Origin of the sequence: Nostoc sp. (genome assembly GCF_036919595.1) — a bacterium.
Taxonomy (GTDB): domain Bacteria; phylum Cyanobacteriota; class Cyanobacteriia; order Cyanobacteriales; family Nostocaceae; genus Nostoc.
The window spans coordinates 115,343-157,604 of the sequence record NZ_JBALCO010000064.1 but is presented as its reverse complement, the minus strand read 5'-3'; the positions used below and the strand labels follow the sequence as shown (position 1 = coordinate 157,604).

Sequence of the window (42,262 nt, the reverse complement as noted above, 5' to 3'; positions counted from 1 at the left end):
TTAAATGCTATGTATGCAGCAAAACTCACATCTTTTAGCGATCGCCTACATTTGTGATGACCCATAGGGAAAAATGGATAAAGTCGAGCTAAGCTGCTATATATCTATGTATGCAATACTCTAATTTCTAAATACTTCTTGAATATATTTTAGTTTACAGTGATCGGGATCACACCATTTTATTAGTAAAAATAGATAGTATCAAGCACATAAACACCAAAGAACTGTTAAAAGGAGGAGCTAAAAGGCTGTACCTTTTACAGGATAAAGGGATGCATGATACCTTGATAAGCACTAAACTCACCAGTTTTTAATTCTTACCAAGTCATCTAAAAAATGAGAAAAAGGTAAATTATAATGCTCGAACTCTTACAAAAAAATCAATTAAGTGTTACAAAAACACTAAAAGTTAAAAATGAAATTTTGGCACGAGTTCAAGAGCGAAAGCCAGAAACTTTAAATGCCGAAATGAAATTTTACAAAACTGAATTACTTCCCTATTTTATAAAGTTGAGCCAACATAATCCTGTTTTCAGTGTAACAGAGCAATTACGGCTTTTAGTGGGTGTTTGGACACCAATCTGGTCCACCATATCGTTTCATGAAAGTTTACCAAAAAGAATACAAGAGCAGTCCTTCCAAATTTTCCAGCGTGATGGTTACTGTGCTAGTATAGCTCGCTATATACTGGGAAAAGAGTCGTCTTTATCCCAGAATTTTGAATCAAATTTACCAGCTTATGATTTCATGGTAATCCAAAAATATGGAGTTCAAAATGGTAAATGGTGTCTTCAAAACATTGATAGATTTCAGGCTTTTAAAAATAGAGAAATTCCTCTAACTTTAGAATCAGTTTACAGCTGGTTTACTAATGTAGTTAACACTAAAGTAAAACTGAATGCATCAAAACTGGCTTTGCCTAAAGCTGTCAAATTAGAAAATATAGAGATAAATCATGCTAGTGAATTTCAAAAGACATCATTAGCAACTTCTCAAGTGTTTGAGAATTTATATATAGATAATGACTGGCGACTTGTGAAAACTCAAACAGATGCCTCACATCTACCTAATTACACAATTGCTGTCAGGAGGCGATAAAGATAATAATTTCTACAAATCGAAAAGTTTTTGGGAGATGCCAAGTAAAATACTCAATTTAAAAACAAGCAAAACCAAAAATCCTACTCTTCGTTGAAAAAATACTTTATTGAAGCTGTAAAAGATGAGCTTTCTGAGTTAGGCAGTTAGGCTTTATTCCTTGGGATTTGTTAGAATGACGCCCAGAGGCTTGATAGCAAAAAAACCGAGTCTATGTCTATCCTCATTTCTCTTAGTCCAGAAGTAGAAGCACAACTTTATGAAAAAGCTGCACACGAGGGGCAAAATATAAGTGTTGTTGCTGTTGAAGTGCTAACTTGTATTCTGGAGTGGGAGTTGCAAGACTCGGAAGAAGTTTTTGCGAGTATCCAGCCTAGTTTGGATGATTTAGAGGCGAGAAGTTCCTGTTCATTTCAGGTGTTTGCCAAGGAACAACGCCACAAGGACAATCTGCCAAATACATTTGGCGAAAATATGGGAAAGTTTCTGTGAGTTTGCTCTCAAATCCCCTCTTGGGCAAACCATCTAAATAAATACCTGATCTCAAATCCAATATCTAATTTTTTTGCTATGGTGATCCCAAAGGGATTGTTAAGTACTTACGAGGTGTCAATCAGTTGATTTTTTGGTATATATATTAGACTTTAAGTATATACAGATAATTTATCTAGAAAGTGCATCTGTTTTGTTACTTATTGGGTTGGGCAATACGCATTTCGATATCCTCTAAGGTTTGTAACAATAAACGAGTTGCCTGCAATTTCCAACCCCATTTCTGAATTCTGTAAGCTAATACAGTCCCAACTACAGATGCTAACAAGCCTATGGGTTGATTTAAAGAAATTCCCAGTAACAAACCCAATCCAGCAATTCCCCAAAATGGTAATGCTGCTGCTTGTCTTTGTTCTTCGACAATTTGGGTAATTATATTAGATTTCATAGTAGCAAGTAATGCCTCTTTGACTTGCTGCTGTTCTGCTGCTGATACTGTTAAACCTATTTTTCGGCGTAGTTTTTCAATTTTACGGGCATCAGTGCTGTACTCAGTTAGCTCATCTTCTGCCATTTTCAGCAGTCGTTCTAGTTGCACCATTGTGTATTGCTTCAGGTATTCAGATATAGCCATTATCTCGAATAATTGTTATTTCTAGACTATAGTTTGCAATTTAATTGCACAATCCAAAACCACCTCGCTGGCTGCAAAATCTAAAATTGAAGATAGGAAAAATATACTAGTGATTACGCACTGATCAACTTGAGTATAAACTTAAAAGGTAATATTTATGGCTAATGTATCTAAAACCACTTTATCTCTATCTGCAAAAGAGCGATCGCTGATTCTGTGGTTTGATGAAGTTGGCATTGCTGATATCCCTGTAGTTGGTGGTAAAAATGCCTCACTGGGGGAAATGATTCAACAGCTAACGCCCAAAGGTATTAACGTTCCCACTGGATTCGCCACAACTGCTTATGCTTATCGTCATTTCATCCAATCAGCGGGGTTAGAAGCAAAGTTACGCCAACTCTTTGCTGACTTAGATGTTGAGGATGTCAAAAATTTACGAGAACGGGGAAAAAAAGCGCGATCGCTATTAATCCATACCCCATTTCCTGTAGAATTGCGAGAGGCGATCGCTAAAGCTTATCAGAGTCTGGGTGAACGATACAACGCAGAGACAGATGTTGCAGTCCGTTCCAGCGCCACCGCTGAGGATCTACCCGATGCTAGTTTTGCTGGACAACAGGAAACTTACCTCAACGTCGTTGGTGCTGAAGGAGTTTTAGCAGCTTGTCATAAATGCTTTGCTTCTCTATTTACTGATCGCGCCATTTCTTATCGCCACACCAAGGGATTTGACCACTTTAGCATTGCTCTAGCTGTAGGTGTGCAAAAAATGGTGCGCTCTGACTTAGCAACCTCTGGGGTGATGTTCTCCATTGACACGGAAACCGGTTTTAAGGATGCTGCGCTGATTACAGCCGCCTACGGTTTAGGGGAAAATGTTGTTCAAGGGTCTGTAAATCCTGATGAATATTATGTTTTTAAACCAACTTTAAAAGCTGGTTTTCGCCCAATTATCGATAAAAAATTGGGCAGTAAAGAACTGAAAATGATTTATGATGACGGCTCAAAATTTACGAAAAATGTTTCTGTTTCGTCCAGCGAAAGAGGCAAATTCGCTTTGAGTGATCAAGAGATTTTACAACTAGCAAATTGGGCATGTTTAATTGAAGACCATTATTCCCAAGTCCACGGCATTTTCACTCCAATGGATATCGAGTGGGCAAAAGATGGAATTACTAACCAACTTTTTATTGTGCAAGCACGTCCCGAAACTGTCCAGTCACAGAAGATGGGAAATGTGTTGCAGAGTTATCGATTGGTATTGGGGGATAGGGAATGGGGAATAGGGAATGGGGAAAAATCTTCTCTACCTGATTCCCAATCCCCAATTCCTCTAATTACCGGACGGGCGATTGGGGAAGCAATTAGTCAAGGAAAAGCACGCCTAATTTTAGATGTTCAGAAACTCGAACAGTTCAAACCTGGGGAAGTTTTGGTAACAGAAAGAACTGATCCTGATTGGGAACCGATTATGAAACGCGCCAGTGCAATTGTCACCAATTCTGGTGGCCGTACATGTCATGCAGCGATCATTGCGCGAGAATTGGGTGTACCTGCGATCGTGGGATGCGGCAATGCTACAGAAATTTTGAAACCTGGTCAAGAGGTAACAATTTCTTGCGCTGAAGGGGAAGAAGGAAAAGTCTATCCAGGCTTATTACCTTTTGAAGTTGAAGAAGTCCCTTTAGAAAACTTACCCCGCACCCAAACTCAAATTTTAATGAATGTTGGTAATCCTCAAGAAGCATTGAGTTTATCGGCAATTCCCAACGATGGAGTAGGTTTAGCGCGGACAGAATTTATCATTGCGAACCAAATCCAAATTCATCCAATGGCGTTAATTCACTATGACTTATTAAAAGATGAATTTGTCAAAGCTAAAATTGCTGAAATTACTGCACTTTACGACGAAAAACCCCAGTATTTTGTAGATAAATTAGCCCAAGGTATAGGTAGAATTGCGGCGGCATTTTATCCAAAACCAGTGATTGTCCGAACCTCAGATTTCAAAAGTAATGAATATGCCAATTTGTTAGGTGGGCGGCAGTTTGAACCCCACGAAGAAAACCCAATGCTGGGTTGGCGGGGGGCGGCACGTTACTATGATCAAGGTTACAGGGAAGCTTTTGCCCTAGAATGTCATGCCATCAAGCGGGTAAGGGAAGAAATGGGTTTGACGAATGTTATCCCGATGATTCCCTTTTGTCGTACTCCCGATGAAGGGCGTTTGGTTTTGGCAGAGATGGCAAAAAATGGTTTAAAGCAGGGTGTTAACGACTTGCAGGTTTATGTGATGTGTGAGCTGCCCAGTAATGTTATTCTGGCTGAGGACTTTGCTGAGGTATTTGATGGCTTCTCGATTGGTTCCAATGATTTAACTCAGCTAACACTGGGGATAGACAGGGATTCAGCGTTAGTAGCGAGGTTGTTTGATGAACGCAGTCCTGCTGTCAAGCAAATGGTGAAAATGGCTATAAAAGCTGCAAAAAAATATAACTGCAAAATCGGCATTTGTGGGCAAGCACCCAGTGATTACCCAGAATTTGCTCAGTTTTTGGTTGAACAAGGAATTAACTCAATCAGTCTGAATCCAGATTCGGTTTTAAAGACAATGCTGGAAGTGGCAAAAGTCGAGGGTGTTGAGTCAGTTTAATCGCCAGTATACTTCTATAAAGAGTGAAAACTTCCCCCGTTATTCGCAATGAGTACAACGACCACTAAGCGGAAACAATTCGATCCTCAGCTATGGCAGCAATTTGTGAAAGTTGCTAAACCTTACTGGTTTTCTGAGCAAAAGTGGAAAGCTAGAGGACTACTACTACTATTGCTAGTGCTGGCATTAGCGGTAAATGCCATTAATGTCAGTATTAGCTTTATTTTCCGAAATATTAATACTTCATTGGCAAATTTTCCTCAAAGTCGAGATGCGACAAACTTTTGGAAATTCATCGCTATTTATGCTGGACTTTTAGTGATTGCAACTCCGATAATTGTAATGTTTGGCTATCTCCAAGACAAGTTGGGATTACAATGGCGGGAGTGGTTAACAAATCATTTTTTGGATAAATATTTCCAAAACCGTGCTTATTATCGGATTAATTTTAATGATAAAATTGATAACCCAGACCAACGAATTTCTGAAGACATCAGGGCATTTACCCGCACTAGCCTGTCGTTTTCACTGCTGATTCTGACATCAATTGTCACTTTAATTTCATTCACTGGAGTTTTATTATCCATCTCAGTTTCTTTATCAATTGCTCTTGTGACATATGCAATTGTTGGGACGATTATCACTGCCTGGGTTGGTCAACGATTAATTGGAATTAACTTCAATCAGCTTAAACGAGAGGCTGACTTTCGTTATAGTCTGGTTCATGTTCGTGATAATGCAGAATCCATCGCTTTTTACCAAGGTGAAACAGAGGAGACAGTTCAGCTAAAAGATCGTTTACTGCGAGCAATCCGCAACTTTGATTTATTGATTAGCTGGCAGCGAAATTTAGGTTTCTTTACTCAAAGCTATAGTTACTTTGTTGCAGCCCTACCCTACCTGGTAATCGCACCTATCTACTTTGCAGGCAAAACTGAATTTGGGACATTCACTCAAACAGCGATCGCCTTCCAACAAATTTTCAGCGCCTTATCTGTTGTAGTCAGCCAGTTTGAAAGTCTGACAGCTTTTGCAGCAGGAGTTGAGCGGATGGGTGGCCTAGCTGATGCCTTGGAAAAGCCATCCCCAAAGCCCCCAGAAATGACAACTATCGACGTGACAGAAGATTCGCAGCTAGCATTACGTCATGTCACCTTACTGACTCCCAACTATCAACGCACCTTAGTTAGGGATTTACCATTCAGCTTGCAGCCGGGAGAGGGTTTGGTAATTGTCGGTAACAGTGGTAGTGGTAAGAGTTCTTTATTAAGAGCGATCGCTGGATTATGGAATGCGGGTACTGGTGAAATTATTCGTCCTCCGCTTTCGGAAATGATGTTTTTACCGCAACGTCCATATATGGTATTGGGTTCTTTGCGAAGTCAGTTGCTGTATCCCAACACCAATAGTGATATCAGTAAAACCAAGATGTGCCATGTCTTAGCACAGGTAAACTTAGCAGATTTACCAGAACGACTTGGAGGTTTTGACATAGAGCTAGATTGGGCAAATGTACTCTCATTGGGAGAGCAACAGCGGCTTGCTTTTGCGCGACTTCTGCTGAATACACCAAGTTATGTCATCCTAGATGAAGCTACAAGTGCGCTGGATCTTGCTAATGAAAAGAACCTTTATCAACAACTCAAAGCTAAACAAACTACATTAATCAGCGTCGGACACCGCCCTAGCTTATTACAGTACCATGAGTACGTATTAGAGCTAGATGGCAATTCTAACTGGCAGTTGATACCCACTGAGGAATATATTGTCAACCTCAATGCCTTTAACTAATGCTCAAAGCCTTCTATTAATCATCTCTCGTCATTAGAATGGTTGCTAGTTATTACTAATAAAACCAGCAGGAGTGATATGATTTCTGTCTAATTAATAGCCTAATCTCAAAAAACTACCTATGAGAGAAGAGAAGCAGGGGGAGTAGGGTAAAATTATTAATTGTTGACTTTTGACTAATGAATAAAAAGTGGTTCCGAATTGGCATGGTGAGTATATTTATTCTCTCAGTTGCCTTACGATTTTGGGGACTGGAGAGATTCAACACTCTGGTGTTTGATGAAGTTTACTTTGCAAAATTCGGTAATAATTATCTCACGCATACGCCATTTTTTAATGCCCATCCGCCGCTGAGTCAATATATGATCGGCATCGGCATTTTGATTGGCAGTCACATTCCTTTTTGGCACGATACTGTCAATGGGCTGACAGGTTCAATGCGATCGCCTTGGACTTATCGGTGGTTAAATGCCCTCACAGGCTCATTTATCCCTTTAGTTGTGGCTGCGATCGCTTATCAATTGAGTTATCGTCGTAGCTTTGCAATCCTAGCAGGTTTGTTCACTGCTTGTGATGGTATCTTTCTAGTTGAGTCTCGCTACGCTTTAAGTAATATTTATATCGTCATCTTTGGTTTGTTAGGGCACTGGTTTTTATTATTGGCATTAGATAACCAAAATCGGCGACGTTCATTTTGGTTAGTTTTTGCTGGTATTACTTTTGGTGCGTCAGTCGGTACTAAATGGAATGGTTTATGGTTTCTGTCAGGTGCTTATCTTATTTGGATAGCAGCTTGGGTAATTCGGGGAATGCATTCTTTTCCTAACTCCAAACTATTTTTTACATCCCCCTCATTGAAGGAGGTAGAAAGCAGGAGTCAGGAAGCAGAAGTTAGTACTTATTCTCCCTCATTTCAAACACCATTACAAAACTTGACTCAGCTAAATCTTTTCCAGATGCTATTTTATCTAGGAATTATCCCAGCTTTTATCTACAGTATTATTTGGATTCCCCACCTTCAACTAGATAAAACATATGGATTTTTTGCAGTACATCAGCAAATTTTGAAGTTTCACTTACATTTAGGTGGCAATAGTCCTAACGTGCATCCTTACTGTGCTGCCTGGTACAAATGGCCTTTGATGACTCGACCAATGGCATATTATTATCAAACGGCTGAAAGGATCACCGAACCATTACCTGTAATGGGGCCACCTTTACCTGCCGGTGCTGGACAAGTCATTTATGATGTCCATGCAATGGGCAATCCATTTTTATGGTGGTTTGGTGTCGCTGCTATGTTGTTTTTAGTAGGGATGCTGGTGTCACAATTAGTGATTTTTTGGGTGAAGGAAAAGCGTTTTTCTGTGCCTGCAACTCTTAGTGTTGATACTTGGATTGCCTTATATTTAGTTATAAATTATGCTGCTAACTTATTACCTTGGGTGAAGGTGACGAGGTGCGTTTTTATTTACCACTATATGTGTGCAGTAGTATTTGTATTTTTAGCGATCGCTTGGTTTGTTGATCAGTGTCTTCGCAGTTATTATCAACAACTCCGGGCGGTAGGTGTCACCATTACTTTTATCATTCTGGTTGCTTTTATTTTCTGGATGCCCGTTTATTTGGGTTTACCTCTCTCCCCTAACGGTTATAAGCTACGGATGTGGTTCAATTCTTGGATTTAGTTAAAGGGGCATAAGGCATAGGAAGAATAATAACTCCTAACTCGTATTCCCTTCCCGCGATAAGATTAACAGTAAACTAAAAAGTTTTTCTCCGAAGAGCTTTGACTGGACGAAAAGGAGGGGAGGGGAAACTGGGTAAGCTGAAGGAGTAAAGAAAATGATTCAGTTCTGGCTAAATTGGCAAAAAATATTGCTTAATTGCCATCTAATCCCTCCCCTACAGAATCTTTCTAAAAGTTACACCAAATACTTTATTTTAGTGCTATTAGTTTTTAAACCAGTTGAATGTCTAGATTAGCTTGGAAACCAATAGGCTTATTTTCAATGATGGCGAATCTAGAATCTTGAAAGAACAGAGAACCATTTAGGGGATCATAACTGAAGTCGCTGATGGAAGTAGCACTAAACCCTGCTTGAGAAATCTGGATTTTATCACCTTCAACAGCCTTGAAGTCTTTGATAATGTCAACACCCTCTAATACGTTGGTAAAAACAAATTTATCTGCACTCTAATTAAGACATAAATGTAACTTTTTTGTTACTAGAAATAAAAATTATTTTTTTATTCCTATTTTCTGTGAGGGTATGTAATAGCTACTCAAACTATAGCAATCCGATTTTATTGTGTGAAAAAATCTAAATATATGTAGGGAAGCTAGCCGTGTAGGCGGGTTTCCCGACTTGAGCAGACTGGCGTTGTGTTATCGCCGAGAGTACAGCACCCTACGTGTATTTCCCAAATAAAATATGAGTCCGATATAAACTTTGCTACACCAATTAAAATTAAATATTTTAAGAAATTTTTACTATTAATTAAAACATTTATGTCACTAAAAGTTTGCTATTTGCTGGCTGATAGGCAATGTCTAACGACAAGCAAATCTCGATAACTAACATGGGTTAGTAATAAAAAGATACAGAAAGTTAATGTTGTTTGCATTTGTGCCTTCTGTCTCCATCATGCAATCTCTACAAAACCAAGTCAAACTTGGCGTTTGTAGTGCTACATCATCGCCCTGTTAGTACTCCTCATTCACAATTTCTCGCCTGACAAATAAAGCCCGATAAACAGGTTCACCCCGCGATAGGACGCTTGTTTCCCGTTCTGTGGGGACTGGGAGCGGGTTTTGGGCTAGCCATTCTCCTGTACCCACTTTCTGATAAGCTGGGTGAGCTGCAAAGCGATCGCGCATTTCTACAGCGACAAATTCCATATCTGATTGCAGAAATACAACCGAACCAACCGCAAGATAATTAGCTAAGTCTGCCACTAGTTCTGGTTGGACTACACGACGTTTAGCATGGCGGGTTTTAAACCAAGGATCGGGGAATTGAATTGTAACGCGTTGTAAACTTCCTGGAGGGAGGGAAGATAAAAGTGAGTGCAGTGAATTATTTACATTACAAAACAAGTAATGCAGATTTGTTAAACCTAACTCAAAACGCAATTTATTCGCCTCCCCCACTAGCGGTTCCCGAATTTCTAAGCCGAGATAATTCCAGTTTGGTTCTATCTTGGCCATATTCATCAAAAACTGTCCTTTAGCGCAGCCAATATCTAAATGTAGTGGTTGATTTGGCTTTGCATAAATTTTTTCCCAGTCAAGGGGACTTGCTGGTGTTTGATACTTTTTACCAAGTGGATTAACATGCTGGCGGACTCGGACTGCTGCCAAAATTTGCTCTCCTTTACGTTAAAATATCCTGTGGTATCGGGCGTGAGCCATCAGTTGGGTTTGTTAACAAAATGTACTAATCGTAAAACTCCTTTTCGATCGATAAACTCTCACAAACGTTTGAAATTGTACTCAATCAGGAAGCGTAGCTTGCCGCACAACTCTTAGAGACGCTCTTGTTAATAAGATCCCCGCAGGGGTACGACAAGCTACAACTCTTGGAGAGGCTGCGCCCTAAGCGTAGCTATGCCGCAGGCTTTACGACTGCGCTCAGTACAAGTCAGTGACCACCGTGGGCATCGCCTCATCGAAAAAAAAAGCCAATTTCTGCTTGAGTGTTAAGGAAAACGTAAAACCTTTATCGCTTGAGACTTTGAAGGAATTCTTGCTTGAGTGCAAAATAGTTAGTAATCTCTGCAAAAGTAAGCGGTGTAACTTTTGTTTCTGCTCGGATTGGCTGTAATAAAGCGTTTAGGCTGCAATGTGAACTGTTAGCCTTTCTATATACGCAACGGTCACTCATACCAGGTATCCGAAAGTAGTCACCTATTTCTAGTTGTTGGAAAGTCATTAAATCCTCATAATTTTTGGTAAATAACGGTTATAAAAGTGAGAGCTTAATAAAGCCAATTTAGATTGTTCTCTTAAATTTACCCCGTCATATTTCAAGTTAAGTAAATTTGCACTAAGCAAACTTTTAGTTCATTCCTCTCTTTAACTAGCTAATAGCCTTTTTACTGTAATTTATTATACCCTTTTTTAACTATATATTTGGGTTAGTTATTCAGGAAAAAAAAGGCATTATATATGCTAGGATTGTATCAAATTATGGCAATTATTCAAGAGCAATTTAGAATAATTTTGCGCTTGATTGAATAAAAAAGCTAAAATCTACGATTTTTGGAGATTTTTAGGTTATGACAACCTCACAGGAGAGGATTATCCCGACAGACTTGCGAAACGAAATGTCGCAGTCTTATCTGGAATACGCCATGAGCGTGATAGTGGGTCGGGCGCTGCCAGATGCCAGGGATGGTCTAAAACCTGTGCATCGTCGCATTCTCTACGCAATGCACGAGCTAGGTCTGCTCCATGATCGCCCGTTTAAGAAATGCGCCCGTGTGGTGGGGGAAGTGTTGGGTAAATATCACCCCCACGGCGACACAGCAGTATATGATGCCTTGGTGCGGATGGCGCAGGATTTTTCCATGCGATCGCCCTTAGTTAACGGACATGGTAACTTTGGTTCGGTAGACAACGATCCGCCGGCGGCAATGCGATACACAGAATGCCGTTTGCAAGCTTTAACTAGCGCCGGTCTACTGCACGACATCGAGTATGAAACCGTAGACTTCGCCGATAACTTCGACGGTTCCCAGCAAGAACCAACAGTGCTACCGGCGCGGATTCCCCAGTTGTTGCTCAACGGTTCCTCTGGAATTGCCGTGGGCATGGCCACTAACATTCCGCCGCACAATTTGGGCGAATTGATTGATGCTTTAGTGGCTGTCATCCACAATCCAGAAATCACTGACATCGAATTAATGCAGTATGTCCACGGCCCAGACTTTCCGACTGGGGCACAAATTTTAGGAACATCTGCCATTCGAGAAGCTTATACTACAGGGCGTGGTTCCATTACCATGCGTGGTGTCGCTAACATTGAAACCGTTGAACAACGGGGACGGCCAGATAGAGAAGCAATTATCATCACCGAATTGCCCTATCAAACCAACAAAGCGGCGCTGATTGAAAAGATCGCCGAAATGGTGAACGAAAAGCGTCTAGAGGGCATTGCAGATATTCGGGATGAAAGCGATCGCGACGGGATGCGAATTGTGATCGAACTCAAGCGTGATGCTTATCCCCGCGTCGTTCTGAACAACCTCTACAAGCAAACGCCACTGCAAGCCAACTTTGGGGCGAATATGCTGGCGTTGGTGAATAGCGAACCCCAGGTACTCACCCTCAAGCAGTTCTTAAGCGTCTTTTTGGATTTCCGCATCGAATCCATTGCCAGACGCACCCGTTACGAACTGCGGAAAGCCGAAGAACGCGATCATCTCCTCCAAGGGTTATTGATTGCCCTGTCCCAGTTAGATCCAATTATTGTCTTGATTCGCCATGCCCCCGATGCGCCCACAGCCAAAGGTGAGTTGATCACAACTTACGGACTTTCGGAAGTGCAAGCAGATGCGATTTTGCAGATGCAATTACGGCGGTTGACTGCCTTAGAAGCAGACAAAATTCGTCTGGAACACGAGGAATTACAAGCGAAAATTACCGATTTACAAGATATTTTGGCCCGCCGGGAGAGAGTGCTGGAAATCATCGAAACTGAAGTTGGGCAACTGAAAACTAGCTTCGCCACACCCCGCCGCACGGTGATTTTACCAGGGGAAGGAGAATTAGATGATCGCGATCTAATTGCCAATGAAAAAGCAATAATTCTGGTAACAGAGCAAGGTTACATCAAACGAATGCCAGTTAACACCTTTGAAGCGCAAAGCCGTGCTACCAGAGGTAAAGCCGCAGCCAAGGTGAAAGATGATGATACCATTGAGCATTTCTTGACTTGCTGCGATCACGATAGTATTTTATTCTTTAGTGAACGTGGTGTTGTTTACTGCCTGAGAGCGTATCAAATTCCAGCGAGTTCGCGTACCAGTCGCGGGACACCAATTGTCCAAATGCTACCCATTCCCAAAGAGGAAAAAATTACCTCGATTGTACCAGTTGACGAGTTTAGCAATGATGAATATTTAGTCATGCTCACTAAGGGCGGCAATATCAAGAAAACTGAATTGGCAGCCTTTAGTCACATTCGCGCCAATGGTTTGATTGCTATTTCCTTAGAAGAAGGCGACCAACTCCGCTGGGTGCGACGCGCCAGAGTTGAGGATAGTATAATCATTGGTTCTCGTAATGGGATGGCGATTAACTTCCGGTGCAACCACGAACAACTGCGTCCTTTAAGTAGGGCGACTCGTGGGGTGAAAGCCATGAAACTCAAAAATAAAGATGAACTGGTGGGTATGGATATTCTGCCCGCAGCAATTCTTGAAACTTTGGATATAGTTACAGAAGCGGAAACAGAAGATATCGAAGCAATCGAAACAGAAGATATCGAAATTACCGAAACTAATGAAGAGTCCGCAGAAGTGCCTAGCAGTGGCATTGTTGGCCCTTGGGTATTGGTAATTACAATGGGAGGATATGGTAAACGCGTACCAGTTGCCCAATTCCGTCTGCAAAACCGTGCTGGTCAAGGTTTAATGGCAACCAAATTCAAAAACCGCAAAACTAAAGACAAGTTGGCAACCCTACGCATTGTCAACAATGATGATGATGAAATCATGATGGTGACAAATCGCGGTATTATCATCCGGCAAGCGGTAAATGCAATTTCTATCCAATCGCGATCGGCAACTGGAGTCAGAGTACAGCGTTTAGACGAAGATGATGCCATTACCGGAGTGGCAATAGTTCCACCTGATGCTGTCGATGCAGAAGAAGCAGAATAAAAAGCAGGGGGAGAGGTTAACCGCCTCACTCCCTTACTTGATTGCCTTAGCCAGTGGCATTTTAATGGGGCTAACCGTAGCCCCTGTAGGTGCATGGTTATTGGCTTGGATTGCCCTAGTCCCATTATGGGTGATAGTTGTAACTTCAGCCAAAGCCAAAAACCAATTCCCCCCGGCTTTTCTCTGGGGTATCGGTTATCACGGTGTCGCCTTATTTTGGATTACGGGAATTCATCCAATGACATGGTTGGGTGTTCCTTGGTTGCCAAGTTTGGCAATTACCCTTTTTTGTTGGGGATTTATCAGTGTATTGGGAGGGGTATTCGTTGCTATTTGGGCGGCTGTAATGGTTCGCCTAGGTGGACAAAAATCGTGGCTACGTATATTAATTGGTACAGCCGTCTGGTGCGGCTTAGAAAGTCTATGGAGTGCTGGCCCTCTGTGGTGGAGTTCCCTTGCTTACACCCAAAGTCCGCACAATCTCGTGATTTTACATCTGGGCCAACTCTCAGGGCCTAATACTGTGACAGCAGCAATAGTTGCTGTGAATGGCTTAATTGCTGAAGGATGGACGAACCGCCAAGGCGCAAAGGGTGCAGAGAGAATTTCCTCTGTGTCACGCCAGTTGCTTCTCCTGTCGGAGACGCTGCGCGAACAAGTCGGGGAACCCGCCCAACGCACTGGCTTCTCTGCGCCTCTGCGGTTGGTTAATAAATACTGGGTTATCGCCACAGGACTATTAATTACCTTACACCTGATTGGTTTTATCTTATATAGTCGTCCCATCGTCCAACCCCCAGAAGCAGCCTTGAAAGTAGGGATTGTTCAGGGTAATATCCCGAACCGACTTTTACGAAGTTCTGAAGGGTTTCGTCGCGCCCAAGAAAATTACACCAGTGGATATCTAACTTTAGCAGACCAAGGTGTAGATGCAGTCCTCACCCCAGAAGGAGCCTTACCTATTTTCCAGCGCAACTTGATGGAAACTGCCTTAGTTGCAGCAGTGAAGAAAAAAGGGGTAGTTGCTTGGATTGGGGCTTTTGGCGAGCGGGGAGACAGTTATACAATTAGCTTGTTTACTTTCAACAGTAAGGGTGAAATTGTCAGCCGCTACGATAAAGCCAAACTAGTACCTTTGGGAGAATATATTCCCTTTGAAGGAATTTTAGGCGGGATAATCCAACGCTTATCGCCTTTGGATGCACATCAAGTTCCGGGTTCAGCAAATCAGATATTTGATACTCCTTTCGGTCGGGCGATCGCTAGTATATGTTATGAATCTGCTTTTGCTGAACAATTTCGCCGTCAAGCTGCTGCGGGTGGGCAATTTATCCTCAGTTCTTCTAACGATGCCCATTACACTGCATCCATGCCATTTCAGCACCATGCACAGGATATCATGCGGGCAATTGAAACTGATAGATGGTCAGCACGAGCAACTAATACAGGATATTCAGCCTTTGTAGATCCTCACGGCAGAACCTTGTGGATATCTGGATATAATACCTACGAAACTCATGCTGATACAATTTATCGCCGACAGACACAAACTTTATATGTGCGTTGGGATGATTGGTTAACACCTTTGTTGTTGATATGCTCTGGAGGAGCTTGGCTGGTAACTCAATTTAGCGATTCAAATAAAATAAGTAATTAGTAATTAACTAGGTCATGCTAAGTTGCATTTACGGTCAAATGAACAATTGATGCTGTTGGGAAAGTCAAAAGTAGCCAAAGTAGACAGGTATCCAGTAGAGTCTCACCCTAAGATTGCCTGTGTAGTAAGTGTTTCAGCATTAGCATAATTTTCTGTACGGTTGCTCATTTCATCCCTCTTCTCTATGGGAGACGCCAAGGGCAAACGACAAATTTTTATCCAGGTATTTACGGAGACAATCACTGCTCACATTTATCTTTGCTCTACGCATTATATTAAAAAGCATTATTTATTCTTACTAAATAAGGTCAGTACAAATTACATTTAAATACTCATTCTTAACTTTTGTCTCAGTATAAATATTTATGACACAAATAATCTTATCTTAAAGCGTCACAAAGTAATATTAACTCATTTAAACAATTATATGTGTCTTTTAATAATATTTAGTGCTAATTTTAACTTTATTGATTGAATAACTACTGTTACTTTTATTATTTTTATTGATTATATAGTTTATTATTTTACTTTCGTTTTAAGTAAATTAACTGCTAATTACTTCTTATTTAACGTAATCTAGATATTATTGAACTAAAACTATCTAGATTAATAAGTATTTTATACGTGTTAATATTAAGTAGTAATAAGCACACCCTTCATTTAGAATTGTGTTTTATGAAGTGGAGAAGGCAGGATATAGACTGTCAATATTTGCCGTATTCCTACTATATTGGTAAAAATTTATTTTTACTTGCCACATGGTTAAAAACTGGTATTCACTTGTTTTATATGTAGTTATAAAGTTGACATTCACTTTTTCAAATGCAAGAAATGAATAAAAGATGGATAAGGCATGGCTATCATCAGACCTACACAAACACTAAACACATCTCTAAATTTTCTCGTTAGGCTAAAATCTCTGACGTTTGTTCTAGCAGGAGTATTATGCAACTATCAGGATGCGATTGCCCAAACTTCTGATCCTCAGATGTATCGGTTGGAAGATGTTCCTGTTAGACCCTTACGGTCGGATCTATTGCCGCAGCCATCAGATAATAATCAATTACTTCCTCCTCCAAAACTACCAGAGCAACCAATTTCGGGACAGGATGATCCTAATGCCAGATTTCAGGTTAATCGCATTGAAGTAGTTGGCAGTACAGTTTTCAAACCAGAACAGTTGACTGCTATCACAGCTCCTTTTGTTGGGCGGCAACTGACATTTATCGAGCTGTTGCAAGTCAAAGATGCGATCACGAAACTCTATGTTGATCATGGCTATATAACCACGGGGGCGTTGATTGTACCGCAGACAGTAGAAGCTGGAGTGATCAAAATTCAGGTGATCGAAGGTAGTCTGCAAGAAATCAAGATTATCGGCAATAAGCGATTGCGTACCCAATACATTCGCGATCGCATCCTACTTGGTGCCAAAACACCCTTGAACGTGCCGCACTTACTAGAAAAACTACAACTACTCCGCCTCGATCCGCAGATTCAAAACTTGTCAGCCGAGTTGCAAACAGGTGTGCATCCGGGAACTAATGTATTGCTTGTCGAGGTTGAAGAAGCCGATACCTTTAAGCTGACAACAACCCTAGATAATGGGCGATCGCCGAGTGTGGGCAGTTTTCGTCGGGGAATAGATTTGCAAGAAGCCAATTTACTGGGCTTGGGCGACACCCTCAGCGTCGGATACGCCAACACCGATGGCAGTAATACAATCAATCTCAATTACACACTGCCGATTAATGCCCGCAATGGCACTGTCTTCTTTGGTTTTAACCAGGGATGGAACCGCGTTATTGAAAAACCATTTAGCGTCCTTGATATTCAGTCAAACACCCGATCTTACGAATTGGGCTATCGCCAACCATTGGTGCAAAAGCCAACCCAAGAGTTGGCGATCGGGGTGTCATTCTCACGTCAGGAAAGCCAAACTGAGTTAGGTATTGATAACATTGGGCCATATAAACTGTCACCCGGTGCGGATGCGAACGGAAAAACCAATATTTCTGCCCTGCGCTTTTTTCAAGAATATACCCAACGAAGTAACCAGTATGTATTTGCTGCGCGATCGCAATTTAGCTTTGGCGTAGATTGGTTCGATGCGAATGTCAGTCAGGATGAACCAGATAGCCGCTTTTTCGCTTGGCGGGGACAGGCGCAGTGGGTGCGACAGTTAGCACCGGACACGCTATTTTTAGCTAGGGGCGATTTCCAACTAGCAGCAGATTCCTTAGTGCCCTTGGAGCAATTTGGCCTCGGTGGACAGCTAAATGTACGGGGCTATCGCCAAGACTCATTAATTACAGATAATGGCATGTTGTTGTCGGCTGAATTCCGTTTGCCCATTGTTCGTGCTTCCAAGATTGGCGGAGTGCTGCAACTGACACCCTTCATTGACATAGGCAAAGGCTGGAATGTCAAGGGCGAAAATCCATCGCCAAGTCTGTTGGTTGGTACCGGGTTAGGGCTGTTGTGGACACAGGGCAATAATTTCTCAGCCCGTCTGGATTGGGGCATTCCTCTGACATCAGTCGAAGGTGAAAAGCGATCGCTCCAGGAAAATGGGCTGTACTTCTCAATAGGTTATTCACCGTTTTAATCCAACAAGCTACTTCAATAGTGCTGAGAGAGTTATCGTCCTGAAGAAGCACTCATTGCTCGGCACTGTTTCGGTGAATGTTAAGAGCAATTTAGGGAACCCTAATTATTGAGTATAAATAGAAATTGGACAATGCAAACGACCTCTGTTGCTTTGGGTTTGGTAAATGGAATATTGACAGCTGGGATGCTCCTCTGGAGCGGCTTTGCCAATGCCCAGGTGACTCCCGACGCCACCCTCAACACCACCGTCTCCCAAAGTGGTAATAACTTCACCATCACTAACGGTAGTGCCGTAGGTAGTAATCTGTTTCACAGCTTTCGTGAGTTTTCCGTGCCCAACGGTGGTTCAGCCACTTTTAATTTAATCAACACGCCCAATATCTCCACCATTTTCAGTCGTGTAACTGGGGGTAGTATTTCCCACATTGACGGCGTAATTCAAACAATTAACAGCAGTAATCCTGTCAGCCTGTTTCTGCTCAATCCCAGTGGGATTATTTTCGGTGTCAATGCTCAATTGAATATTGGCGGATCGTTTATTGGCACTACTGCTAACAGTATTAAATTTGCTGATGGAAGTGAATTTAGCGCAATTAGTTCTCAAGCCGCACCGTTGTTAAGTATCAATGTTCCTGTTGGTCTGCAATTGGGCAGCAATCCTGCACCAATAACGGTTCAAGGTACAGGATACTCCTTGACTACGACCGATGCATCGGCTCTGCTTCCCATCACTCGGATTCCCAGTTCTACAGAACTATCGGTACAGCCTGGAAAAACCCTAGCCTTGGTGGGTGGGAACCTAGATTTGAATGGGGCAACTCTGAGAGCCGAACAAGGGCGAGTAGAATTGGGCAGTGTGGGTAGCGCAGGGCTGGTCAGCTTGATGTCAACCGCACAGGGCTATACGTTGGGGTATGGAAATGTGCAACGCTTTGGCGATATTCATCTGGCAGGGCGATCGCTATTAGATATCAGCGGAGTGAATGCAGGTTCTGTGCAAGTTCAGGGTCAGCAAATTCAATTCACCGATGGCTCTCTGGTGCTGGCGCAGAATTTCGGCAATCTCCCTGGTGGTGACATTCGCTTTCAGGCTACGGAGGCAATTGATCTGATTGGTACAACACCCGATGCTAAGATTAAAGGCGGGGTGCATAATGAAGCCTTTGGCATTGGAGCTAGTGGGAACATTAGCGTCATTACTCCCAGGCTGACCCTCAAGCAGGGAGCGGCATTAAATAACCTAACATTCGGAGTGGGTCCCAGTGGCAATATCCAGATCGATGCAATGGCGATTGATATATCTGGCTTCTCACCCATTAATCCCGGTGTTGCTTCCAACATTAACACTACCACGCTAGGCACTGGGAACGCTGGTAATGTTTTTGTCAATGGTAATAGTCTACTGGTGTCAAACGGTGCCTCACTGTCTTCGGCTACCTTTGGCAGTGGCTCTGGCGGTAAAGTGACGATTCGCAACACCAACACCACCGTGACTGGAGAAAGCCCCTCTGGAGTTTACAGCAACATTAGCTCAATTACATTTGCAACCGGAAATACCAAAACCTTGACACTAGATACTGCCAAATTGCAAATTCTGGATGGGGGAGTAGTTGCCGCCACCGCATTTTTTGCAGGTAATGGGGGAGATTTGAACATCAACGCTACCGAATCGATCGCAATCAGTGGTCAAGGTCAGACAAATAATAGCAGCATTAATGCGTCCAGCATCCGACTCGATCCGTCATTGCGGCAGCGATTCAGTTTGCAAGATATGCTAACAGCTAATGCAGGTACTGTGAGCATTACCACACCGAACTTAACACTGACGGATGGTGGGACAGTCAGTGTCACCAGTCAAGGCAGTGGAAATGGTGGCAATATTAACATCAATGCAGATACTATCCAATTAAAGAATAAAGGGTTTATTCAAGCCCAAACAGAATCCGGCAATGGTGGCAATATTACCTTACAAACCAGAAACCTGTTGTTTCTACGAGACAATAGCCTGATTACCTCAACAGCTGGTGGTAACGGTAATGGGGGCAATATCAACATCAATGCACCGATTATTCTCGGATTAAAAAACAGCGATATTGTTGCTAATGCAGTGCGAGGTCGTGGTGGTAATATTCAAATCACTACCCAAGGTATCTTTGGTCTGAAATTTAGTGACCAACTCACACCAGACAATGATATTACTGCAAGTTCACAGTTGGGTGTAAATGGTAATGTGCAAGTCAATACCATTGGTGTCGATCCAAATTCCGGTTTAGTCCAACTGCCAGCGAATATAACTAATCCAGCGCAGCAAATAGCCACTGGTTGTTCTACAAACCAAGGCAGTCGCTTTGTGGCAACAGGACGAGGTGGGATGCCGCAAAATCCCAATCAGCAAATAACGAGCGATCGCACCTGGGACGATGTGCGAGATTTATCTGCTTACCGAAAAACTGGCAATGTCACTCCCCAAACGCATGTATCACCAAAGGTTCTCGTTGAAGCCACTTCTTGGTACCGTAACGCTGATGGCAAAATTGAATTAATAGCGGCTCCATTTCCTACCTACGTGCAGCAATCATTAACCTGTGCTGCTTCAGCTAAGAGTTAACTATAAATAAGGTTAGCAACAATTTCATTTTGGGAAACCTAACTACATAGCTCAAAATGGAGGCGGGGTGATGAAAGTAATTTTTGCTAAGTTCGGTCTGATCGGGGGAATCTTAATATATGGGATTTGGAATAGTTGTGCAAATGCTCAAGTAATTACCGATGGAACTCTTAACAGCACAGTATCCCAAAGCGGCAATAACTTCACCATTACCAACGGCAGTCGTGTCGGCAACAACCTGTTTCACAGCTTCAGCCAATTCTCTATTCCTAGCAATGGTTCTGCATTCTTCAACAATGCCGCAGATGTGCAAAATATTTTTAGTCGTGTGACTGGGGGCAGTATTTCCCACATTGATGGTTTAATTACAGCCAACGGTAGCGCCAATCTTTTTTTACTCAACCCTAATGGAATCATTTTTGGTGCTAATGCCCAATTAAATATAGGCGGTTCATTGATTGCAACGACAGCTAATAGCATCAAATTTGCTGATGGAAGTGAATTTAGCGCCATTAATCTCCATAACGCATTATTAAGTATCAATGTTCCCATTGGACTGCAACTAGGTAATAATCCTTCAGCGATACAAGTCCAAGGTACAGGGCATTTAGATATTGAGAGCGATATTATTCCTACGATTCGCAATCCTAGCCCAACAAGATTGCAAGTACAGGCGGGAAAAACTTTGGCGTTGGTGGGTGGTAATCTGAATCTGAATGGCGCTACCCTGACTGCTGAAACAGGGCATATAGAATTAGGTAGCCTGGGAGGTGCAGGATTAGTTAGTTTAGTGCCAACCACTCAGGGATATAAATTGGAGTATGGCAACGGGCAAAGCTTTAGTGACATTCAACTAGCACAAAAGTCACTATTAGATGTCAGTGGGGTAAATGCGGGTTCAGTTCAGCTTCAAGGGCGAAATATTCGCTTGAGCGATGGTTCGTTAGTTTTAGCGCAGAATTATGGAAATCTTGCTGGTGGAGACATTCGTTTTCAAGCATCAGAAGCCATTGATATCATTGGTGGAACATCCTCTACCACAATTCCGGGTGGGATTCGCACTGATACCTTCAGTACCGGAACTGGTGGGAATATAAATATCATCACTCCCCGGTTGACACTACAACAGGGTTCAGGGATACAGAACTCAACATACGGAGTAGCTGACAGTGGCAACATTCAGATTGAAGCGGCTGCAATAGAGATGTCCGGCTTCTCACCCCTGAAGCCGATTGCGACAAACATTGTCACTGGCACATACGGTACTGGGTCAGCAGGTGATATCTCTATTAATGGGGATAGATTGGTAATATCTGGTGGAGCTTTATTGACTTCATATACATATGGCAGTGGCTCTAGTGGTAAAGTGACAATTCGCAATCAAAATACCACAGTTATGGGGAAAACCCCTTTTGAAATTTCTAGTAACATTAGTATCAGTAGCTTTGCGAGCGGAAATACAAAAGATTTGATCTTAGATACTGGGAAGTTACAAATCTTAGATGGAGGAGCAGTTGGTTCATTAGTATTTTATACTGGCAATGGAGGAAATGTCAGCATTAATGCTAAAGAGGCGATCACAATTAGTAGTGTCAGTCCTAACACTTCCAGTAGCCTCGGTTCATCTGTCATCCGTTCAAGTCCACAACTACTTAAGTTATTTGGCTTACAGGATGTACTGATGGGAAATGCAGGTAGTGTTAGTATTACCACACCAAATTTGACACTCAAGGATGGCGGTATTGTGAGCGTTACCAGCCAAGGTAGTGGAAATGCTGGCAATCTCAACATCACCGCAGATCGCATCCAATTAAAAAATCAAGGCTCAATCCAAGCACAGACAGAATCTGGTAATGGTGGCAACATCGACTTACAAGTTGGTAAGTTGTTGCTAATACGCGATCGCAGCAATATTAGTGCTACAGCAGGCGGTAACGGTAATGGAGGTAATATCAATATCAATGCACCTATTATCGCCGGATTAGAAAACAGCGACATTATTGCTAATGCGGTGAAAGGTAGGGGGGGTAATATTCAAATCAGCACACAAGGGCTTTTCGGACTGAAGTTTCGTCCCCAAGTGACATCAGAGAATGACATCACTGCTAGTTCCCAATTTGGGGTTAGCGGCACGGTTCAAGTCAATACCATTGGCATTGATCCAAATTCTGGCTTAGTCGAATTGCCAGCAAATGTAATTGATCCATCTCAACAAATTGCCACAGGCTGCGCGGGTAGTGAAGGCAGTAGCTTTGTGGCAACAGGACGGGGTGGTGTGCCGCAAAATCCTCTTCAGCAAGTGACGAGCGATCGCACTTGGTCTGATATCCGCGACATCTCTGCATACCGCAAAACCCAGAATGTACAAGCACAAATACCCCAATCTCCTAAGGTTCTCGTTCAAGCTACTTCTTGGCGACGGAATGCACAGGGGAAAATTGAGTTAATTGCGGCTCAATCAGCGCATGTAGAACCATCTTTAACGTGTGCTGCGGTGTCAAACTAATCAGTCCCGACGTTGGATAATGTATATTTCCTTTTTGGAGATGTCTAATAGATCCAAGTTATAAGTTGGGCAATATAAGTTTACTCATTCTTTAAGCACTTGTGCTGTGACTGATTTTTCAAAAGCTGTTATGAATCTTAGTAATTACTTATGGCTTTCCGAATTAAACAAACTCATTGGCTATATGTCAGCCTCAGTATTTTAAGTTTGTGTTTAGCATTTATAATTACACCTGTAAAAGCATCTTTACCAGTAACAACCACAGTTCTTTCTTCTTCCCAGCCTACTAATTGGCTAGAACAGGGACGGAACCTCTACCGTTCAGGACGTTTTACAGAAGCAATGACAATTTGGCAAACGGCAGCACAACAGTACCATACCCAAGGCGATCGCCTTAACGAAGCTCTAAGTTTAAGTTACCTCTCACTAACACAACAGGAACTTAATCAGTGGGAAGCAGCCAGTCAATCTATTGAGCAAAGTCTGAAACTATTACAAACCTCTATTCCCTCTGCTGATGCAATTCTCTGGGCACAAGCACTCAATACCCAGGCAAATCTGCAATTGCACAATGGCAAAGCCGAAACTGCCCTCGAAAGTTGGCAGCAAGCTCAAAAATATTATGAGCAGGCAGGTGACAAAATGGGCAGCTTGGGGAGTCAAATTAACCAGGCACAAGCTTTACAAAGTTTGGGATTTTATCGCCGTTCTAAAGTGCAGTTGGAGACGCTGACTCAAAAGCTCTTAGCAATGCCAGATTCGGAAATCAAAATCAGTGGGTTACGATCGCTTGGTTTAGCCCTACAAATGATTGGCGATGGAACAAATCAACAGGTGTTGGAGCAAAGTTTAGCGATCGCTCATAAAATTGCAGCCAAACCCTACTTGAGTTCTATCCTGCTGAGTCTAGGAACAACTGCCGTTGACTTGCAAGATCCAGAGGCGGCATTAGATTACTTTGAACAAGCAGAACAGCTAGCCACCAATCCAAGCGATGGCTTGCAAGCACGTTTAGCTCGTTTCAAACTTTTCCTCGACTACGACAAGCCTGAGTTTGCTACCCCATTGGCACCTCAACTACTACAACAACTTAAGGAACTGCCCCCCAGTCACACCTCCCTCTACGCAGCCATCAATTTTGTTGCCACCCTGAATCGGCGCTCAACTCCTGACCAAATCATACCCCTGAAAGACCTGGCGCAACTCATGGCAGTCACAGTCAAGTCTGCACAGCAAATCCAAGATGCTCAAGCAGAAGCTTATGCACTGCATCAGTGGGGAAAACTCTATCGCCGTACACAGCAGTTATCACAAGCACAGGAGTTAGCTCAGAAATCCCTCGATATTGCCCGTCAACTCCAAGCTAATGATATAATTGCTCAATCTGCTTGGCAGATGGGACAGTTGGATAAACAACAGGGCGATCGCTCAAAAGCAATTAGTGCCTATACCGAAGCCGTTAAAGCCTTAAAGTCACTGCGAGGGGATTTGGTTGCCATCAACCCCGATGTTCAGTTTTCTTTCCGCGAAAGTGTAGAGCCTGTTTACCGAGAACTAGTCGGTTTACTTTTAGATAATCAACCGAGCCAAGCTGCATTGGTGCAAGCCCGTGGATTAATTGAGGCACTCCAAATTGCAGAACTCGATAACTTTTTCCGGGAAGCCTGTTTAGATAAAACTCAGCAAATTGATCAGGTTGATCCCACTGCAACCGTAATTTATCCAATCATCCTGCCCGATCGTTTAGCGGTGATTCTCTCCAAAGCTGGACAACCGCTCGATTACTATGTCACTTCTAAATCTCAAGCTGAAATTGAGCAGACTCTGGGCAATTTTTTAGTTGCTCTCAATCCTGTCTCAGATTCCAAAGACCGAAATCGATTATCCCAGCAGATTTATGATTGGCTGATTCGTCCAGCCCAAATCAATCAAGGATTCAAAGATACCAAGACATTAGTGTTTGTTTTGGATGGCCAGTTGCGTAACATTCCAATGGCTGCCTTATATGACGGTAAACAATATCTAATCGAGAAGTATGCAGTCGCACTCTCACCAGGATTGCAACTTATGGCTACGCGATCGCTAAAGCAAAACAAAATAAATGCGATCGTGGGTGGTATTAGCGAATCTCGTGCTGGTTTTAATGCTTTGCCTGCTGTGGAATCAGAAGTTAAACAAATCTCAAAAGCGGTGTCGTCCTTTATATTGCTGAACCAGAAATTCACAAGTCAAGCCCTCGCTCAACGCGTGAAATCCAGTAATGCTGGTATTGTCCACCTAGCAACCCACGGACAGTTTAGCTCCCGCCTCGAAGATACTTTCTTGCTCACCTGGAATGGACAAGTCAACGTCAAAGAGTTGTCCGAACTCCTGAAAAATCGGGATGGTGATCCATCAAAAGCAATCGAGTTGCTGGTACTGAGTGCCTGTGACACAGCAGCAGGGGACGATCGCGCCGTCCTTGGACTGGCAGGTTTGGCTGTCAAATCTGGGGCCCGCTCAACCATCGCCACTCTATGGCCAGTTAAAGATAAGGCAGCTGCGATGCTCATGACTCACTTCTATGAGCAACTGCGACAACCCAAAATCACTAAAGCCGAAGCACTACGGCAGGCACAAATAAACATGATTCAACAAACTGATTTCCATGATCCGTTTTTTTGGTCTGCTTTCGTTTTAGTTGGAAACTGGCTTTAAGTAAGTAACAATACGTAATTAAATAAGATATTATAATGCGTTTTTTACATATTTTTATTACCAAGTAGTCTATATTTTATGAGATATTATCCCATTATTACCGTAATTAGAGATATTCTATAAGTTACTTCCCACAGTCGCAATTAATGTATTTTGTATCACTTCTCAAGCAATTGAGGTATGACATTATGAAACGTCGATATTTAGCTAGTATATTGAGCGTTATCGCTCTAATTGCTAGCAGTGCCTGGACTAGCGCTAGTGCTGTGACATTTACCCCACCTGCAAAAAATAGCGCTCCTAGCCAAGCGACTGGGGGAGCTTCTCGCGGTAATATGTTTACCCCTGCTTCTGGCAAGGGTGCGCCCAGCCAAGCGACCGGGGGAGCTTCTCGCGGTAGTATATTTACCCCTGCCGCTGGGAAAGGTGTGCCCAGACAAGCGACTGGGGGAGCTTCTCGCGGTAGTATATTTACCCCTGCCTCCGGGAAGGGTGTGCCCAGGCAAGCGACTGGGGGAGCTTCTCGCACTGGTACTTACTACTTGAATCCATCGACTGTAGAAGCAAAAGGCCCAACAGCGCTAATCGCACTTCTGCCCCAAAGCTTCTATGGCACAACAGTGTCTGAACGTCCCACAATTCTGGTGTATCTCCCTGCTTCCAATGCCCAAGAAGCTGTGTTCAGCCTCAAGGATGAAGCTGGCAACATGCAGCATCAGATGAACATTTCAGTTGTAGGGAAAACTGGGGTGATTGCAATCAAATTACCAGCTGATGCACCCGCTTTAACCGTTGGCAAAAACTACCAATGGTTCCTAGCACTCAAACTGGATGGGCAACTCAGTCCAAGTACGCCTTACGTTGATGGTTGGATTGAGCGAATCCAGCCCAGTGCTGATCTGGCAACCACAATGCAACAAGAGGATGCGCTGAAGCGGGCGACTGGTTTGGGTAAAAATGGGGTTTGGTATGACTGTGTGGCAACACTTGCTGCACTGCACACCGCCCAACCTACCGATGCAACTCTCTCCAAGCAATGGGAAGAACTTCTTTCCTCAGTTAGTTTGAAGGAGATTGTAACAGCACCGCTAATATAGCACTTCTCAATTGAGTCGGATACAGACCTAACCCCCACCCCTTCCCTATAAGGGAAGGGGAGTAAATTCCATTCCTCTCTCCTAAAAGGAGAGAGGTCAAACTGTATTAACGAAAAGCACTATAGCATCTGCTAATTAACATAATTAACAGGTGTTAGTGGGGTATTACTCCACCAACGCTGACCAAGATCAATAAACTGTATGGCACAAATATGTGGCACAGATTTCAGACTTTCATCCAACGCACTCGCAGCGTCTTGATCATTAGTCCCAGTGTTGCTCTGACAGTTATTGTCGGGCAGTCGTTGGGGCTTTTTAATTTACCTGAATGGAAACTTCGTGATCAATGGGTTCGTTTGCAATCATCAGACAAAATAGCCAACGAGATTGTGATTGTCACAATCGATGAACGCGATATTCAATCGGTGGGTAAATGGCCAGTTCCAGACTGGGCACTAGCACGATTACTCGATAAAATCCGGGCGCAACAGCCTCGATCCATCGGACTGGATCTCTATCGAGATTTGCCCGAAGGAAGTGGACATGAGCAACTTGGGCAAATTTTCCGCAGCACTCCCAATTTAATCGGAGTTGAGAAAATCATCGGTGAGCGCGTCAATCCGCCACCAGAATTGAAAAAAAGAGATCAGGTAGGATTAGCGGATTTGGTACTCGATGGCGATCGCTCTGTCCGTCGCGCCCTGCTCACAGCGGTGGATGCCAAAGAACAAAACACCATCAAAGCAGGGCTGGCAACCAGTGTAGCGCTCAAGTACCTCGAAGTTGAAGGGATTACCTTAGAAAGCATTGATCCCCAGCGGCAAAAGTTCCAATTGGGTAAGGAAGTCTACCAGCCACTGCAAAATCAAGAAGCAGGTTATGCCGATGGCGATTTAGGAGGCTATCAAATTCTGCTCAACTGGCATGGAACGGATGCAGCATTTCACACAGTTACCATGCGCGATGTGTTAGCAGGGAAAATTCCGGCAGATATAATGCGCGATCGCATGGTGTTTATTGGCTCAATCGCCTCTAGTACCAACGATTTTTTCAGCACACCCTTCAGTTCCACCTGGATATCTGCTCAAAAACCGACACCTGGTGTTGTTATCCATGCTAATATTGCCCATCAATTGGTACAAGGAGCTAAAACAGGAAAAACAACTCTCCACGGCGTTTCAAGCATTTCTCTGTGGCTCTGGATTGTTTTGTGGTCTGTGATCGGTTCTATGAGTAGTTGGTGGTTAGCCAGTGCGCCTAGAAAGCTACAGATTCCAGGGGGCCAGATTCTTTGGATAACTGTAGGTATCAGTGGGGTCTGCCTGGGGAGTGCTTACGGGATATTTTTAAATGGGATTCTGATTCCGGTTACACCAGCTTTAGCCGCATTCATCAGCAGTGTAATTGCGACAATGAATGCCTATAAACAGCAGCAGCTAGAAGAAGCGAATCGCCAACTGGAAATTGCCAACGATCAACTATTAGATTATTCCAAAACCTTAGAGGCAAAAGTCGAAGAGCGAACTCATGAACTGGTTGAGGCAAAGCAGGCTGCCGATGCCGCTAACCAAGCAAAAAGTGAGTTTCTTGCAAATATGAGCCATGAGCTACGGACACCGCTCAATGGCATCCTTGGTTTTGCACAGCTACTAGAGCGATCGCCAAACATGACAAACAAAAACCGCGAAGGAATCAATATTATCTCTCAATGCGGGACGCATCTTTTGATGTTGATCAATGATATTCTCGATATCTCAAAAATTGAAGCTCGGAAATTGGAATTGGTAGCAACTACTGTGCATCTGCCTACCTTTTTACACGGTGTTACCGAGATTTGTGGGATCAGAGCCGAGCAGAAAGGGATTACTTTTAATGTCTTAATCAGCGATCGCCTTCCCCTTGCCATTGAAGCAGATGAACAACGGCTGCGACAAGTATTGATTAACTTGTTAGGCAACGCGATCAAATTTACCGACATCGGTAGTGTGACGTTCAAAGTAGATGTACTGGAGACTGGGCAAGATTGTTCCCAATCCCCAACCACCAAAATTCGTTTCCAGATTGAAGATACAGGTATTGGTATGTTACCAGACCAACTAGAGAAAATCTTTTTGGCCTTTGAGCAAGTGGGTGAAGCAGGGCAGCGATCTGAAGGTACTGGTTTGGGATTGGCCATCAGTCAAAGAATTGCAGCATTGATGGAGAGCCAAATTCAAGTGCAGAGTCGCTTGGGTGAAGGAAGTATATTTTGGCTAGATTTGACAGTACCACTATCACTTTCCCATGATTGGCATGAACAGGCGATCGCCCCAATCCAGCATTCGATTAGCAGAACTTCGGGTAGTGCGCCTCTGGTTCTGATTGTCGATGATGATCGCAATCACTGTTCCATATTGACGATTCTGCTGCAAGAAATTGGCTGTCAAACCTTGGAAGCAACCGACGGTAAACACGGGCTACAAATCGTAAAAGAATGCAACCCGGATGTGATTCTGCTCGATTTAGCCATGCCCAATATGGATGGTTTTGAGCTAATGATTCATCTGCAATCTGATCCAAAAACCCGTTCTATTCCGATCATCGTCTCTAGTGCCAGCGTATTCGAGGAAAATCGGCAGCGGAGTTTACAAGCAGGAGCAAAAGCATTCCTGCCTAAACCCCTCCAAGTTGACGAGCTATTCAATACGCTCCGCTCGGTGCTAGAAGTTGACTGGAGTTATGCCCAATCTCCACCTCAGCAGTCATCTCCTAAAGGTGAGTTACCTGATAACAAATGGGTTCTGCCATCGCAAGATGTTTTACAACAACTTTATCATCTGGCAATGATGGGCGATATCGCAGCGATCGAGAAAATGTTAGAAGAGTTAATTGCACAAAACAGCCAGCTAGCTCCTTTCGTAGTTGAGTTAAACAAACTCACTGTCAATTTTCAAACAGGACAAATACGTAAATTTATAAAATTATTTGTAACAATGGAGTCACGGCAATGATGGCTGATTCTCTCTCGAAGCCAATACGTATCCTTTTGGTAGATGATAATCCAAACAATCTCAAGGTGTTATCAGAAATGATTCAGGGATATGGCTGGAAAGCACTGATGGCAACGAATGGAGAGTCTGCGATCGAACAAACAGAATATGCCCTTCCCGATCTAATTCTCCTGGATGTGATGATGCCTGGTATTGATGGGTTTGAAACTTGCCGCAGGCTGAAAGCCAATCCCATTACTCAGAATATTCCAGTCATTTTCATGACTGCCCTATCCGATTCTAAAGACAAGGTGAAAGGATTGGAAATTGGGGCAGTTGACTACGTTACCAAACCCTTCCAGCAGGAAGAAGTCATTGCCCGATTAAAGTTACACCTGAAAATCTCCCATCTCACATATACCCTAGAGCAAAGGGTACAAGAGCGCACCGCGGAATTAACCCAATCTCTACAGCAGTTACAACAAACCCAACTACAACTGATCCAAAGTGAGAAAATGTCTACTCTAGGACAACTTGTTGCAGGCATTGGTCATGAAATTAATAACCCGATTGGTTTTATTGAAGGAAATTTCTCCTATATTACAGAATATACAAATAATCTTCTTCACTTGGTCAACCTCCAACAGCAGAAGCTACCGCATCCAGAACCAGAAATTGAAGAACTTCTCAATCAAATGGACTTTGAGTATCTAGCAGAGGATATTCCAAAATTGCTAGCATCAATGCGCCAGGGAATTGACCGCCTTAAGGGCATCAGCCTTTCTCTGAGAACTTTTGCGCGCTCAGATATTTCATCTAAGATGGAGTTTCAGATTCACGAAGGGATTAATAGCACCTTAATGCTATTGAAACACCGATTGAAAAACCAAGGAGACCACCCGACAATCGAGGTTGTCACCCAATACGGTAAGTTACCTCCAATCAGTTGCTATCCCGGACAGCTGAACCAGGTATTTATGAATATCATCGCTAATGCCATTGATGCATTCGATGACCTCAATCAAAACCACTCTGATCAAAAGATTGCTGCTTGCCCGAACACTATCACTATCACTACATCAGTTAATTGTCAACAAGAAACCGTCACAATTTGCATTCAAGATAACGGCCCAGGGATGCTTCCTGAGGTACAAACTCGAATTTTTGAGCAATCTTTCACAACTAAACCCGTAGGCAAGGGAACCGGGCTTGGATTAGCTATCAGCTACCAAATTATTGTTGATAAACACAATGGAAAAATCGACTGCTTCTCAATTCCTGGTGAGGGAACTAAGTTTATTATTACTTTGCCAATTTAATATTTGATGTCGGGTTTATTACTTCAACTCATACTGCCTTTTTAAATGTTTTATAATACTTTGCCGATTGGGAAAAGTTACATTTTGGTAGTGAGTATCCAAAATGTGTAAAAACATAATTTGTCATAGTGAGCGGAATGCAGTCAAGCAAAGCGATCGCAAAGTCCAGATGAAGCAAATTGCAACATTCCTGCTACCCTGTGAGTTCTCCATTCGCAAAGCATTTCCAAGAGTTGGAGTCCGCCTCATTCGCAATTGACGAGTAACAATTTTGGTAAATTTGCTTGGATTGGGATGTTCTATTTTGCTAGACACTGACGATTTTTATACATAGTTTGCTTTAATTTACAATTACCATAAGACTGAAATTGCAATACATAATTTTATCCTAGATTAAGTTTAAAAAAAGTTGGTAAACGATCATTTTTTGACTTTAAGGTGTTTAATAAAGTTATTATCAAAAGTCTAGTAGAAGCAAAAACATGAAAGGTTTCAAGAAGTTATCCTCAATAGCACTATTGCTATGTGCCTTTGTGTATCCATCCTCATTAGTTGAAGCAAAGGATATTTCTTTAAGTAATGTTCACAATGAACAGAGCGCTGCACCAGAGGCTAACTTAGTTGGAAATAAAACCGGAGAGCTTTTAATTGCTCGACGGTGGTTAAGACCACACAAAAGTTTCCGACGACGGCAGATTATCCGACGACGGGAGCGTTCTAGAGGATACGAAAATTTCCGACGACGGGAGCCTTCTAGAGGATACGAAAATTTCCGACGACGGGAGCCTTCTAGAGGATACAAAAATTTCCGACGACGGTATTGACCAAATAATTACTAATTCGTAATTCGTAATGACGCTCTCTACGAGACGCTCTTGCATTCGCGGACTCACTAACGCAGCGTTAGTGAGTCTTCTTCCAAAGGGAGATGCTTTAGCGCATAGCGCAGCGTAAAGCCTTCTCTTCTGCCTACAGCCCTTCTTAAGACAGGAGACGCTCTTGCGTTGGCTTAGAGCGAACTCTACGCACAGTCGCTCTAAGCGTTGGCGCAGCCTCTCGTAGAGAAGCTGCTATGCCAAAGGCTTTACACTGCGCTACCCTTGGTCACGAGCGTCATTATCAATTACAAATTATGTTGACGACGGCTGATGTCAACTAATTAATGGCTAGTGGTTATAGCGGTTTCCATTCAGATGCGATACAACATATTGCGAGGTGTAGGGGAGCAGTGCCCATTGGTGTCAACTTAAGCTAAAACTCTTTTAAAACCTCGTTTCTAGCCATAGGCTGGAAATGCTCTTCAATCGTGGTGCCACTAGTCTTGAGGCAGAGCCTCTCATTAGGCATTCCCAGTCTCCGACTGGGAACGAGACAAATGAGACAATCTTTAAAAGCTTGTTCTAGAATGGCTTTTGCCTTAAGTTGACACGTATGGGCAGTGCCGTGCCCCTACGCGTGTACCTCACGTAAACGAGAACCGCTTTGTTCTATTAACCATTAACCACTAACCACTAACTATCGTTACGTTCTAATGAGTTGCTACTACCTCTCCTTCAAGGCGAACGAGTCGGTCTGCCAAAAGTTTCTCAAGGTCTTCTAATGCCTTGGTGAAACCTTTGATGCCCTCGTCTAGTTTGTCAAATGCCATGCGGTCAGCAGTGTGCATCTTGTCAAAGGTAGCTTTGTCAATGGATATCTTTTCAATTTCCAAGTTTGCTACCTTGGCGGGGTCAAGTTTGCGTGGCAATTCTCCAATGGTTGCTTGTAATTCACCCAAAAGTGACGGGGAAATTGTCAATAAATCACTACCTGCAAGTTCAGTAATTTCACCAAGGTTACGGAAACTAGCTCCCATAACTTCGGTTTTATAGCCGAATTTCTTGTAGTAGTTGTAGATTTTGGTGACAGACAAAACTCCTGGATCTTCGGCTGCTGGGTAGCTATCCCGTCCGGTATCTTTTTTGTGCCAGTCGAGAATCCGACCGACGAAGGGAGAAATTAGGGTAACACCAGCATCTGCACAGGCGATCGCTTGGTGAAGACCAAACAACAAGGTAAGGTTACAGTGAATACCTTCTTTTTGGAGGATTTCTGCGGCGCGAATGCCTTCCCAGGTAGAGGCAATTTTAATTAGCACGCGATCGCGGCCAACTCCAGCTGCTTTATACTGAGCAATTAATTCCCGTGCCTTAGTCAGGGTAGCTTCGGTATCGTAGGACAGGCGAGCATCCACTTCCGTAGACACACGACCGGGAATGATTTGTAAAATCTTTAATCCAAAGGCAACTGCCAGACGGTCAAAAGCTAGAGAAACTATCTGTGTTTGGGTAGCTTTGTCTCCAGCATCTTTCTTAGCTTGGAGTAAAGTTTGATCGACAACTTCCTGATATTCCGGCATCTGCGCCGCAGCAGTAATCAGAGAAGGATTGGTGGTAGCGTCTTGGGGTTTGAACTTTTCAATTGCCTGGATATCCCCCGTATCTGCAACCACGACAGTCATTTTCCGCAATTGTTCCAGTAAACTCTTAGACATAAAATACTCCGTAATGAATGTTACAGGATTTACTTATTCCCCAGTTCTTTACACTCTCTACTATTCCTTCAATTCTGATTCTGGCAATTTTTCTAAATCATTGCCCAATTTTGCTTACTATCTTGAGCCACAACCACAGCCCTATTCTAGGTGAGTTATGCCGAAATTGGCTGTCCAATGGAATGCACTTTGATTAAACTAGTTGTTCCCGATTTACCAATTGGAACGCCAGAAGTAATCACTACTTTATCGCCCTTATTCGCTAGACCCATGTCTACAACTGTGTTTACCACATTGGTAAACATCTCTTCGGCATTGTGAACTGGTGGGATAAGCAAAGGTTCCACACCCCAAGAAAGCGCTAGCTGGCGATAAGCAGTAACGTCAGGGGTTAAGGCAATAATCAAAGAAGTTGGTCGATATTTAGACACCATTCTGGCTGTACTTCCTGAGGAAGTGTTACAGAGAATTGCCCGTGAGCCTGTTTCATAAGCGATGCGACATACGGATTCTGCCACAGATTCGGTGACGCTGAGACTGCCTGCTTCATGACACCAGGCATGTCTACTAGCCTCATCTAAAGCCTGTTCTGTCCGCACGGCGATATTGTGCATCATCTGGACGGCGGCGATGGGATATTGTCCGACAGCGGTTTCACCAGAAAGCATTACTGCATCGGTACCATCTAAGATAGAGTTGGCAACATCGGTTGCTTCAGCGCGGGTGGGGTCAGGGGCGCTAATCATCGACTCTAGCATTTGCGTGGCTGTAATCACCGGCTTGCCAGCACGATTGCAACGGCGAATAATATCTTTTTGAATTAGGGGTACTTCGTGAATTGGCACTTCCACCCCTAAATCGCCACGGGCAATCATAATCGCGTCGGCAACTTTCAGAATGGAGTCAAAGTTCTCTATTGCCTCTGCTCTTTCGATTTTGGCAATTAAACGGATGGAAGCGCCAGCGGCTTCAATCATTCGCTTGGCGGGTTCTAAATCTTGTGGCGATCGCACGAAGGACGCCGCTACCCAGTCTACACCCAACTGAATCCCAAAGCGCAGATCCAGCAAGTCTTTTTCGGTGATCGAACTGACAGGTAAAGGAGTTTCTGGCAGGTTTACTCCTTTGTGCGTAGAAATTAACCCGCCAATTTTCACCTGGGCGCGAATGCGATCGGCATCGCGATCAGTAACAATCAACTTGACGCGACCATCATTAATCAAAATCGGTTCGCCTGGTCGCACCATTGCAAACAAAGTCGGCAATGGTAGGGGTAGTTCCTCAATAGTCTCACCCTTTTCTTGCAAAACAAAGGTAACTTCACTACCAGCTTCTAAATTTAACCCTTCCGGTGGTAAAATTCCCAAGCGAATCTTGGGGCCACACAGGTCTTGCATAATTGCGATCGGCTTTTGCTGCTCAGTACTAATCTGCCTGAGATAGTGAGCCGTTTTGGCGTGGAATTCATAAGCCCCGTGGGAAAAATTCAGCCGCGCCACATTCATTCCAGCTTCTACTAAGGCTTGCAACCTTTCAGGTGCAGATGTAGCCGGCCCAACAGTACAAATGATTTTGGTTCGACGCATAGGGATTGGGGGTTGAGGAGTAACTTGCAAATTTGGATGCTTTGAGCGATCGCCCAAAGCATCCAAATTCACACGTGCTTCATATCACTGGTTTAGTAAGTAAAGATACTAAATGACGTTTTACTTTCGGGGTATTTACCATTTGACCCAAATCCCAAATTGGAGGCTGGGAACTGGGGGCTAGGGACTAGGGAAAAAACTTAATTACTAATGCCCCATGCCCTATGCCCCATCTCCAACAACTAATCAAACCGCAGCAGCTGTCGGGGCGAGCTTTTCATTTTGTGACATAGACAAGATCAGGTCAATCACGCGATTCGAGTAACCCCACTCGTTGTCATACCAAGCAATTACCTTGAAGAAGTTGGAGTTCAACTCAATCCCAGCACCTGCGTCAAAGATACTGGAATGGGTATCGCCTTGAAAATCTGTGGAAACTACTTCTTCATCTGTGTATCCCAAAATACCCGATAGTGAGCCTGCCGCAGCCTCCTTCATGGCAGCACAGATTTCCTTATAACTGGTAGCTTTGGCAGTTTTGAAAGTTAAATCAACAACAGAGACATCGGGAGTCGGAACTCGCAATGCCATACCAGTCAACTTACCCTTCAATTCTGGTAAAACCAGTGCTACGGCTTTAGCTGCACCTGTGGAGGAGGGAATAATATTCTGGCTTGCACCTCGACCACCCCGCCAGTCCTTTTTGCTGGGGCCGTCTACAGTTGGCTGGGTAGCAGTCATAGCATGGACTGTGGTCATCAACCCTTCAGTTAACCCAAAGTTGTCATTGATCACCTTAGCTATGGGAGCTAAACAGTTTGTAGTGCAGCTAGCATTGGAGACAATGATATCCTTGCTGGGGTCAAATAGGTGATGATTGACACCCATTAGTAGGGTAGGAACTCTATCTGGATCTTTAGTGGGAGCGGAAATTACCACTCGCTTTGCACCTGCCTTCAGGTGGTTTGCGGCTCCTTGGTAATCAGTGAAGAGTCCCGTAGATTCCACGACATAATCTGCACTTAATTGTCCCCAAGGCAACTCTGCTGGATTTCTCACTGACACGCAAGGAATAAAATGCCCGTCAATGAGGATGCCATCTTCCTTGGCTTCAACCTTTTGCTTTAATTGACCGTGGGTTGAGTCGTACTTCAAGAGGTAAGCGAGGTTATCTGGTGGTACTAGATCGTTAATACCTATAAACTCGATATTGGGGTTATCGATACCAGCGCGAAGCACAAGTCGCCCGATTCGACCGAAGCCATTGATACCAACTTTTAATTTAGTCAAGATTAAACCTCCCGTTGTGGAAGTTGAACAAAAGGAGAAAGTTAAAAGTCAAAATAGATTGCCTTTTACTCTTTACTTTCTGATCCTGACAGCCTCGGTCGGCTAAGGGATATTTACTTGGCATCTTTTAAGGTTTGGGACATTGGGGATTAGGAATTGGGAAAACCCTGATTTAATTTACTACTTATCTGTTTGAGCTAATTGTTCGAGTTTTTACAAAGTCTGATAGGTTGTTAGATCGTCTAGACTGTTCAAATAATTTGCCCTTGCAATCCCCGATTCGTTAGCAGGTAAACAGCAAAGGTTCCTAGCCAGTGACTAGCTGCATAATGTTCAATGACAACATCTAGTCCATTGTGCCGATGGTGAACGCCAGTAGAACGAAGGGTTTCTATGCGGCGATCGCCATTTGCCAATCCAGAGATGATCCCCTTAAGCATCCAAGCGCGACTGAGATTAAGACCCCAGAAGTGGGATTGCGTATAATCTTTAGGATTATCTACTTTGGCTGGTTCTAACCAATTTGCTGAATTCTCAATCGGTATTTGGGGAAGAAAATCGGTCAGCCAGTCAGTGAAAGCTGTTGTTGGGAGGACTCGCCGCATCAAATCTGCTTCAGCAAGGCCAGGAGAGAGAAAATCGTAGCCAAGCGGCTCGAATTGTAAGGAATAATTGCGATCGTTGAGATAGAATTGCCGTGTCTTGTTCTCTACTAACTGAGTGAAGTCGGTATTTTCGGTAATCCGTGCCCAATCTAGCATCAAACCAAGTGCAAAAGCTGTTTGGTTATGCATCCCTGTGCGATTTGGGAGTTTCAGTGCTTCAATCCAACGGTGTAAGTTAGCTGCAATCAACTTTTCTAGCGGTTCTAATACAATCCGCCATTCTTTCGCTTGAGGATGATTCCACTCGTGAAGTTCCGCAGCCAGTTGCAGAAGCCATGCCACACCATAAGGAAATTCATAAAAGGGCCGCCGCTGGAAATGGGCAATCTCTCCTTGAATCTTCTCTGGTGTTAAGCTCTGCTCAAGTGCTTGCTTTGACGCTAGATTGAAAGAGGCTTCAGGAAAGTGACGCATGAGACGTACCAGCAACCAGTGACCATGTACGGCTGAATGCCAATCTAAGCAGCCATAAAAAGCTGGAGTCAATTCACGCGGTGGTTTTATATCCTCGTCGCTATCAACCCAATACAGACCACTATTAGGATACTCCCGCGCGATACAATCCAGCACTAATTGAGCAAATTGTGCCGCAGTCGTTTCATTAATCTCCAAATTATCGGCTGGCATGGTCAGTTAGTACAGTTTTGCGTAAAAGCGTAGCGTTTTTAATGCAGGGGAACGCATTAACATTGTATCGGGATGCATTGGCATTGTAAGAGGACGCATTAACATTGTATCGGGATGCATTGGCATTGTAAGAGGACGCATTAACATTGTATCGGGATGCATTGGCATTGTAAGAGGACGCATTAACATTGTATTGGGATGCATTAACAATGCGGCCAACGCATTAACATTGTATCGGGATGCATTGGCATTGCAAGGGATTTAGATCCCCGACTTTTTGAAGAAGTCGGGGATCTGGGCAGCAATTTTTGCTTAAGTACCATTCCACCCAAGAATTTGTCTTAACCCAAGCCTATTGTGAATAGTTGATCTGGGCTTTTGGTGCAAGGTTTGCGACCATAGAGAACAATAATGTCGCAAAATTCACACTGAAAGGGACATCCCACGCGAAAATTGCACCGACATCTCTGCATAGGCTTCAAATTCTAGGAAGTCAAAGCGAGGAGTTGGAGTGTTGGTAACATCTGGTTTTTCACCATCAGAGCGAAAGATACCTGTGCGATCGCCCCGGGCGGTAATCATTACTGCTTTCAGACCGGAGTATGTAGACGCGCAGCGCAAACCCAAAGACTCCAAAACTCCAGGCTTGTCATCAGACATCGCAATTTCCATAAATCCTCAAACATGCATGGGTAAATAATTTAGCCGGAAATACCAGGACTTTTAAGACGATTCTAATATCTGTTCTTTTTATGACTTGGCAAATTGGCAACTATCAGAAAATTAACTGTGTTATTTTCAATACTATACAAGGTGTATTTGCACTTTCAAGCTATTTAGACGGGCTGCAACCCGTCTTTATTTATCACTAGACCTCTTTGAAATCTCGTAAATCTCCTTAAATCTCGTTTCCAGGTTTTACCTTGCAAATGGACTTCAAAGCGGCTCTGCTGCGAATTCGGGAGGCACCTCTGTATGGGCATTCCCAGTCTCCGACTGGGAACGAAGCAAATAGAAGAATCATATTTTAATTGAGTGAAGGGATTGAACGCACTGCCTTGGGCTTTTAAGGGCGGCGGCGATCGCAACCAGTTTGACTGGGGAGCTATGCTAGAAAGGGCTGTTGGACTCATTTCAGGCTTGTGCTGTGCTGAAAATACTTTTATTGCCCAGATTCCCCAGAGCAGTGTTTATGTTTTGTCGCTAGAGGCTCATATTCAACCGTCTGCTCGTTAGTCCAATCCTTGCCCCATAAAGATAGGACTTACGCAATAACTCTCTGAAACCTTATTCCTTTGTGACCTACCCTGCGGGAAGCCACTTCGTGTCTATGCCTCCTTTGCGGTTCGTTTTTTGATGATTTTGCGTAAGTCCTGAAAGAGAAACTTTTAATTTATTACTCCTGAAAGCGGGTGCAGTATTGTTAAATGAAAGCTATGCCTGGTTTCAGCTTTCAGATAGCGTTCTTGCAAGGGTTGCCACTGCTGCCACGACTGGTAACGATTTTCAGTTAACAAATTAGCAAGGGTGGGCAACTCAGTTTGAATTTCTGACTTGAATACATCTGTAAGCCAGTCAGTTAAGACCGCACTATCTTGCATCGTACCCAAAATTTCTTGGATACTTTTCGCTTCTGTAAGATAAGCTGTGTAAGACTCGCCATATAAGTCAGTAAATAACTCCATCTGGTAGCGTATACGTTTAGCTTCTTTTCGCAAGCTATGAAGAATTTCACCTTCTGTTGTCAATTGTTTTTCTATCTTTTCTGGTTTCCAGTTTTTTTGAATTTTCACTTCTGATTCCACAAATTGAGTGCCAACTAGCCAACCTGGGTGCAGTAAAAAGTTACTCAATTCTGGTAAAAGTAAATCTGGTAGCACTTGCTGGATAGCAACAGATGCCAAAGGTTGATAACTAGGTTTCTCTAACCATTTCTCTAATGCATCTTTTAGAGACTTGTAAGATTCATCTTTTAAGGTTTTCTGCACACTCGATAGGACATCTTCACGTTGTTTAGCCAAAGCTGTGAAAGCTGTTTGCAGAGATTCCTGCTCTTTGCAGGGTAAGTTTGGTTTGTAATTATTTTCCAAACTTTCTTTGAGTACGTCTAAATCTCGCAGACTACCAAGACGACGGGCTATTTTACCAATATTTTTATCGCTGACTGGTTTTGATACATCTAACGCTAGCCCAAACCTAGTTACAGCCGTGCGTAGCCGACGCATTCCCACTCGCATTTGGTGCAGCGCTTCTGGATCTTCATCTTTCTTTACTGATTTTTCCCACTTCAAGGTTTTCTTAAAGTGTTTTTCAATCGCTTGATACGCGTAGTCCCCTAGAGTTTTTACCGTAGGTTGTGTGGCTAATTTCATAATTTGTCTTAATGACTACCTAATTAGGTTATTGCATAATAACATTAGTTAAAAGTATACATCTACTACTTTTGATATTTTTTTATTCACTGAAAATGGTAAGTCTTCTTATGATTATTGATACTTGCATACTATTATAAAAATATGCTACATCTATCAAAGGTTTGAAAAGCAGATTCCGCCTGACAATTTGATGTTAATGATTGCTTAATAATATTTGGCATAGATTAAATGATTTATTATCATGGCAGAATAAATCTTTTTGCAATCAAATTTTGCAGATGATCCCCATTTAGGCTTATTCATTAAGGCAGCAATTCCAGGAAAAGATAACGGTTTTGATATTGAAAGAATAGGCATTTACCAAAACCGTATCTTTTTTTGCGTGGCCCTGTATTGCGGGGTTAGGCTGTTGTTCTGGAAATAGAGTTAGAAGATTCTAGTCTTGGACTCTTGAAACTGGGACAAATTGGGGAAGCAAAGGAGTTATATAAAAAACATTTTTTTTGGTTGGATGGTTTGGGAATTTGGGATTTGTGTGTAGATGAAAAGATTTGTTGATTTTAGCCGGGCCAACGATGGATTTAGATAGGCCTGTGCAAATTTATCGTTGGGTAAATAGTGTGAATTCGCGAGAAAATGTCTTCAGCAATCCAGATTTTGTGCAAGATATTGCCTATGGAAATCGGGAAGAACACGCTGAGGGAATGACGCTATTTGAGGATGTAGCTGGTATACCTTCGCTATTGGTAGTTTATGACTCTCCAGCAAAGACTAGATTGGTCGGTGATAGTGGTGTAATAGCGGATGTGTTTAAGCTGGGATAAGCAATTTTGGACTTTCCTGCGGAACGCTACGCGAACGGCTACGCTCAGTCGAACGATTTTGGATTGTTAAAGATTAGTGGAAATTGCTTGTACGGGACAGCTGAGGATACACTGTTCGCAGACGATACAGCGCGATCGCGTGAATGTCAACTTGTATGTCTCTGGGTGGAGGGTGAGGGCTTCGGTAGGACAGACCCCAGTACACAAGCCACAGTGGACACAGACATCAGGATCAATCGCAATTTCGCCTAATGTATAAGAAACGCTAACATGGCGCGATCGCATCCACTCGATCGCAGCATCTAATTGATCGATATCTCCCGATAGTTCCACTACCAGTTTGCCAATTTGATTTGGGGCAACTTGAGCGCGGATAATATTGGCGGCGACGTTGAACTCTTTGGCCAGTACGTAAGTTACTGGCATTTGCACGGCGCGTTTTGGGAAGGTGAGTGTTACTCGTTTTTTCACAGGTTTAGCAGAGAGTTTTTTCTGTTGTAGCGTATTTGGAGTTTTATCAGTTCTTCTCTACAGAACGCTGTGCGAACGGGAAAGGCAGAGGGCAGAAGGGAAGAGGATTTGACCAAAATTATTTACTAAATCGAAATTCCGCCTACTTCTTGCCCATCAGGTCATACAGCCGAATCGCCTTGTCATCCTTAGTGATGATTTGCTTGCTATCGGGGCTGAACCTGGGATAGCCGTATCTGTCGTCATTGTTTCATTATTGTCTCGATTAGAGCAGAAGATTTGCCATAAGTGTTCTAGAGCCTTTTTGGCATTGAACTAAGATAGCTGGATATTCGGAAATTAAGGCTTTTAACGATTATTATGCAAAGGATTTGGTAATTTTCTATTTCTTTGTACTTAAAACCGTTATAGGCAAGGAAAAATCAAGCCTTTTCAGCCACTATTTCCGTTTTTATTCTGATCTCGGCTCAATGCCTTTATAAGTAGGCTTGAGATTGGCAAAATTGATAAGCTGGCCAAGCGATATCACAGTTTCAGGAGATTAGCCTGGTGCATCATCAGGGCGAAGATGTAAGGTGATTTCTGTATCGAACCACTTAGATCGCCGTTTTGGAGGTCGGTTTTACTTCGACTCAGGGACTGCTGGTATACTTCAGAACACCTTCAATATTTTCAATTCCTTGTATGACTGTTGAAGTCCACTTAAGTGTGCCATCTCTTCTTTTACAAGCAGCTTTTAAATAGTTTCCTCTAATGCGGATATTCTGGCAACTGAACTGATAATTGCTAGCTTTATCAGGGTTAGTCACTTCTAAAGTGCCGTTAATATTTTCAATCCCCTGTAATTCTATTGAAGCTTTGTTGAATGAACC

27 protein-coding genes and 2 pseudogenes (1 of these 29 only partly in view) are annotated in these 42,262 nt (G+C 43.1%); 18 read left to right on the top strand and 11 right to left on the bottom strand.

All coding sequences use genetic code 11. The annotated features are described in order from the left end of the window. The first annotated feature begins 357 nt into the window (after nucleotides 1-357). Together V7K21_RS08895 and V7K21_RS08890 are read left to right on the top strand one after the other, a co-directional pair. Complete coding sequence (locus V7K21_RS08895) at nucleotides 358-1,098, top strand: hypothetical protein (protein ID WP_335173428.1); 741 nt, start codon at nucleotides 358-360, stop codon at nucleotides 1,096-1,098. Nucleotides 1,099-1,311: 213 nt separating this feature from the next. Then, a complete protein-coding gene (locus V7K21_RS08890; RefSeq protein WP_335173426.1) occupies nucleotides 1,312-1,590 on the top strand; it encodes a hypothetical protein in 279 nt (92 codons plus the stop codon). Nucleotides 1,591-1,786: 196 nt separating this feature from the next. Here the strand turns inward: V7K21_RS08890 and V7K21_RS08885 are convergent, their stop codons facing one another. Then, complete coding sequence (locus V7K21_RS08885; protein ID WP_335173436.1) at nucleotides 1,787-2,191, bottom strand: hypothetical protein; 405 nt, start codon at nucleotides 2,189-2,191, stop codon at nucleotides 1,787-1,789. A 190-nt stretch (nucleotides 2,192-2,381) separates the two neighbouring features. On the opposite strand from V7K21_RS08885, the gene ppsA reads away from it, so the two are divergent. From ppsA to V7K21_RS08870, 3 genes are all read left to right on the top strand, one after another. Further along, nucleotides 2,382-4,877: a phosphoenolpyruvate synthase gene (gene ppsA, locus V7K21_RS08880; protein WP_335173424.1), complete on the top strand. Its 2,496-nt coding sequence runs from the start codon at nucleotides 2,382-2,384 to the stop codon at nucleotides 4,875-4,877. A 48-nt stretch (nucleotides 4,878-4,925) separates the two neighbouring features. Further along, the gene (locus tag V7K21_RS08875; RefSeq protein ID WP_335173423.1) at nucleotides 4,926-6,668 is read left to right on the top strand and encodes an ABC transporter ATP-binding protein/permease; all 1,743 of its coding nucleotides are present in this window, start codon (nucleotides 4,926-4,928) and stop codon (nucleotides 6,666-6,668) included. Nucleotides 6,669-6,847: 179 nt separating this feature from the next. Continuing rightward, entirely contained in the window at nucleotides 6,848-8,356 is a 1,509-nt protein-coding gene (locus V7K21_RS08870; RefSeq protein WP_335173421.1) for a dolichyl-phosphate-mannose--protein mannosyltransferase, read from the top strand. Nucleotides 8,357-9,375: 1,019 nt separating this feature from the next. On the opposite strand, the gene trmB is transcribed toward V7K21_RS08870, so the two are convergent. After that, nucleotides 9,376-10,032, bottom strand: coding sequence for a tRNA (guanosine(46)-N7)-methyltransferase TrmB (trmB, locus tag V7K21_RS08865; protein WP_335173419.1), 657 nt, complete (start codon nucleotides 10,030-10,032; stop codon nucleotides 9,376-9,378). 358 nt (nucleotides 10,033-10,390) lie between these two features. Continuing rightward, on the bottom strand, nucleotides 10,391-10,603 hold the full coding sequence (locus tag V7K21_RS08860; protein WP_335173417.1) for a hypothetical protein: 213 nt from the start codon (nucleotides 10,601-10,603) through the stop codon (nucleotides 10,391-10,393). A gap of 346 nt (nucleotides 10,604-10,949) precedes the next feature. Between V7K21_RS08860 and gyrA the strand changes: the two genes are divergently transcribed. The 11 genes from gyrA to V7K21_RS08805 all read left to right on the top strand — a co-directional run bounded on the left by gyrA (nucleotide 10,950) and on the right by V7K21_RS08805 (nucleotide 31,843). Beyond that, a complete protein-coding gene (gene gyrA / locus V7K21_RS08855) occupies nucleotides 10,950-13,556 on the top strand; it encodes a DNA topoisomerase (ATP-hydrolyzing) subunit A (protein ID WP_335173415.1) in 2,607 nt (868 codons plus the stop codon). After that, a complete protein-coding gene (gene lnt / locus V7K21_RS08850) occupies nucleotides 13,537-15,213 on the top strand; it encodes an apolipoprotein N-acyltransferase (protein WP_335173413.1) in 1,677 nt (558 codons plus the stop codon). The genes gyrA and lnt overlap by 20 nt, the downstream gene beginning before the upstream one ends. A gap of 853 nt (nucleotides 15,214-16,066) precedes the next feature. Beyond that, nucleotides 16,067-17,821, top strand: a complete 1,755-nt coding sequence (locus tag V7K21_RS08845) for a ShlB/FhaC/HecB family hemolysin secretion/activation protein (RefSeq protein WP_335173411.1) — start codon at nucleotides 16,067-16,069, stop codon at nucleotides 17,819-17,821. Between the two features lie 132 nt (nucleotides 17,822-17,953). Continuing rightward, the gene (locus V7K21_RS08840) at nucleotides 17,954-20,431 is read left to right on the top strand and encodes an S-layer family protein (RefSeq protein ID WP_335173409.1); all 2,478 of its coding nucleotides are present in this window, start codon (nucleotides 17,954-17,956) and stop codon (nucleotides 20,429-20,431) included. A gap of 70 nt (nucleotides 20,432-20,501) precedes the next feature. Continuing rightward, complete coding sequence (locus tag V7K21_RS08835; RefSeq protein ID WP_335173407.1) at nucleotides 20,502-22,937, top strand: S-layer family protein; 2,436 nt, start codon at nucleotides 20,502-20,504, stop codon at nucleotides 22,935-22,937. 150 nt (nucleotides 22,938-23,087) lie between these two features. Beyond that, nucleotides 23,088-25,634 carry a CHAT domain-containing protein gene (locus V7K21_RS08830; protein WP_335173405.1) on the top strand — a complete coding sequence of 849 codons (2,547 nt, stop codon included), beginning with the start codon at nucleotides 23,088-23,090 and terminating at the stop codon, nucleotides 25,632-25,634. Between the two features lie 188 nt (nucleotides 25,635-25,822). Beyond that, complete coding sequence (locus tag V7K21_RS08825) at nucleotides 25,823-26,731, top strand: DUF928 domain-containing protein (RefSeq protein ID WP_335173403.1); 909 nt, start codon at nucleotides 25,823-25,825, stop codon at nucleotides 26,729-26,731. A gap of 212 nt (nucleotides 26,732-26,943) precedes the next feature. Then, nucleotides 26,944-29,721: a CHASE2 domain-containing protein gene (locus V7K21_RS08820; RefSeq protein WP_335173401.1), complete on the top strand. Its 2,778-nt coding sequence runs from the start codon at nucleotides 26,944-26,946 to the stop codon at nucleotides 29,719-29,721. Continuing rightward, nucleotides 29,721-31,019, top strand: coding sequence for a hybrid sensor histidine kinase/response regulator (locus tag V7K21_RS08815; RefSeq protein ID WP_442948860.1), 1,299 nt, complete (start codon nucleotides 29,721-29,723; stop codon nucleotides 31,017-31,019). Before V7K21_RS08820 ends, V7K21_RS08815 begins: the two co-directional genes overlap by 1 nt. Before the next feature lie 103 nt (nucleotides 31,020-31,122). Beyond that, nucleotides 31,123-31,278 (top strand): hypothetical protein, encoded by a 156-nt coding sequence (locus V7K21_RS08810; RefSeq protein WP_335173397.1) that lies wholly within the window; start codon nucleotides 31,123-31,125, stop codon nucleotides 31,276-31,278. Between the two features lie 223 nt (nucleotides 31,279-31,501). Then, nucleotides 31,502-31,843: a hypothetical protein gene (locus tag V7K21_RS08805; RefSeq protein WP_335173395.1), complete on the top strand. Its 342-nt coding sequence runs from the start codon at nucleotides 31,502-31,504 to the stop codon at nucleotides 31,841-31,843. Nucleotides 31,844-32,547: 704 nt separating this feature from the next. On the opposite strand, the gene V7K21_RS08800 is transcribed toward V7K21_RS08805, so the two are convergent. The 5 genes and pseudogenes from V7K21_RS08800 to V7K21_RS08780 form a co-directional block, all read right to left on the bottom strand. Further along, the gene (locus V7K21_RS08800; RefSeq protein WP_335173393.1) at nucleotides 32,548-33,552 is read right to left on the bottom strand and encodes a transaldolase; all 1,005 of its coding nucleotides are present in this window, start codon (nucleotides 33,550-33,552) and stop codon (nucleotides 32,548-32,550) included. Nucleotides 33,553-33,707: 155 nt separating this feature from the next. Then, nucleotides 33,708-35,138, bottom strand: a complete 1,431-nt coding sequence (pyk, locus tag V7K21_RS08795; protein WP_335173434.1) for a pyruvate kinase — start codon at nucleotides 35,136-35,138, stop codon at nucleotides 33,708-33,710. 246 nt (nucleotides 35,139-35,384) lie between these two features. Beyond that, a complete protein-coding gene (gene gap / locus V7K21_RS08790; RefSeq protein ID WP_335173391.1) occupies nucleotides 35,385-36,428 on the bottom strand; it encodes a type I glyceraldehyde-3-phosphate dehydrogenase in 1,044 nt (347 codons plus the stop codon). 251 nt (nucleotides 36,429-36,679) lie between these two features. After that, complete coding sequence (locus tag V7K21_RS08785; protein WP_335173389.1) at nucleotides 36,680-37,720, bottom strand: DUF2891 domain-containing protein; 1,041 nt, start codon at nucleotides 37,718-37,720, stop codon at nucleotides 36,680-36,682. Nucleotides 37,721-38,082: 362 nt separating this feature from the next. Further along, nucleotides 38,083-38,290, bottom strand: a pseudogene (locus V7K21_RS08780) (B12-binding domain-containing radical SAM protein); the annotation flags it as partial. 474 nt (nucleotides 38,291-38,764) lie between these two features. On the opposite strand from V7K21_RS08780, the gene V7K21_RS08775 reads away from it, so the two are divergent. Further along, nucleotides 38,765-38,956 carry a hypothetical protein gene (locus tag V7K21_RS08775; RefSeq protein ID WP_335173387.1) on the top strand — a complete coding sequence of 64 codons (192 nt, stop codon included), beginning with the start codon at nucleotides 38,765-38,767 and terminating at the stop codon, nucleotides 38,954-38,956. Between the two features lie 152 nt (nucleotides 38,957-39,108). Here V7K21_RS08775 and V7K21_RS08770 read toward each other — a convergent pair whose 3' ends face one another. Continuing rightward, a complete protein-coding gene (locus V7K21_RS08770) occupies nucleotides 39,109-40,092 on the bottom strand; it encodes a CHAD domain-containing protein (RefSeq protein WP_335173385.1) in 984 nt (327 codons plus the stop codon). Between the two features lie 262 nt (nucleotides 40,093-40,354). On the opposite strand from V7K21_RS08770, the pseudogene V7K21_RS08765 reads away from it, so the two are divergent. Continuing rightward, nucleotides 40,355-40,919, top strand: a pseudogene (locus tag V7K21_RS08765) (DUF3616 domain-containing protein); the annotation flags it as partial. 66 nt (nucleotides 40,920-40,985) lie between these two features. On the opposite strand, the gene V7K21_RS08760 reads toward V7K21_RS08765, so the two are convergent. Both V7K21_RS08760 and V7K21_RS08755 read right to left on the bottom strand, forming a co-directional pair. Continuing rightward, the gene (locus V7K21_RS08760; protein ID WP_335173383.1) at nucleotides 40,986-41,390 is read right to left on the bottom strand and encodes an NIL domain-containing protein; all 405 of its coding nucleotides are present in this window, start codon (nucleotides 41,388-41,390) and stop codon (nucleotides 40,986-40,988) included. A gap of 632 nt (nucleotides 41,391-42,022) precedes the next feature. Next, on the bottom strand, nucleotides 42,023-42,262 hold the 3' portion of the coding sequence (locus V7K21_RS08755; RefSeq protein ID WP_335173381.1) for a CVNH domain-containing protein. It continues 159 nt past the right edge of the window; only the last 240 of its 399 coding nucleotides appear in the window; the start codon falls outside the window, past its right edge; it ends in the stop codon at nucleotides 42,023-42,025.

Coding starts and splice junctions, on each gene's coding strand:
- V7K21_RS08895 (WP_335173428.1), top strand. CDS start 358: ATGCTCGAACTCTTACAAAAAAATCAATTAAGTGTTACAAAAACACTA.
- V7K21_RS08890 (WP_335173426.1), top strand. CDS start 1,312: ATGTCTATCCTCATTTCTCTTAGTCCAGAAGTAGAAGCACAACTTTAT.
- V7K21_RS08885 (WP_335173436.1), bottom strand. CDS start 2,191: ATGGTGCAACTAGAACGACTGCTGAAAATGGCAGAAGATGAGCTAACT.
- ppsA (WP_335173424.1), top strand. CDS start 2,382: ATGGCTAATGTATCTAAAACCACTTTATCTCTATCTGCAAAAGAGCGA.
- V7K21_RS08875 (WP_335173423.1), top strand. CDS start 4,926: ATGAGTACAACGACCACTAAGCGGAAACAATTCGATCCTCAGCTATGG.
- V7K21_RS08870 (WP_335173421.1), top strand. CDS start 6,848: ATGAATAAAAAGTGGTTCCGAATTGGCATGGTGAGTATATTTATTCTC.
- V7K21_RS08860 (WP_335173417.1), bottom strand. CDS start 10,603: ATGACTTTCCAACAACTAGAAATAGGTGACTACTTTCGGATACCTGGT.
- gyrA (WP_335173415.1), top strand. CDS start 10,950: ATGACAACCTCACAGGAGAGGATTATCCCGACAGACTTGCGAAACGAA.
- lnt (WP_335173413.1), top strand. CDS start 13,537: ATGCAGAAGAAGCAGAATAAAAAGCAGGGGGAGAGGTTAACCGCCTCA.
- V7K21_RS08845 (WP_335173411.1), top strand. CDS start 16,067: ATGGCTATCATCAGACCTACACAAACACTAAACACATCTCTAAATTTT.
- V7K21_RS08840 (WP_335173409.1), top strand. CDS start 17,954: ATGCAAACGACCTCTGTTGCTTTGGGTTTGGTAAATGGAATATTGACA.
- V7K21_RS08835 (WP_335173407.1), top strand. CDS start 20,502: ATGAAAGTAATTTTTGCTAAGTTCGGTCTGATCGGGGGAATCTTAATA.
- V7K21_RS08830 (WP_335173405.1), top strand. CDS start 23,088: ATGGCTTTCCGAATTAAACAAACTCATTGGCTATATGTCAGCCTCAGT.
- V7K21_RS08825 (WP_335173403.1), top strand. CDS start 25,823: ATGAAACGTCGATATTTAGCTAGTATATTGAGCGTTATCGCTCTAATT.
- V7K21_RS08820 (WP_335173401.1), top strand. CDS start 26,944: ATGTGGCACAGATTTCAGACTTTCATCCAACGCACTCGCAGCGTCTTG.
- V7K21_RS08815 (WP_442948860.1), top strand. CDS start 29,721: ATGGCTGATTCTCTCTCGAAGCCAATACGTATCCTTTTGGTAGATGAT.
- V7K21_RS08810 (WP_335173397.1), top strand. CDS start 31,123: ATGTGTAAAAACATAATTTGTCATAGTGAGCGGAATGCAGTCAAGCAA.
- V7K21_RS08805 (WP_335173395.1), top strand. CDS start 31,502: ATGAAAGGTTTCAAGAAGTTATCCTCAATAGCACTATTGCTATGTGCC.
- V7K21_RS08800 (WP_335173393.1), bottom strand. CDS start 33,552: ATGTCTAAGAGTTTACTGGAACAATTGCGGAAAATGACTGTCGTGGTT.
- pyk (WP_335173434.1), bottom strand. CDS start 35,138: ATGCGTCGAACCAAAATCATTTGTACTGTTGGGCCGGCTACATCTGCA.
- V7K21_RS08785 (WP_335173389.1), bottom strand. CDS start 37,720: ATGCCAGCCGATAATTTGGAGATTAATGAAACGACTGCGGCACAATTT.
- V7K21_RS08770 (WP_335173385.1), bottom strand. CDS start 40,092: ATGAAATTAGCCACACAACCTACGGTAAAAACTCTAGGGGACTACGCG.